Below are 56,108 nucleotides of genomic sequence, written 5' to 3' on the forward strand. Positions count from 1 at the left end.
GACGTTATTTATGGCGTTGATTACGCTGGAGTCTCAGGAAAACCATAGCATTCAGCCGTCTGAACTGAGCTGCGCGCTGGGTTCATCACGCACCAACGCTACCCGCATTGCCGATGAGCTGGAAAAGCGCGGCTGGATTGAACGCCGTGAAAGCGATAACGATCGCCGCTGTCTGCATCTGCAGCTGACCGATAAGGGTCACGAATTCCTGCGTGAGGTGCTGCCACCTCAGCACAACTGCCTGCACAAACTGTGGTCCGCCCTGAGCACCGCCGAGCGCGACCAGCTTGAGCACATCACCCGCAAGCTGCTCACCCGTCTGGACCAGATGGATGAAGATGGCGCCGTTCTTGAGGCGCTGCGCTAACGCGACGACACGCTCAACATTCCAGATTTATAAGAATACCGACAGGCCAGCACGTCACACTGCTGGCCTTTCTGACAGCAGGTCGGCACAGCCGATGTGAAAATAAGAAGATCGTGGAGAACTACAATGAGCGCAAATGCGGAGAACGTTACCCCGCAGCAACCGGTCAATAAGAAAGGCAAACGCAAGAGCGCCCTTCTTCTGCTGACCTTGCTCTTTATTATTATTGCCGTGGCATATGGGATCTATTGGTTTTTAGTATTGCGTCACGCTGAAGAGACAGACGATGCATACGTGGCAGGGAACCAGGTACAAATCATGGCGCAGGTGTCGGGCAGCGTGACGAAGGTCTGGGCTGACAATACCGACTTTGTGCAAAAGGGCGACGTGCTGGTCACGCTCGATCCGACCGACGCCCAGCAGGCGTTTGAAAAAGCCAAGACCGCGCTGGCCTCCAGCGTGCGTCAAACCCGCCAGCTGATGATCAACAGCAAGCAGCTGCAGGCCAACATCGACGTGCAGAAAACCGCGCTCGCGCAGGCGCAGAGCGACCTGAACCGCCGCGTGCCGCTCGGCACCGCCAACCTGATTGGCCGTGAAGAGCTGCAGCACGCCCGCGATGCGGTTGCCAGCGCGCAGGCGCAGCTGGATGTGGCGATTCAACAGTACAACGCGAATCAGGCGATGGTGCTGGGGACAAGCCTTGAAAATCAGCCGGCGGTGCAGCAGTCCGCGACCGAGGTGCGTAACGCCTGGCTCGCCCTGCAGCGTACCAGGATCGTCAGCCCGATGACCGGCTACGTCTCTCGCCGCTCCGTGCAGCCAGGCGCGCAGATTAGCCCCACCACGCCGCTGATGGCGGTTGTACCGGCGAACAACCTGTGGGTGGATGCGAACTTCAAAGAGACGCAGCTTGCGCACATGCGCATCGGCCAGACCGCGACGGTCGTCAGCGACATTTACGGCGATGACGTGAAGTACACCGGTAAAGTGGTCGGTCTGGATATGGGGACAGGCAGCGCCTTCTCCCTGCTGCCCGCGCAGAACGCAACCGGTAACTGGATCAAAGTGGTTCAGCGTCTGCCGGTGCGTATCGAGCTGGATCCGAAACAGCTCGCCGATCATCCGCTGCGTATTGGCCTTTCAACGCTGGTAACCGTAGATACCGCCAACCGCGACGGCCAGATCCTGGCAAGCCAGGTGCGGACCAGCCCGGCTTATGAAAGTAACGCCCGTGAAATTAGCCTCGATCCGGTCAATAAGCTGATCGATGACATCGTGAAGGCAAACGCCGGTTAAGCCGAAGGTGAGCGTTATGCAACAGCAAAAGCCGCAAAAACCGCTGGAGGGCGCGCAGCTGGTCATTATGACCATTGCGCTCTCGCTGGCGACATTCATGCAGGTGCTGGACTCCACCATCGCAAACGTGGCGATCCCGACTATCGCCGGTAACCTTGGCTCGTCGCTGAGCCAGGGGACCTGGGTTATCACCTCATTCGGGGTGGCGAACGCCATCTCGATTCCGATTACCGGCTGGCTGGCGAAGCGCGTCGGTGAAGTGAAGCTGTTCCTGTGGTCAACGATATTGTTTGTGCTCGCCTCATGGGCGTGCGGCATGTCCACGAGCCTGACGATGCTGATCTTCTTCCGCGTTATTCAGGGGATCGTGGCCGGGCCGCTGATTCCGCTGTCGCAGAGTTTGCTGCTGAACAACTATCCGCCCGCCAAGCGCTCTATAGCGCTGGCGCTGTGGTCGATGACGGTGATCGTTGCGCCGATCTGCGGGCCTATCCTCGGCGGCTATATCAGCGACAACTACCACTGGGGCTGGATCTTCTTTATCAACGTGCCGATTGGGGCGTTGGTGGTGATGCTGACCCTGCAAACGCTGCGCGGTCGCGAAACCCGCACGGAGCAGCGGCGCATTGACGCCATTGGCCTGGCGCTGCTGGTGATTGGGATCGGCAGCCTGCAGGTGATGCTCGACCAGGGCAAAGAGCTGGACTGGTTTAACTCGACGGAGATTATCGTTCTGACGGTCGTCGCGGTGATATCGCTGAGCTTCCTGATCGTCTGGGAGCTGACGGACGATAACCCGATAGTCGATCTGTCGCTGTTTAAGTCGCGAAACTTCACCATAGGCTGCCTGTGCATCAGCCTGGCCTACATGCTCTACTTCGGCGCCATCGTCCTGCTGCCGCAGCTGCTGCAGGAGGTCTACGGCTATACCGCCACCTGGGCGGGCCTGGCCTCTGCGCCTGTGGGGTTAATTCCGGTCCTGCTGTCGCCGATTATCGGCCGCTTCGCCCACAAGCTCGACATGCGCAGGCTGGTGACGTTCAGCTTCATCATGTACGCCGTGTGCTTCTACTGGCGCGCGTATACGTTCGAGCCGGGCATGGACTTTGGCGCATCCGCGTGGCCGCAGTTCATCCAGGGCTTTGCCGTGGCGTGCTTCTTTATGCCGCTGACCACCATTACGCTTTCCGGCTTGCCGCCCGAGCGCATGGCGGCGGCATCAAGCCTGTCGAACTTCACCCGAACGCTGGCGGGCTCCATCGGGACGTCGATCACCACGACCCTCTGGACCAACCGCGAGTCGATGCACCACGCGCAGCTGACGGAAGCGGTGAACCCGTTTAACCCTAATTCCCAGCAGATGTACAGCCAGCTTCAGGGGATGGGCATGACGGAGCAGCAGGCGTCCGGCTGGATAGCCCAGCAGATCACCAACCAGGGGCTGATTATCTCCGCCAACGAGATTTTCTGGATATCGGCGGGGATCTTTATCGTCCTGCTGGGGCTGGTATGGTTTGCAAAACCGCCGTTTGGTGCCGGTAGCGGCGGCGGCGGAGCGCACTAGTCCTCTGCGCAGGATGCCGGGTGGCGGCTGCGCCTTACCGGGCCAACGTTGAATTTGTAGGCTTGGTAAGCGCAGCGCCATCGGGCAACGATCGCCTCCTTGTCCAAAATGCGACAGCGATTGTCAGTTTCGATAAAGCCGCGCGCCTGAAATCCCTTCACGATAGTGAAAAGACAACAGGAGCGCACCATGCTGAAAACACCCGCAGACAAGTATCAACCTTACCCTCCCCTCTCCCTGCCCGACCGCCGCTGGCCTGAGCAACGCATCACGCATGCCCCACGCTGGCTTTCAACCGACCTGCGCGACGGCAACCAGGCGCTTGCCGAGCCGATGGACGGCGCGCGCAAGCTGCAGTTCTGGGCGCTGCTGCTGAGCTGCGGATTTAAGGAGATTGAGGTGGCTTTCCCGTCGGCCTCGCAGACCGACTTCAATTTCGTTCGCCAGCTGATTGATGAGAACCGCATTCCGGATGACGTCACGATTCAGGTGTTAACTCAGGCGCGGGAAGATCTGATCGTCCGCACCTTTGAGTCCCTGCGCGGCGCGAAGCAGGCCACGGTACATCTTTATAACGCCACCGCCCCGCTGTTCCGCCGCCTGGTGTTTGGCATGGATAAGGCGCAGGTCGTCGCGCTGGCGACGCGCTCCACGCGCCTTATTCGTCAGCTGTGTGAAGAGAACCCGGACACCCGCTGGCAGTACGAATACTCTCCGGAAACCTTCTGCTTTACCGAACCGGAGTTTGCGCTGGAAATTTGTGAGGCGGTGGCGGAAATCTGGCAGCCGTGCGGCGAGCGGCCAATGGTAATCAACCTGCCGGCCACCGTTGAGGCCAGCACGCCGAACGTCTATGCCGACCAGATCGAGTATTTCTGCCGCCGCTTCAGCCGCCGCCGCGACGTCTGCATCAGCGTGCATCCGCATAACGACCGCGGGACCGGCGTCGCCTGCGCCGAGCTTGCCGTAATGGCGGGCGCCGACCGCGTGGAGGGGTGCCTGTTCGGCAACGGCGAGCGCACGGGCAACGTCTGCCTGGTAACGCTGGCGATGAATCTCTACAGCCAGGGCGTTAGCCCAAATCTAGACTTCAGCGATATGAACCGGGTCGTGGAAGTGGTGGAAACCTGCAACCAGCTACCGGTCCATCCGCGCCATCCGTGGGCGGGACGGCTGGCCTATACCGCGTTTTCCGGCTCGCATCAGGATGCCATCAAGAAAGGGTTTGATGCCCGCCGGCCTGGCGAACGCTGGGAGATGCCCTACCTGCCCGTCGATCCGCAGGATATCGGCTGTACCTATGAAGCGGTGATCCGCGTGAACAGCCAGTCGGGGAAAAGCGGCAGCGCGTGGCTTATTGAGCATAATCATGGGCTAAAACTGCCCCGCGCCCTGCAGCAGGATTTCAGCCAGCACGTACAGCAGGAAACTGACCGCCATGGAAAAGAGATGACGCAAAACGCGCTGTGGCAGCTGTTCCGCGCCCGCTACGGCCTGGTGTCGACGCCGCGCTTCGCGCTGCAAACGTACCGCAGCGACAGCCAGCAGGACGGGCAGCTCCGGCTGACGGCAAGCGTTGCCACGCAGGGCGGAACGCGCCAGCTTGACGGCGAAGGTAACGGGCTGTTATCCGCCGCAGCCAGCGGGTTAAACCGCTGGATTAATACGCCGTTTGTGATTAAGGACTACCACGAACACACCCTGGGCGAGCGCAGCGATAGCCGCTCGGTGGCCTACATTCGCTGCCTGTTCCAGGACGGCAGCAGCCGCTGGGGCGTGGGCATTGATAGCGACGTGGCGCGCGCGTCGCTTCAGGCGCTCTTTAATGCCGTCAGTCGTTCTTAAAGTAATCGCTGGGGGAGATGCCCATCACCCGACGAAACATGGCCGTAAAGGCGCTGTGGCTGCCGTATCCCAACTCCAGCGCCACGCGCAATACCGGCTGGCCCTGCGCCAGCCGGTCCAGCGCCTCCAGCAGCCGCGCCCTCCTCACCCACTCGCGAAAGCTTAGCCCCGTCTGGTGCTGGAAATGGCGATTTAGGGTCCGCTCGCTCATTCCCAGCACGCTCGCGGCCTGGCCTATGCTCCAGCCTTCGCCCGCATTTTGCCTGACCCGATCGCAAAGGCCGCGCAGCGGTTCGCTTTGCGGCTCCGGCAGGTGAAAAGGCAGCGCCGGCAGGGTGCGAATTTCATCAAGGATCAGCTCGTAGACCCGCTCATCACGGCTGCCGGACAGGTAGGATTCAGGAAGCGTTAGCGACGCGAGGATCAGTTCACGCAGCAGCGGCGAGATCTGCACGATCTGACAGGTTGCAGGCAGATCGGCCCGCGCCAGCGGATCGATAAACAGCGTGCGCGCGGCAACATGCCCGGTAATGCGTAGCGAATGCGGCGTACCCGCCGGAAGCCAGACGCCGCGACCCGGTGGCACCACCCAGCAGCCGGAAGCCGTATCCACCCGCACGACGCCGCTCAGGCTATGCAGCAGTTGCGCGCAGTCATGCTGATGCCACGGCTCGCTGTCACCATGAGCATAGTCATGCGCAAACGGAACGAGAGGACGATGGGCAAAGGAAAAGGTTGAGGTTGTGGTCATGGGCTAAATAACCCTTACCTTACCCTCTCCCTGGGGAGAGGGAGAAGGTGCCCTAGATGTGCAGTTCCTGCAGTTTTTCTTTCGGCAGGGCCAGCTCGTCGTTGCTGTTCACGCGAACATCACGCTCGATGATATGGCGGGCGATCTCCTGCGCTTCTTCCAGAGAGTGCATCTGGTAAGTCCCGCACTGGTAAACGTTCAGCTCTGGGATCTGGTTCTGCTCTTTCACCTTCAGCACGTCTTCCATGGCCGCTTTCCACGCGTCTGCAACGCGTTTCTCTTCAGGCGTGCCGATCAGGCTCATGTAGAAGCCGGTACGGCAGCCCATCGGGGAGATATCGATGATCTCAACGCCGTTGCCGTTCAGGTGGTCACGCATGAATCCGGCAAACAGGTGCTCCAGGGTGTGAATGCCTTTTTCCGGCATCACTTCTTTGTTCGGCACGCAGAAGCGCAGATCGAAAACGGTGATCGTGTCGCCGTGCGGGGTGTTCATGGTCTTCGCCACGCGTACTGCAGGTGCTTCCATACGGGTATGGTCGACGGTAAAGCTATCTAATAACGGCATACGTCACCTCCGATAGTGATTTTTTTAAAAATAAACTGAACTCTTCTACACGATGCGCGTCTGAGTATATGAAAGACGCGCATTTGTTATCATCATCCCTGAATTCAGAGATGTATATTTTGGCCACAGCGATGTGGCCTTTTTCTTTTCTGTTACGCCTGCTTCGCCAGAAACGCGTCAAACGGCTCCGTATCCGCCGCCTCAATCTCTTTCTGACGCACCACGGAAGCCTCACGCTCCGCCACAAAGTCGGCTTCACTCAGCACCTCTAACGGCTCATGCATCAGCATCTCACGATACTCCGCCGAGAGCGAACGTCCGGTGCCGCCAATGCCCTGCTCAATCATGGAACGCAGAATGCGCGCCGAGAACGTCAGTTCCGGATTATCAAAGCTTTCAACCAGCTGATCACAGACGTTTTGATACGCCTCGCCGCCGTCAATGCTGTCCATCGTCTGGGCGACGCGCTTCAGGTCACGGAACAGATCTTTACCGACTTTCGTCAGCGGGAACTGCGCCGTTTCGCACCCGATGCCAAGCGTCAGTCCTGGCTTACGGCCTTCCAGAATCACGCGGTTCCAGTTCGTGCGCGTGCAGGACAGTTCTTCAGAACTCATTTCCGGCGCGTCAGCCAGCACGCACCAGACCATGAACAGGTCAAGGAAGCGGATTTGCTGTTCGTCGACGCCAACCGGCGAGAACGGGTTGATGTCCAGCGAGCGCACTTCAATGTACTCAATCCCGCCGCGCTGCAGCGCATCAGACGGCGTTTCACCGCTCCGCGTGACGCGTTTAGGGCGAATCGGCGCGTACAGCTCGTTTTCAATCTGCAGCACGTTGCTGTTGATTTGCAGGCGCTTGCCGTCTTTTTCGAGGCCGATTTTTTCGTACTCTTCCGACGGCGTTTTAATCGCCCGCTTCAATCCTGCCACATACTCGTGCAAATCGTTAAACGTAATTCCGAGATTGCTTTGCGACTTATTGGTATAGCCAAGATCGCTCAGGCGCAGCGAGGTCGCATACGGCAGATAGTACATGCCGCATTCGGTCTTCTCGAACGGCACCGTGGTCGGTTTTCCCTGCAGGAACGACGAGCAGATGGCTGGCGATGCGCCAAAGAGATACGGGATAACCCAGCCGAAGCGATAGTAGTTACGAATCAGACGGAGGTAGCCCGCTGAAATCGCCTCTTTATCGCTTTCACCGCATTTCGCCTGCCAGAAGGCCATCGGCAGCGAGAAGTTGTAATGAACGCCAGAGATGGTTTGCATCAGCGCGCCATAGCGGTTCTTCAGACCTTCGCGATAGAGCGTTTTCAGACGGCCAATGTTCGAGGTGCCGTATTGCGCCAGTTCAATAGCCTGACCCTGCTCGATATAGCATGGCATGCTCAGCGGCCACATACGCTCATCGCCCAGATTACGGGCGGTGAAGCGATGGACATCGCGCAGGATTTTCAGCATGCGATCGATGTCGCCCTCTACGGGAGTAATGAACTCCAGCAGCGCTTCGGCGAAATCGGTGGTGATCCATTTATGTGTCAGTGCCGATCCTAACGCCTTCGGGTGACCCGTCGTCGCTAAGCTTCCATCCGCGTTAACGCGCAGCGTTTCGCGCTCAAGCCCACGCTGAATCCCCTTCAGTGCCTGAGGGTGATTTTCCAGCCAGGCCAGCGCCTGTGATACGTCCGGGATCAAGTTGACCTCCCGCCTGTCAAAGTAATGTTACCCAGCATAATTGTAATGGTTGACGATTGAAGGTCGCGTATTCATTCCACCAATTAGTGCCACCACGTCATACCCTGTAGTGTTACCCATGCCACGAGAACATAGCGCAACGCCTTGCCAAGGCACAAAAAAAAGAGCACCGGTCCCCAGGAAATGCGTAACCATCCCGCCAGCAGACACAGTAAATCGCCTATTACAGGCATCCAGCTTAATAATAGCGTGGCAGCGCCATAGCGTTTTAGCCAGCCGACTGCCTTTTCCTGCCAGCGCGATTTTTCACGCAGCGGAAAGAAACGCCCAAGAATAACGTTAGTCAGCCCTCCAAGGCTATTACCCATTGTTGCTATTAACACCAGCAACCAAGGCTGACTGACGCCGGAAAACAGCATCGCCACCAGCACCACTTCCGAATTGCCCGGTAAAAGCGTCGCGCTTAAGAAACTGCTGGCGAATAGTGAGGCAAGTGACAGCGCGTCACTCACAGCAGGCGAACGTCCACCGCGGCCATGCCCGCATCCCGCGCGGCCTGAATGCCAAAATCAGCATCTTCAAAAACGACGCATTTTTCAGCAGGCACGCCCATCAATTTTGCGCAAAGCAGAAAGGTATCCGGAGCAGGTTTGTGATTTTTGACATGATCGGCCGCGACCACGGCAGAAAAATAGCGGCGCAGGCCCAGATGATTGAGCAACGCTTCGGCAACCGCGCTTTCACTGCCGGTGCCAACCGACATCGGTCGACGTCCGTGCCAGTCTTTTACCACGTCAATGAGCGGTAAAGGGCGTACGGTATCTAACAGCATGGCTTTTACCGCATCGGTTTTTTCGCGCGCGAGCTGGTAGGGGTCGAGATCGGCATGATTGAGCTCAATGACGGCCTGAGCAATACGCCAGGTCGGCGATCCGTTAAGGGCCACCATCGCCTGTAAATCGAAACGCATGCCGTAACGCCCAAGAACGTCATCCCAGGCTTTACGATGCGTAGGCTCGGTATCCAGGAGAGTGCCGTCCATATCGAAGATCAAACCGTCATACTTTGCGTACATCGTGCTCTCGCTAACCGATTAACAAAGCATTACTTTATCGTAAATGGGGGTTTTTGTCGCTGATTGCAGGTGCGATGATTAACGGAACGTCGAAGGAATAAACAAAGAGGGAGAATATGGTGCATCCGGGAGGATTCGAACCTCCGACCGCTCGGTTCGTAGCCGAGTACTCTATCCAGCTGAGCTACGGATGCATCGGGATAATGCTTTTAGAAACAGTAAATGGTGCATCCGGGAGGATTCGAACCTCCGACCGCTCGGTTCGTAGCCGAGTACTCTATCCAGCTGAGCTACGGATGCATCGGGATACTGCTTTCAGAAATAGTAAATGGTGCATCCGGGAGGATTCGAACCTCCGACCGCTCGGTTCGTAGCCGAGTACTCTATCCAGCTGAGCTACGGATGCATCGGGATTTACTACTGTACTACTCGATATTCATATCACTTCTAAAGCAATATGAAGTAATAGATGGTGCATCCGGGAGGATTCGAACCTCCGACCGCTCGGTTCGTAGCCGAGTACTCTATCCAGCTGAGCTACGGATGCAAAATGGCGGTGAGGCGGGGATTCGAACCCCGGATGCAGCTTTTGACCGCATACTCCCTTAGCAGGGGAGCGCCTTCAGCCTCTCGGCCACCTCACCACACAACGCCTCTCTCGAGTGCTTCAAGGAACTCGTTAAGAGCTTCTCGTCGCTGCGTGGCGCATATATTACTTTCTGGGACTTATAAGTCAAACAATTTTCCAAAAGCTTTTATCGTTTGCACAAATCACACGCAATTAGCATGTAAAAGCCACAAAGAGGGTGTTTTATAAGCGGATTTTAACGGATTCCAGACAGTTTCAGCAGAGCAGCATAAAGGTTGAAGGGCGTATTAAGGCAACGAGAAAGATGAAAATTTGAGCGGTTGAAATCAAACGGTAACGTTAAGCGGGAAAAATAGCGGAAGGGTTGCGTCTCGCCCGACAGCGAGACGCGACAATATCAGTAACTGGACTGCTGGGATTTTTCAGCCTGGATACGCTGGTAGATCTCTTCACGGTGGACAGATACTTCTTTAGGGGCGTTAACACCAATACGAACCTGGTTACCCTTTACCCCTAAAACTGTCACGGTGACCTCATCCCCAATCATGAGGGTCTCACCAACTCGACGAGTCAGAATCAGCATTCTTTGCTCCTTGAAAGATTAAAAGAGTCGGGTCTCTTGTATCCCGGCATTATCCATCATATAACGCCAAAAAGTAAGCGATGACAAACACGTAATGTGTAAGCAGTCACGGCATCACATTCTGTTAAACGTAAGTTTAGCCGATATACACAAACTCAACCTGACTTTATCGTTATCGATAGCGCAGTGAACAAGACGCCATAACGTTACCGCTATGGCGTCTGTTTGTGCTTTGTCGTTATTACAGTTTCGCACTCACCCAGCTTTCAACGCTGGCTAATGCTGCTGGAAGCGCCGCCGCATCCGTACCGCCGGCTTGCGCCATGTCAGGACGACCGCCACCTTTGCCACCCACCTGCTGGGCGACCATACCGATCAGTTCCCCTGCTTTAACACGGTCAGTCACATCCTTAGAGACCCCCGCAATCAGAGAAACCTTACCTTCTGCCACCGTCGCCAGTACGATAACCGTCGAACCTAACTGGTTCTTCAGATCGTCGACCATAGTGCGAAGCATTTTAGGCTCAACGCCAGCCAGATCGCTGACCAGCAGCTTAACGCCTTTAATTTCTACCGCTTTGCTGGAGAGGCTTGCGCTCTCCTGCGCCGCGGCCTGTTCTTTCAGCTGCTGGAGCTCTTTTTCCAGCTGACGGGTACGATCCAGCGCAACGCGCACTTTCTCGCCCAGGTTCTGGCTATCGCCTTTCAGCAGCTGCGCGATGTCGTGCAGCTGATCGCTCTGCGCATGCAGGCTGGCAATTGCGCCTTCACCGGTTACTGCTTCAATACGACGCACGCCCGCAGCCGTTCCTGATTCGGAAACGATGCGGAACAGGCCGATATCACCGGTGCGGGATGCGTGCGTACCGCCGCACAGTTCGGTGGAGAAATCACCCATGCTCAGCACGCGAACGCGCTCGTCATACTTCTCGCCAAACAGCGCCATCGCGCCTTTTTTCTTCGCGTCCTCGAGATCCATAATATGGGTTTCGATTGGCAGGTTACGGCGGATCTGCGCGTTCACCAGGTCTTCAACCGCACGAATTTCGGACGGCTTCATCGCTTCAAAGTGCGAGAAGTCGAAACGCAGCACTTTGTCGTTAACCAGAGAACCTTTCTGCGCAACGTGGGTACCCAGCACGTCGCGAAGCGCGGCGTGCATCAGGTGCGTTGCAGAGTGGTTCAGACGAATGCGCGCGCGGCGTGCTTCGTCAACGTTGGCCTGAACGCCCTCGCCCACTTTCAGAGAACCGGAAACCAGTTTGCCCTGGTGACCGATCGCCTGGCCATATTTCTGGGTGTCGGTGACGGCAAAGCTAAAGCCATTCCCTTTCAGTTCGCCCTTATCGCCAACCTGGCCGCCGGATTCGGCATAGAACGGCGTTTTGTCCAGAATGACCACCGCATCCTGACCCGCGCTGATGCTGTCTACGGCTTTGCCGTCAACAAACAGCGCGGTCACTTTGCCGGTCAGTTCCAGCGCATCATAGCCTTTAAATTCAGAGGCGCCGTCAACGCGGATCATCGCGTTGTAGTCGGCGCCAAAACCGCTGGATTCGCGCGCACGGCGGCGCTGTTCTTCCATCGCCGCTTCAAAGCCCGCTTCGTCAACTTTTATGTTGCGCTCACGGCAAACGTCCGCCGTCAGATCAACCGGGAAGCCGTAAGTGTCGTAAAGGCGGAAAGCGGTTTCGCCGTCCAGCGTGTCGCCCTTAAGCTTCGCCAGCTCGTCGTCCAGCAGCGCCAGACCGCGCTCCAGCGTACGAGCAAACTGCTCTTCTTCGGTTTTCAGAACCTGTTCAACCTGCGCCTGCTGGCGTTTCAGTTCATCGCCCGCCGCGCCCATCACGCCGATCAGCGGACCGACGAGTTTATAGAAGAAGGTGTCCTTCGCGCCCAGCATGTTGCCGTGACGGATCGCGCGACGAATGATACGACGCAGCACGTAGCCGCGGTTTTCATTCGACGGAATCACGCCGTCGGCAATCAGGAACGCACAGGAACGAATGTGGTCGGCGATAACGCGCAACGATTTGTTGTTCAGGTCGGTCGCACCGGTCACGTCGGCAACGGCTTTGATCAGCGTGCTGAACAGGTCGATTTCATAGTTCGAGTTAACGTGCTGCAGAACGGCTGCAATACGCTCCAGACCCATGCCGGTATCAACAGACGGTTTCGGCAGCGGCTCCATGGTGCCGTCAGCCTGACGGTTAAACTGCATGAAGACGATGTTCCAGATCTCAATATAGCGATCGCCATCTTCTTCCGCGCTGCCAGGAGGGCCGCCCCAGATGTGGTCACCGTGATCGTAGAAGATCTCGGTGCACGGGCCGCAAGGACCGGTATCACCCATCTGCCAGAAGTTGTCAGAGGCGTAAGGTGCGCCTTTGTTATCGCCGATGCGAATAATACGCTCGCGCGGGATACCGACTTCTTTTTCCCAGATTTCATAGGCTTCGTCATCGGTTTCGTAGACGGTAACCCACAGACGCTCTTTCGGCAGGTTGAACCAGTTTTCACCGGTCAGCAGTTCCCACGCAAACTGAATTGCATCATGTTTGAAGTAGTCGCCGAAGCTGAAGTTACCCAGCATTTCGAAGAAAGTGTGGTGGCGTGCGGTGTAGCCGACGTTTTCCAAATCGTTGTGTTTACCGCCCGCACGCACGCAACGCTGTGAGGTTGTGGCGCGGGAATAATTACGCTTGTCGAGACCAAGGAAAACATCCTTGAACTGGTTCATCCCGGCGTTGGTAAACAGTAAAGTCGGGTCGTTATTCGGTACCAGGGAGCTGCTGGCAACAACCTGGTGTCCCTTACTATGGAAAAAATCGAGAAACGCCTGACGGATCTCAGCGGTGCTCTTGCTCATAATTATCCTGAAATCAAGCTAACGAAATGTCGTAGCAAGCCTGTATCTGTAAACTGCTGGACAGGCTCGCGACTGAAAAAGTGGGAATAAGATAAGTTTTCTTTAAAGGGAAGTAAAATCCCGCATGCGTTCAATCGGCAAAATTACGCCAGATATCCTGAATATCTTCCATGAGAAAGCCGCGGTAGAGCAAAAAGCGCTGGATTTTGACTTTTTCTGAAAATTCGCGCGCCAGCGGTTCACCGTATTTACGCACGGCCTGCTCGCGCGCCAGCTCGCACCAGTCGATGTCGCATTCGCGCATCGCTTTTTCAATGGATTCCCGGGCAACGCCTTTCTGGTTCAGCTCCTGGCGGATACGTGCGGGACCATATCCCTTGCGGCCGCGGCTGGCCAGAAACCGCCCGGCGAAACGATCATCGTCCAGATAGCGCTGCTCGTAGCACCAGGCGATGACGCGATCGTAATCTTCAGCCGTGGCATCAATCTCTTCCGGACCGTTTTTGCTCATGACGGGCGCTGACAGCTTTCGCCGTAGCTCCTGTTCACTGTGGTCACGCACGGCAAGAATGCGTACGACACGGTCCAGCAAGCGCGAGTAGGCGGGTCGGCGTGTTGTCGGTTCACTCATAAAAAACCTGCAGATTCAGAAATGCAAAAAGGGCCGCATCAGCAGCCCTTCATCTTTACACGAGAGACTTAAAAGTCTTCGTTGGTTTCTTCAGCATCCGCAGCATCAACCACGAAATCCGGTTTGGAGTCCTGGTTGCTCAACAGAAGCTCGCGTACTTTCTTCTCAATCTCTTTTGCGGCAGCCGGGTTGTCTTTCAGCCAGGAAATCGCATTCGCTTTACCCTGACCGATCTTGTCGCCGTTGTAGCTGTACCAGGCACCTGCTTTTTCAATCAGCTTCTCTTTCACGCCGAGGTCAACCAGCTCGCCGTAGAAGTTGATACCTTCGCCGTAGAGGATCTGGAATTCAGCCTGTTTGAACGGCGCGGCGATTTTGTTCTTCACAACCTTCACGCGGGTTTCGCTGCCCACCACGTTTTCGCCCTCTTTCACCGCACCGATACGGCGAATATCCAGACGAACAGACGCATAGAACTTCAGCGCGTTACCACCGGTGGTGGTTTCCGGGTTACCGAACATCACGCCAATTTTCATACGGATCTGGTTGATGAAGATCAGCAGCGTGTTGGACTGCTTCAGGTTACCCGCCAGCTTACGCATCGCCTGGCTCATCATACGAGCCGCGAGGCCCATGTGAGAGTCGCCGATTTCACCTTCGATTTCCGCTTTTGGCGTCAGTGCGGCAACGGAGTCGACCACGATAACGTCAACCGCACCGGAACGTGCCAGCGCGTCACAAATCTCCAGCGCCTGCTCACCGGTGTCCGGCTGGGAACACAGCAGGTTGTCGATATCAACGCCCAGTTTGCGGGCATAGACAGGATCAAGCGCGTGCTCGGCATCGATAAACGCACAGGTTTTACCTTCGCGCTGTGCCGCCGCAACGACCTGCAGCGTCAGCGTCGTTTTACCCGAGGATTCCGGTCCGTAGATTTCTACGATACGGCCCATTGGTAAACCACCTGCGCCCAGGGCGATATCCAATGAAAGCGAACCGGTGGAGATAGTTTCCACGTCCATGGAGCGGTCTTCACCCAGGCGCATGATGGAGCCTTTACCGAATTGCTTTTCGATCTGGCCCAGTGCTGCCGCCAACGCTTTCTGTTTGTTCTCGTCGATAGCCATTATTACTCCTGTCATGCCGGGAGAAGCGGCTGCGCTTCACCGTGGATTTCTGTTCTGTTGATGCAATTATACTGTATGGTCATACAGTATCAAGTATTTTGTAGAAATTGTTGCCAGAGCGTTTTCAACGCATATTCCGTTGCCTGCCGGCGCACGCTTTCACGATCGCCGCTAAAGCATTCGCGGCGGGTGATCCCCTCACCTTTTGAGGTGGCGAACCCAAACCAGACGGTGCCAACGGGCTTCACGTCGCTGCCGCCGTCAGGCCCCGCGATGCCGCTAATGGAAATGGCATAATCCGCGCGCGCCTCTTTGAGCGCGCCAATTGCCATTTCAATCACTACCGGTTCGCTGACCGCGCCGTGCTGCTCCAGCGTCGCTTCATGCACGCCAATCATCTGCGCCTTAGCTTCGTTACTGTAGGTCACAAAGCCGCGTTCAAACCAGGCGGAACTGCCCGCGATATCCGTGATAACTTTGGCAACCCAGCCGCCGGTGCAGGACTCCGCGGTGGTGAGGGTTGCACCACGCTGCTTCAGCGCCAGCCCTACCACTTCGCTCAGCTGCATCAATTCATGGTCAGTCATTCTCGCTCCAGGCTTCGGAAAAACGTGCAGCACAAGATAGCACTTTCCGGTGAGATATGGGGACGAGGTTCCGGTTTTACGAGGGGCATTCAGAAAAAAGCCGATGCGCGCGCACCGGCTCAGGAAAAGGGGTGACGAGAAAGAATTACTGGCTAAACGGTGACGCCGCCGGGACGCGCGCCTGGGACACCGCCAGCCCAAGCTGCCATACCGCCATAGCGTAATGGGTGCTGTGATTATAGCGGGTAATGGTGTAGAAGTTCGGCATGCCGTACCAGTACTGGTAGCCGGTCCCCACGTCCAGACGCAGCAGGCTCACCTGGTCCACGTTACCCAGCGGCTGCGTTGGCGTTAAGCCCGCCGCCGTCAGCTGCGCCACGCTGTATTTGGTTTTAAAGCCATTATCCAGCCCGAACGCCTCGCCGTTAGCCTGCACCGCAACCTGCCCGCCCGGGGTCCAGCCGTGCGCCTTAAAGTAGTTAGCGACGCTGCCGATGGCATCCTCAGGGTCCCACAGGTTGATGTGTCCATCACCATTAAAATCAACGGCATATTGCTTGTAGGACGACGGCATAAACTGGCCGTAGCCCATCGCGCCGGCAAACGAACCCTTCAGATCGAGCGGGTCATCCTGCTCGTCGCGCGCCATCAGCAGGAAGGTTTCCAGCTCGGACGAGAAGTATTCAGCGCGGCGCGGATAGTTAAACGACAGCGTCGCCAGCGCGTCAAGAATGCGGGTTTTGCCCATCACGCGGCCCCAGCGCGTCTCCACGCCGATAATGCCGACGATGATTTCCGGCGGCACGCCGTAGACCTGCCACGCGCGGTTCAGGGCATCTTCATACTGATTCCAGAACGCCACGCCGTTTTGCACGTTGTCCGGGGTGATGAACTGCTTGCGATAGCGCAGCCATGCGCCGTTTGGCCCGGTTGGCACCTGCGCCGTCGGCGCCTGCCTGTCCATCAGGCGCAGGACGTAGTCCAGACGTTTCGCCTGGGACAAAATTTCATGCAGCTGCTGGCGGTCAAAGCCATGCTTGCTGACCATCTTATCGATGAACTGCTCGGCGGCCGGATTGTTCGCAAAGTCGCCGCCCATCTGCATCATGTTGTGCTGCGGCTCCAGCAGAAAGCCCCCGGAGGGCGCGCCAGCCGTTTGCTGGGCTGCTTCAGTTTTCGGTTTGCTACTACAGGCAGAAAGCAGAATCAGCGCGGGTAACAACGCTGCATAACGACGCTTGAGCATGTGACATCCATTTAACGAATCGATAAGTGCCAATTATGGTAAAGCATCCCCAACACCACAAGGAAGCGGTTATGTGGCGGTATGCAAAATCTTTCACCTTTAACCATGATCGCCAGAAGGGTATGCATTACTATTAACGCCCCCGCAGCTGAGCCGGGGATTGAACGATCGAAACCGGAGAGAACAATGAGTGATTTTCTGTTAAAGGCAGGCCGTCAAACCCTGATGCTGGAGCTGCAGGAGGCGAGCCGCCTGCCCGAGCGGCTGGGTGAAGATTTTGTCCGCGCGGCAAACACCATTATCCAGTGTGAGGGAAAAGTGATTGTGGCAGGCATCGGAAAGTCCGGCCATATCGGCAAAAAGATTGCCGCCACGCTTGCCAGCACCGGAACGCCCGCGTTCTTCGTCCACCCGGCCGAAGCGCTGCACGGCGACCTGGGCATGATCGAAAGTCGCGACGTGATGCTGTTTATCTCCTATTCCGGTTCGGCGAAAGAATTGGATCTCATCATTCCGCGCCTGCAGGAAAAATCGGTCGCCCTGCTGGCGATGACCGGCAAATCCCGCTCGCCGCTGGCGCTGGCGGCAAAAGCCGTTCTGGATATCTCCGTGGAGCGCGAAGCCTGCCCGATGCACCTTGCGCCCACCTCCAGCACCGTTAATACGCTGATGATGGGCGACGCGCTGGCGATGGCGGTCATGCAGGCGCGCGGCTTTAACGAAGAAGATTTTGCCCGTTCGCATCCGGCAGGTGCGCTCGGCGCGCGCCTGCTCAACAAGGTGCACCATCTGATGCGCACCGACGATGCCATCCCGCAGGTTAAGCTCGAGACCAGCGTGATGGACGCGATGCTCGAACTGAGCCGTACCGGGCTGGGGCTGGTGGCCGTGTGCGATCGCGAGGGTGTCGTGAAGGGCGTCTTCACCGACGGCGACCTTCGCCGCTGGCTGGTGGGCGGCGGCAAGCTGGAATCAGAGGTCGCCAAAGCGATGACGCGCGGCGGCCTGACGCTGAATGCCGACAGCCGCGCCATCGAGGCCAAAGAGGTACTGATGAAGCGCAAAATCACCGCCGCGCCGGTGGTCGACGAAAATGGCAGGCTGTGCGGCGCCATTAACCTGCAGGATTTCTACCAGGCCGGCATTATTTAAGGCCCAGACGTTTCGCCAGCCGATGCAGGTTGGCGACGTCCATCTCCAGCGCCCGCGCGCACGCCGCCCAGCTGCGGTTGTTTTGCTCTAGCGCCAGGGCGATCCTCTGGCGCTGAAACGCCTCCGTCGCCTCGCGCAGGTTCTCGCAGGCAATCTCAGGCACCTCGCGGTTAATCACCAGCGCGTTTTCGTCATGCCGCGCAAAGTGGCTGGCGTGAATCACCACCTCATCCCCCGAGCGCGTCGCCCGCGCCAGCACCACCGCCCGGTGAATGGCGTGCTCAAGCTCGCGAACGTTGCCCGGCCAGCCGTAGCTCAGCAGGTGTGCTCGCGCGCCGGGGCTGAGCACCACGCGGGAGAGCCCCATTTTCAGCCGACACTGCTCGCAGAAATACCCTGCCAGCAGCACCACATCTTCACCGCGCTCGCGAAGCGGGGGTACGGAAAGGGGAAACACGCTCAGGCGATGGAACAGATCGGCGCGAAACGCCCCGGCCAGCACCGCCTCGCGCAGGTCGCGGTTGGTGGCCGCCAGCACGCGCACGTCAACGCGCAGGCTGCGGTCATCGCCGACGCGCTGAATATCGCCGTACTGCAGCACGCGAAGCAGCTTGGCCTGTAACGACAGGGAAAGCTCGCCGATTTCATCCAGGAATAGCGTGCCGTTGTCCGCCATCTCAAACTTGCCGCTGCGGTTGCTGATGGCCCCGGTAAACGCCCCCTTCACGTGGCCGAACAGCTCGCTCTCGGCCACGCTTTCCGGCAGGGCGGCGCAGTTAAGGTAGACCAGCGGGTTCACCGCGCGCGGCGAGGCCTCGTGGATGGATTTCGCCACCAGCTCTTTACCGGTCCCCGTTTCGCCGAAAATCAGCACGTTAAGATCGGACGCTGCCACAATCTCGATCTCTTTCTTAAGCTGGAGCATACCCGGCGACAGGCCAATCATCTCCGTATGCGTGACCTGCTCAAACGACGCCGGGCTACCCGGCAGAATGTTCTGGCTCTCCAGCTGTTCAATCAGCAGCGCGTTGTTGAGCGCGCCGGACGCCAGGGCGGCGATCAGCCGAAGCTCTTCGTCGCTGAAGGTGTCGAACTGGTCAGGAGACATGCCGTCGAGCGTCAGCGCGCCAATCAGGTTTTGCCCGGCAAACAGCGGCAGGCCGATGCACGCGTGGACCTTCAGGCTTTCCTGACCGGGAATAAGGCCGTCATACGGGTCGGGCAGCGCGCTGTCCGCCGGGAAGCGCACCACGTCTCCGGCGCGGGCGATGGTTTCGAGGCGCGGGTGGCCTTCAAGCATAAAGCGCCGCCCCAGCACGTCCTGCGCCAGCCCGTCGATCGCCAGCGGAATAAACTGCCGCCCCTCGTAGCGCAGCAGCGCCGAGGCGTCGCAGCCCAGCACGTGGCGCAGCGTGGAGATCAGCCGCTGAAAACGATCCGGGTGGCCGATACCGGTTTGCAATTCAATGGCGATCTTCGCCAGCACCTCTACGGAAAAGCTCATCTGCGCCTCGCTGTCATTTTGACAATGAATAATGTCATATTGACCATAAACCCCATAGTCATAATGACTACCCCTTACGGGTCATAAAGATTAAAACACTTAAAAATCAATCAACTAAAAACTGGCACGCAACTTGATATAGCTAACGCATCTTTTTTGAAACACGCGATATGAAAGCTGAGGTTGCTATGTCTATTCTGGTTAAAAATAACATTCATTGGGTTGGTCAACGTGACTGGGAGGTACGTGATTTTCACGGCACGGAATACAAAACGCTGCGCGGCAGCAGCTACAACAGCTATCTCATCCGTGAAGGTAAAAACGTCCTGATCGATACCGTCGATCACAAATTCAGCCGCGAGTTCGTGCAGAACCTGCGCGGCGAAATCGACCTAAACGACATCGACTACATCATCATCAACCATGCGGAAGAGGACCACGCCGGGGCGCTGACCGAGCTGATGTCCCACATTCCGGACACGCCAATCTACTGCACCACCAACGCCATCGACTCCATCAACGGCCATCACCACCATCCGGAGTGGAACTTCCACACCGTGAAAACCGGCGACGCGCTGGATATCGGCAACGGCAAGCAGCTGATCTTCGTTGAAACGCCGATGCTCCACTGGCCGGACAGCATGATGACCTACATGACCGGCGACGCGGTGCTGTTCAGCAACGACGCCTTCGGCCAGCACTACTGCGACGAGCGCCTGTTCAATGACGAAGTGGACCAAACCGAACTGTTCGAGCAGTGCCAGCGCTACTACGCCAACATCCTGACGCCGTTCAGCCGCCTGGTAACGCCGAAAATTACCGAGATCCTCGGCTTTAACCTGCCGGTGGATATGATTGCCACCTCCCACGGCGTGGTGTGGCGCGAAAACCCAACCCAAATTGTAGAGCTGTACCTGAAGTGGGCGGCGGACTATCAGGAAGATCGCATCACCCTTTTCTACGACACCATGTCCAACAACACCCGCATGATGGCGGACGCGATTGCTCAGGGCATCAACGAAGTCGATCCGAACGTGGCGGTGAAAATCTTCAACGTGGCGCGCAGCGATAAAAACGAGATCCTGACCAACGTCTTCCGCTCAAAAGGCGTGCTGGTGGGCACCTCAACGATGAACAACGTGATGATGCCGAAAATCGCGGGGCTGGTGGAGGAGATGACCGGGCTGCGCTTTCGCAACAAGCGCGCCAGCGCCTTTGGCTCCCACGGCTGGAGCGGCGGCGCGGTTGACCGCCTCTCCACGCGTTTACAGGATGCCGGTTTTGAGATGTCCATGAGCCTCAAGGCAAAATGGCGCCCGGATATCGACGCGCTGGAAGTCTGCCGCCAGCACGGGCGTGACGTTGCGCGTCAGTGGGCGCTCGCACCGCTTCCTGAAGCCACGGTAAAAACCGCTGAACAACCGCCAGCCTGCACCGCAGCGGCCAGCGCCGATCTCGGCCCGCGCATGCAGTGCAGCGTCTGCCAGTGGATTTACGACCCGAAATTGGGCGAGCCGCTGCAGGACGTCGCCCCAGGTACGCCGTGGAGCGACGTGCCGGATAACTTCCTCTGCCCGGAATGCTCCCTCGGCAAAGACGTCTTTGACGAACTGGCAACGGAGGCAAAATGAGCAACGGGATCGTCATCATCGGCTCGGGCTTTGCCGCCCGCCAGCTGGTGAAAAATATCCGCAAGCAGGACGCGAGCGTGCCGCTGACGGTGATCGCCGCCGACAGCATGGACGAGTACAACAAGCCGGATTTAAGCCACGTGATGAGCCAGAACCAGCGCGCCGCAGACCTCACCCGCCAGACGGCGGGGGCGTTCGCGGAGCAATTTAACCTGCGGCTGTTTCCGTACACGTGGGTGACGGACATTGACGCCGCCGCCCGCGTGGTAAAAGCCAAAGATCGGACGTGGCAGTACGACAGGCTGGTGCTGGCAACGGGGGCAACCGCGTTTGTGCCGCCGGTTGAGGGCCGCGAGCTGATGGTTACGCTCAACAGCCAGCAGGAGTATCAGGCCAGCGAAGCCGTGCTGCGCGACGCGCGTCGGGTAATGATAGTCGGCGGGGGCCTGATTGGCACCGAGCTGGCGATGGACTTCTGCCGGGCGGGCAAATCGGTCACTCTCGTCGACCATGCGGCCAGCATTCTCTCGGCGCTGATGCCCGCAGAAGTAAGCAGTCGCTTACAGCATCGCCTGACCGATATGGGCGTGCACCTGCTGCTGAAGTCGCAGCTTCAGGGCCTGGTCAAAACCGAGGGCGGCATTCGCGCGACGCTCGACCGCGGCCGCAGCGTTGAGGTGGATGTGGTGGTCGCCGCCACCGGCCTGCGCCCGGAAACCGCACTGGCGCATCGCGCCGGCGCGGAAACGCACCGCGGCGTGAAGGTTGACAGCTACCTGCAAACCACCCGGCCCGATATTTACGCCCTGGGCGACTGCGCCGAAATCAACGGCCAGGTTCTGCCGTTCCTGCAGCCCATTCAGCTAAGCGCGATGTATCTGGCGAAAAACCTGCTCGGCGGCAGCGCGCCGCTGAAGCTCCCCGCCATGCTGGTAAAGGTGAAAACGCCGGCGCTGCCGCTGCACCTCGCGGGCGAAACGCAGCGACAGGATCTCAGCTGGCAAATCGCCGTGGAATCACAGGGGATGGTGGCGCGCGGCGTCGACGACAGCGGCCAGCTGCGCGCCTTTGTGGTGAGCGAAGATCGGATGAAGGAGGCGTTCGCGCTGCTGAAATTGCTACCAGCTTAACCCTCGAATTGCCGGGTGGCGCTCCGCTTACCCGGCCTACTTTACAACACAACGGCAACCCCTATAGCAACAAAAGGACCGCGTGTTTCAGGAACGCACCACCAGCGCGTCGTACCCGCGCCAGCGGTAGTTAACCATCGAGATCAGCCAGCAGGCGACGAACAGCCCTACCACCACAAATCCGGCGTTGCCGAGGTTGTCATTCACGCCCGCCACCGCGTCCCACAGCCCGCCGCTGAGGCCAAATTTATCCATCAGCAGCCCCAGCGCTTCCAGCCCGCCGATAAACAGCGCCACCACCACCGAGGTGCCGGTGATCGTCATGTTGTAGTAAAGCTTGCGCTGCGGCTTGTTGAACGCCCAGCCGTACGCGCCCACCATCAGCAGGTTGTCGAGCGTGTCCACCAGCGCCATGCCGCTGGCGAAAAGCGCCGGGAAGACCATGATTGACCAGATCGACATGCCGTGTGAGGCGCTGGCGGCGGAGATCCCGAGCACGCCAATTTCCGTCGCGGTGTCAAAGCCCAGGCCAAACAGGAAGCCGACGAGGTACATCTGCCAGCTTTTGTTCACCAGGCGGAAGGTCTTGCCAAACAGCCAGCTCATCGCCCCGCCCTGCGCCGCAGGCAACACCGCATCGCTCACCTCGCGTCCGTTTTTCAACGCCTGGAAGCTGCGCCAGACGCCGCGCAAAATGACCATATTGACCAGCGCCATCGCCAGCAGGAAGGTGGCGGAAACGGCGGTGCCAATCAGGCTGCCGGTCTCGTGGAACCACGCCATGTTTTTCTGAAACGCCGTGGCGGTCGCCGCGATGGCAATCGATGCCAGCACCACGATGGTGGAGTGGCCGAGCGAGAACCAGGCCCCCACGCCCGAAGGACGCTTGCCCTGCTGCATCATCTTGCGCGTGACGGTATCAATCGCCGCGATGTGGTCGGCATCCACCGCGTGGCGCAGCCCGTAGCCCCAGGCCAGCAGGCTTGCGGCCATCAGCGCCGTGCTGCCGCTAAAGCTGTGCCATGCCCATCCCCAGGCCAGCAGGTTAGCCATGATTAACGCCAGCAGCAGCGCCGCCGCGCGAGGTTCATTGCGTAAGAGTCGTAACATTTTAAGTCCTTTGTGAACATGTCCGGGCAGCGGCAATAACGGCCTGTCCGAACGAGATTGCCCCGTCGCCTGATGGCAGGCGATGAGGAAAAAGAAGCGTGAAGCCAGACAGATGGTGGCGCAGGCGCGCGCGCAGCAGGCGGTTATGCATTACGCCACCGCTCAGGCAGATCGTTGAAAGCGACAGGCGGCGGGCGTGACGCGCGGCTAACTCCGCCAGCCCTTTTGCCAGCGCGTCGTGGAACGCCCACGCCCGCTCGCTGGGCCCGGCCTGCCAGTTCAGCCACTGCTGCCAGAACAGCGCGAGGTTCTCCACCGCCAGCGTGACCGGGTGTTCGACGCCATCGCAGCGCGCCGCCAGCGCTTCCAGACGACAGGCCGCCTCGCCTTCATAGCTCTGCTTTTCAGGCACGATGCCCAGCGCGCAGGCCACCGCGTCAAACAGCCGACCGCAGGAAGAGGCCTGCGGCGCATTGATCCCGCGGGCTATCGCCCTTGCCAGCAGCGCCCAGCCCTGCTGCTGCACCGCGCGCGCTTCGGGGCGCTGCTGCCAGTCCGGCACAAACGCCAGGCAGTGCGCGAGGAGGCTTCGCCAGGGCTGCATAGCGGCCAGATCGCCGCCCGGCAGCGCTACGGCAGGCAGGCCACCTAAACGTTCGCAGTCGCGGTAATTGACCCGCAGGCACTCGCCGCCCCACAGCGCGCCGTTCTCGCCCATGCCGATCCCGTCCAGCGTCAGGGCGATCGCATCGCCTGCATCCAGCGCCCAGCCGTTTTCGGCCAGGCACGCCGCCGCGTGGGCGTGATGGTGCAGCACCGTCTCAACGGGCAGCCCCTGCTCCTCCGCCCATTTTCGCGCGCGATAGCCCGGGTGCGCATCGCACACCGCGCGCTCCGCCCGGAACCCGTAGATCTGCTGCATCACCGACAGCGCCGAGCGCCACTGGGCCTCGACGCCGTCGTCGCTCAGATCGCCAAAATGCTGGCTCAGCACCGCCTGGCTCCCGCGCACCAGGCAGAAGGTGTTTTTCATCTCGCTGCCGGTGCAGAGCATGGCGGGAATATTTTCGAAACCGGCGGGCAGCGCGAGGGCATCCGGCACGAAGCCACGCGCCCGGCGCAGCACCGCGCCGTCGCGATCGACAACCGAATCATCCATTCTTTGCAGGATGTCGCGGTTGTGCAGCAAAAAGCCGTCGGCGATATCCCCCAGCGAGTCCAGCGCCTCCTGATTGGTGACGGCGGGCGGTCTGCCGCTCAGGTTGCCGGAAGTCATCACCAGCGGGCGGGCGCAGTCCGTCAGCAGAAGGTGCTGTAGCGGACTGGCGGGCAGCATAACGCCCACGCCGTCCAGCCCCGGGGCAATCGCCTCCGGCAGCGCGGGCAGCCACGCTTTGGGCGTTAAGACGATGGGAGCCGCGGGCGATCGCAGCAGCGCCTGAACCGGCGCGGGCAGCCCATCCGCCTGGCCGATCATCACCGCCAGCGGCTTGCCGGGCCGCCGCTTGCGCGCCCGCAGCGTCGCCACCGCCTGCGGGTTTTGCGCGTCGCAGGCCAGGTGGAACCCTCCCAGCCCTTTAATCGCAACGATGCCGCCGCGCTTTAGCATCTCAACCGCTTCGTGCAGGGCGGCCTCGCGCGTGGCGTGCACGTCCCCCGCTCGCCACTCCAGCTCGGGCCCGCACGCCGGGCAGGCTACCGGCTGGGCGTGAAAGCGCCTGTCGGCAGGGTTAAGGTACTCGGCTTCACACGGCGCGCAGAGCGGAAACCGCGCCATTGACGTTGCAGGACGGTCATAGGGCATGGCGCGGATGATGGTGAAGCGCGGGCCGCAGTGGGTACAGTTGATAAACGGATAGCGGTAGCGGCGCTCGCCGGGGTCATACATTTCCGCCAGGCACGCCGGGCAGGTGGCGGCGTCCGGCACGATCTGCGTGTCCATCGCGCCCCCCGCGCTGTGGCGGATGGTGAAGCCTTCGGGCGCGGACGGCCACGCGAACGGCTGCACCTCAACGCTGTCGATGCGGGCCAGCGGCGGGCACTCCCGATGCAATCCGGCGGTGAAGACTGACCCATCTCCCACCAGGCGCACCAGCACGCCTTCCCCGTCGTTACAAACGTCTCCCGCCAGCTGTAGCCGGTGCGCAAGCTGCCACACGAAGGGCCGAAAGCCCACGCCCTGCACCTTGCCGCGCACCCGCAGCTGGACGCCGCCGCTGCTCATCATCAGTCAGAAAAGCAGGGATGACGAGGTGTCGAACGCCGCGCGACGGCGCTTCTCGGCGCTCATCTGCTCGAGCTTGTCGCGATCCACGCAGACCAGCGCGTGCGTCGGGCAGGCTTCCATGCAGGCCGGGCCGCCTTCGCGCTGGTAGCAGAGGTCGCATTTGTTGGCCTCGGCCTTCTCGGCGCGCACGCTCAGCCCCATGCCGCTGTTGCGCACAACCGGGCGAACCACGACCTCCATCGCGCCGTACGGGCAGGCCACCACGCAGGTTTTACAGCCAATGCAGCGCTCCTGCATGACGTGGACAAAGCCTTTTTCGCGCTTAATCGCCCCGTTCGGGCAGACGTTGGCGCACGGCGCATCTTCACACTGGCGGCAGATGGCCGCCGTTGAAATATTCACGCCCTTAATGACGTGAATGCGCGGCAGAAATGATTCGGGGGTCAGCGAGGCGCAGTCCTGCTCCGCCTGATGGGATACAACGCACGCCACTTCACAGGTACGGCAGCCAATGCACTTACTGGCATCGGCCATCATAAAACGGTTCATCTGCTTCTCCAGCATAACAATCATGCGCGAAGCTATTCATAAACCATGCCAGTTTTTAGCGTATTGATTTTATTGAGATTTAAAAAGAAAACGGCACTGTCATCGTCATAAGTGACGATGACAGATGTCGACGTCAGCGGTGCGGCCCGCCGGTGACGGAGTCGCGCAGGCGTAGCTCGCCGGGGAAGGACTGCTGATATTTGAACTCGCCGCCGTCCAGCATAAAGATCAGGCGGCTGACGGTCTCTTTGATCATCTCCGTTACCGGAATACGCACGCTCGATAGCGACGGCGTGAGGTAAGGCGCAATCGCCACGTCGTCAAAACCGATCACGGACACCGCGTCCGGCAACGCTTTACCGCATTCGTGCAGCCGCTTCATGGCCCCAATCGCCATGTCGTCATTGCTGGCCACCAGCGCGGTAAACGTCTCGCCGCGCGCAACCAGGCCGGAGACGGCCTCCGCGCCGCTGATTGGAGTCCACTTTCCCTGCGCCACCAGCGTTTCGCGCAGCGGAATGCCGTGCTGCGCCAGCGCCTCTTTGTAACCCGACAGACGTTCAACGCCGGTTGGGGAATCCGGCGAGCCGGTGATAAAGGCGATATCGCGGTGCCCTTTTTCAATAAGCTGTTCCACCGCCTGCCGGCACGACGCCTTATGATCGGACCAGACGCAGTGGCTGCTGTTTTTCCGCAGGCGGCGGTTAAGCACCATAATCGGCTGCTCGCATTTCTCGACGATCTCGTCCATCTCGTCCACGCTCAGAAAGCGCGGATAGATGATCACCGCGTCGCAGCGCATATCGAGCAGATACTGTATCGCCTCGCGCTCTTCGGCGGCGCTGTGCTTGCCGTCCGCCAGAATCAGCTGCCGCCCCTTCTCTTCCGTCATCCGCGCGGCGTGGAACAGCAGTTCGCTAAAGTAGACGCCGTGATAAAGGGTGTTCGTCACCACCAGCCCCAGCGTCTGGGTGCGTTTGGTCGCCAGGTTACGCGCCAGCAGATTAGGCCGATACCCGCTCTCGTCGATCGCCTGAAACACCCGGTCCTTGGTCTCCTGGCTGACGTAGCCATTGCCCGACAGCACCCGCGAGACCGTCGCTTTTGAAACGCCTGCCCGCTTCGCCACTTCCAGCATCGTGGTCATGTTGTTATTCCTTTGAAACTGATTAGGCGCAGTGTACTGCACCGCAGAAAAATTGTCCCAGCGGCAATCACGTGCGTGCATTAGCGCCTGGCGATCTGCATCACAAAACGAAAAAATACCTAAAAAGCGATCTTGTTTGATTAAAAGAAACTCATGATGATTATGTGAAACCGGTTTCCTACATTTCCTTAAAACAACAACAGGACCACATCCGATGGCCAAAAACTATACCGCGCTGGCGACCGACGTCATCAGCGCGCTGGGCGGCAAAGAGAACATCGTCGCCGTCACCCACTGCATGACGCGCCTGCGATTCGTCCTGAAGGATGAAAGCCTCACCGACGCCGCGCGCCTGAAAAGCATCAGCGGCGTGCTCGGCGTGGTGCGTAACGACAACCAGTGCCAGGTGATTATTGGCAACACCGTTTCTCAGGCCTATCGCGACGTGGTGAGCCAGCTGCCCACAGACCTGCAGCCTGCCGTCCCGGAGGGCCCGCAGAAGCTCACGCTGCGCCGGATCGGCGCGGGTATTCTCGACGCGCTGATCGGCACCATGTCGCCGCTGATCCCGGCGATCATCGGCGGCTCGATGGTCAAGCTGCTGGCGATGATCCTCGAAATGACCGGCGTGCTGGAGAAAGGCGCGCCGACCCTGACCATCCTGACCGTCATCGGCGACGGCGCGTTCTTCTTCCTGCCGCTGATGGTGGCGGCTTCGGCGGCGGTGAAGTTCAAAACCAATATGTCGCTGGCGATCGCCATTGCGGGCGTGCTGGTCCATCCGAGCTTTATCGAGCTGATGGCAAAGGCCGCGCAGGGCGAGCACGTTGAGTTCGCCTTTATTCCGGTGACGGCGGTGAAATACACCTACACCGTTATTCCCGCGCTGGTGATGACCTGGTGTCTGTCGTATATCGAACGCTGGGTCGATCGTATTACCCCGGCGGTGACGAAAAACTTCCTCAAGCCGATGCTGATCGTGCTGATCGCCGCCCCGCTCGCCATCGTGCTGATCGGGCCGCTGGGGATCTGGATCGGCAGCGCCATCTCCGCGCTGGTGTATACCATCCATGGCTATCTGGGCTGGCTCTCCGTGGCGATTATGGGCGCGCTGTGGCCGCTGCTGGTGATGACCGGGATGCACCGCGTCTTTACGCCAACCATTATTCAAACCATTGCCGAAACGGGCAAAGAGGGCATGGTAATGCCCTCGGAAATCGGCGCGAACCTGTCGCTTGGCGGCTCGTCGCTGGCGGTAGCCTGGAAAACCAAAAACCCGGAGCTGCGCCAGACGGCGCTGGCGGCCGCGGCTTCAGCCATCATGGCCGGGATCTCCGAACCGGCGCTGTACGGCGTAGCCGTGCGCCTGAAGCGCCCGCTGATTGCGAGCCTGATCAGCGGCTTTATCTGCGGCGCGGTGGCCGGCATGGCGGGCCTTGCCAGCCACTCAATGGCGGCGCCGGGGCTGTTCACCAGCGTGCAGTTCTTCGATCCGGCCAACCCGATGACCATCGTCTGGGTATTTGGCGTGATGGGGCTGGCGGTAGTGCTGTCGTTTGTTCTGACGTTGCTGCTAGGCTTTGAGGATATCCCGGTCGAAGACGAAGCGGAAAAGGCCCGCGCCCTGCAGGCCGCACCGACCAGCGCGGCAAAAGCATAAATTTTACGAGGTAGACATGACAGTTTTTCCACAAGGATTTTTATGGGGCGGCGCGCTTGCCGCCAACCAGAGTGAAGGGGCCTATCGCGAGGGCGGAAAAGGGCTGACGACGGTCGATATGATCCCCCACGGCGCAAATCGTCTGGCGGTAAAGATCGGGAAAGAAAAGCGCTTTGCGCTGCGCGACGACGAGTTTTACCCGAGCCACGAGGCGATCGATTTTTACCATCGCTATAAAGAAGACATCGCCCTGATGGCGGAGATGGGCTTTACGGTGTTCCGAACCTCGATCGCCTGGAGCCGCCTCTATCCTAACGGCGACGAGCCGCTGCCGAATAAAGAGGGGATTGCCTTCTACCGCGCGGTCTTTGAAGAGTGCAAAAAGTACGGCATCGAGCCGCTGGTGACCCTGTGCCACTTCGACGTGCCGATGCACCTGGTGACGGAATACAGCTCCTGGCGCAACCGCAAGATGGTCGATTTCTTCGCCCGCTACGCCCGCACCTGCTTTGAGGCGTTTAACGGGCTGGTAAAATACTGGCTGACCTTCAACGAAATTAACATCATGCTGCACAGCCCGTTCTCCGGTGCCGGGCTGGTGTTTGAGGAAGGCGAAAACGAAGACCAGGTGAAATACCAGGCCGCCCACCACGAGCTGGTGGCGAGCGCGCTGGCGACCAAAATCGCCCACGAGGTAAACCCGGATAACCAGGTCGGCTGTATGCTGGCGGGCGGAAACTTCTACCCCTACTCCTGCAAGCCGGAAGACGTGTGGATGGCGCTGGAGAAAGACCGCGAGAACCTGTTCTTTATCGACGTGCAGGCGCGCGGCCGCTATCCGGCCTACTCTGCCCGGATGTTCCGCGAGAAGGGCGTCACCATCATCAAAGATCCCGGCGACGACGAACTGCTGAAGAACACCGTCGACTTTGTCTCGTTTAGCTATTACGCCTCGCGCTGCGCGTCGGCGGACATGAACGCGGGCAACACCAGCGCGGCGAACATCGTCAAATCTCTGCGTAACCCGCATATTCAGGTCAGTGAATGGGGCTGGGGCATCGACCCGCTGGGCCTGCGCATCACCATGAACATGATGTACGACCGCTACCAGAAGCCGCTGTTCCTGGTGGAAAACGGCCTCGGGGCGAAGGATGTTATTGATGAAAACGGCGAGATCAACGACGACTACCGCATCAGCTACCTGCGCGAACATATCCGCGCGATGGGCGATGCGATCGAGGACGGCGTGCCGCTGCTGGGCTACACCACCTGGGGCTGCATCGACCTGGTTTCAGCGTCGACCGGCGAAATGAGCAAGCGCTACGGGTTTGTCTACGTTGACCGCGACGACGCCGGAAACGGCACGCTGAACCGCAAGCGCAAAAAATCGTTCGGGTGGTATAAGAAGGTGATTGCGAGTAACGGGGGGGACTTGGCGTAGCCTGTCCTTACCCCTCACCCTACCCCTCTCCCCATAGGGGAGAGGGAACCGTTTGGTGCGGTTTTCACCCTCTCCCCTCTGGGGAGAGGGCCGGGGTGAGGGGCTGAAAACCCCCGTCCCCAACCCACCCTTCAAGCCGTGAATAAACTTCTTCCACCGCCGCTTTCACCGGCGGCGTCATCGGGTAATAAAACCCAACGATGTCCGGCTGAATGCCCAAAAACAGCACCTTGCCCACGTCGTCCTTGATCTGATCGACAAGATAGTTCAGCGGCATATTGTGCGTCGTCATCATAAACATCTCGGCGATGTCGTCCGGATCGATCAGGCGGATCTCGCCGGGGTTGAGCCCCATATCGGTAGCATCGACGATCAGCAGCTTTTCAGGGCGCAGTTCGCGAATGGCAACCACGTCGTTTTCCGGGGCGCTGCCGCCGTCAATCACTATCCACTTGCCCTGCGGGTTTGCGGCACACATTTCCGCCAGCAGCGGGCCTGCGCCGTCGTCGCCCATCATGCTGTTGCCGACACACAGTAAAACGTCAGTCACGTAATCTCCTCACCATCAGATAGATGGCGCTCTCCTGATGAATATCGTGCAGCATGCCAAGCAGCGTTTTGCTCCACGCCTGCTGCTCCGGGGTTTGCCTGCCGAGCGCCGCATCGAAGGCGTTGGCAAGCATCGCAATATGGTTAGCGTCGATGACGATCTCACCGTATTTCGGCACGCCCTCCATCTTGCGCCGCGCCGTGCTGCCCTCCTCCAGCGTGGCGATCCACGCCAGATAGTCGGGCCACGGGCAGCTCAGCGCCGCTTCCAGACAGTCGATCACCCCGAGGTGGTGCCCAATCGCCAGGCTGTAATAGACCACCTGCTGCGCCGCATCCGGCGTGGCATCGTTCTCATCAATAAACTTGCGGCTCAGCTGGCTGAACACCACCGTCTCACTCATCGGATGCGCGCCTCGTCTACGATGCTGTTCAGGTTCGCCACGATCTCATTCAGACGCGGATCGTTCTCCGCTTCCAGCCAGCGCGCCACCTGATGGTCGCCCTGGCTCAGCAGGCGCAGATAGTCGTCGGCGATCTGGCGACCGTAGCGATATCCCGCCAACCGACGCGCCGTGCGGTCAACCTTCACGCGCAGCGGCTGCACCATGTCCGGATGCAGAATGGCCGCAGGCTGGTTGTCCAGTTCGCCCGGCTCGCGGGCGTGGATTTTCTGCTCCAGCAGCCCGAGCGCCATCGCGAAGCCGTACAGCGTTGCGGCCGGCGTCGGCGGGCAGCCCGGAATGTAGACGTCCACCGGCACGATTTTGTCAGTGCCGCCCCACACGCAGTACAGGTCGTGGAAGATGCCGCCGCTGTTGCCGCAGGCGCCGTACGAAATGCAGATTTTGGGATCGGGCGCGGACTGCCAGGCGCGCAGCGCGGGGGAGCGCATGGCGCGGGTGACGGCGCCGGTAAACAGCAGAATGTCCGCGTGACGCGGTGACGGCACCACCTTGATCCCGAAGCGTTCGGCGTCGAACAGCGGCGACAGCGTGGCGAAGATCTCAATCTCGCAGCCGTTGCAGCCGCCGCAGTCCACGCGGTAGACGTAGGCCGAGCGTTTGATTTTTTTCAGCAGCGACGCCTTCATGCTGGCGATGGATTCGTCCACCGTCATCGGCACCGGAATGCCGTTTGCGTCGCGCGGGCCGAGTAAATTGTCCATCAGCTGGCCTCTCTCATATGGCGGGTGATATCAATGCGGTCGGACGGCAGCAGGCACTTCTGACGCTTGCACTCCGGGCAGGTTTCAAAGCTTTCGCGGTGATGCTCCGCCCGAACGTCGCCGTTGTGCTGCAGCAGCGCGATGGCGTAGTCGATCTCTTTTTGCACCGCGAACGGGCGTTCGCACACGCGGCAGTGGCACAGCGCGAAGCGCGACTGCTGGAGGAAATCGGCTTTTTTCCACACCGCCAGCTCGTACTCCTGCGACAGCCGGATGGCCACCGTCGGGCAGACCTCCTCGCAGCGGCCGCAGAAGATGCAGCGACCAAGATTGAACTGCCAGGCCAGCTCGCCGGTTTTGAGATCCGTTTCCACCGTGAGCGCGTTGGACGGACAGGCGTTGACGCAGACTGCGCAGCCAATGCACTGCTGCGGGTTGTGCTCCGGCTTGCCGCGAAAGTTTTTATCGACCGGCATCGGCTCCAGCGGATAGCTGCTGGTCTGTACGCCGGTTTTGATCGCTTTTTTGATAAAGGTAAACATGTTTGCTCCTGCTTTCGTGCGGTTTTCGGACCCTCACCCTAGCCCTCTCCCTGAAAGGGAGAGGGAACCGTTCGCACCCTCGCCCCTTTGGGGAGAGGGCCGGGGTGAGGGGGGGCAGACCGCACTACGTCAACTATTTCAGCGGCGAGTTCTTACGCTCGATGCTGTAGCGCTCAAGCTCTTTGTACGGCACCACCTGGCTTTTCTTCTTGCGCACGTCCACCACCGTCATGCGGTCGGTGCAGGAGTAGCACGGGTCGAGGCTGCCGATGATCAGCGGCGCGTTAGACACCGTGTTGCCGCGCAGCATGTAGCGCAGCGTCGGCCAGTTGGCGTAGGTCGCGGCGCGGCAGCGCCAGCGGTACAGCTTCTGGTTGTCGCCGGTCATGCTCCAGTGGATGTCGTCCCCGCGCGGCGCTTCGGCAAAGCCGAGGGCGAAGCGGTTCGGAATGTAGGTGAAGCCTTCGACCATCAGCGGGCCGCCCGGCAGGTTATCCAGGCCAAAGTCGATCATGTTCAGCGCCGTGAAGACCTCGTTGATGCGCACCTTCAGGCGAGAGATAACGTCGCAGCCCTGCTCGCTGTGCACCTCCATCGGCAGCAGGCCGTAGCCGACGAACGGGTGATCGGCGCGGGTGTCGCGGGCGTGGCCGCTGGCGCGCACCATCGGGCCAACGTTGCTGAAGTCCCGCGCGATCTCCGGATCGAGACGGCCAATCCCCACGGTGCGCTGCTCGATATTGGGCGTGCTGAGCAGCATATCCACCAGATCCTGCACGTCCCGGCGCATCTGCTGCGCGAGGTGGCGGGTCTGGATCATGTCGTCCTTCAGCAGGTCGCGGCGGATCCCGCCGATCAGGTTCAGGCCGTAGGTTTTACGCGCCCCGGTGAGGATCTCCGCCATCTTCATCGACGCTTCGCGCACGCGGAAGAACTGCATAAAGCCGGAGTCGAAGCCGACAAAGTGACAGGCCAGGCCGAGGTTCAGCAGGTGCGAGTGCAGACGCTCCACCTCGAGCAGAATGGCGCGGATCATCTGGGCGCGCTCCGGCACCACGATCCCCATGCCGTTTTCCACCGAAGTGGTGTAGGCGGTGCTGTGGGCAAAGCCGCAGATGCCGCACACGCGATCGGAGAGGAAAGTGACTTCGTTGTAGCCCATGCGGGTTTCCGCCAGCTTTTCCATCCCGCGATGGACGTAGAACAGGCGGTAGTCGGCGTCGATAATGTTCTCGCCGTCGACGAACAGGCGGAAGTGGCCCGGCTCGTCGGAGGTGACGTGCAGCGGGCCGATCGGCACCACGTTGTTCTTCTTGCTGCCGAGTTCATTGATGAACTCGTAGGTTTCGCTGTCGGTGGTCGGCGCCGGGCGCTGGCGATAGTCCATGCTGTCTTTACGCAGCGGATAAAGTTCGTCCGGCCAGTCGTCCGGCAGCACCAGGCGGCGCTCGTCCGGCAGGCCGACCGGCACCAGCCCGTACATGTCGCGCACCTCGCGCTCGCCCCAAACCGCAGCAGGCACCCGCGGCGTAACAGACGGATACTCCGGCTTGTTCGGATCAACCTCAACGCGCACGGTGAGCCAGCACTTCTCGCCCTGCTCCATCGACATCACGTAGTAAACCGCATAGCTGCCGCACAGCTGGCGCTCGTCGTTGCCGAACAGCACCGACAGCCAGCCGCCCTGCCGGTAGTAGAGAAACTCCACCACTTCCGGCAGGTAGTTCACCTTGATGGTGACCGTTATCTGGTCTTTGGTCTGCCAGGACTCCTCCAGCACCACGTCAGGGAAGGCCTGATGCAACGCGGCGAGATACTGCTGACCTTTCTTTTCTTCAGACATAACAACTCTCTTTAATCACGCCACCAGCAAGGAGACGAACGCTAAAAATGCAAAGCCAAAACCGGCCCAGGTAACGCGCGAGGTGGCGTTGAAGCGCAGGCGCGCCATGCTGTTCTCAAACAGGGCAATCACCAGCACGCCGACCAGCAGCTTGAGCGCGGCAATCACCACCGCCAGCACCAGCCCCGCGGCGGAGAAGTGGATCATCTGCCCCCACGGGAAGAAGACGCCGACAAACATCTGCAGCACCACCAGCTGCTTCAGGCTGATGCCCCACTTGAGCACCGCAAAGCCGTAGCCGCTGTATTCGGTGAGCGGCCCTTCCTGGAGCTCCTGCTCCGCTTCCGCAAGGTCAAACGGCAGCTTGCCCATCTCAATAAAGGTGGCAAACGCGCAGGCGCAAAGCGCCAGCACCAGCGGAATGGAGCGCGCAAGCGGCCAGTGATAGACGGTATCGGCGATATGGCTGATATGCGTTGAGCCCGCAACCTGCGCGGCCACCCACAGCCCCAAAAGCAGGATCGGCTCAACCAGCACGCCGAGCATCGCCTCGCGGCTGGCGCCGATGCCGGTAAACGGGCTGCCGGTGTCCAGGCCCGCAATCGCAAAGAAGAAGCGCGCGATGGCGAAAAGGTAGATAAGGGTAATGAGATCGCCGAGCGCGGGCAGCGGCGACCCCACCGTGACCACCGGCAGCGCGGTAGCGATGGTGAGCATCACCCCGACCATCACAAACGGCGTCAGGCGGAAGACCCAGCCCGCGGCGTCCGGCGCCACGCTCTGGCGCGAGAGTAGCTTGAACAGATCGCGGTACTCCTGAAGCACGCCGGGTCCGCGGCGGTTGTGCATCCGGGCGCGCGCCACGCGCGTGATGCCGGAAAGCAGCGGCGCGGCGGCAAAGAGCACCAGCGCCTGAAGTATTGCCAGTAACAGACTCATGTCAGGCTCCTCGAGAAATCACAATCACCACCAGTACCGCCAGCTCGATCAGCGCCAGGCGGCGGAACAGCGCGGGCGCGGCGGCGCTCTGCCAGCCGGGGATCAGGATGGCCGGGTTAAGCCAGCGGCGCAGGTTCAGCACGGCGGCAAAGTTCTCCTTCACCGGCATGGCAAAGCCGTGGGCGGTAATCACCATCGACTGTTCGTGTTCGTAGCCGCAGGCCCACGCCGCGCCGCGCGAGCGCGCGGGAAGCCGATCGCGCCTGAAGAACAGCATCAGCACGAACGGCAGCAGCGGCGCGGCAATCAGCAGCAGCGCCATCATCGGCTGAGAAACGGCGGTATGCGCCGTCGCGAGCGGCAGCGGAACCGCGTTGCCCAGCAGCGGCAGCAGCCACGGCGCGGCCACGCCGCCCGCAATGCAGCATAGGGCGAGTGCGACAACGCTTATCGCCATCAGCAGCGGTGCGCAGCAGGCGTTTTCCGCTTCGCGCGTGCGCGGCGCGCCGAGGAAGGTGACGCCATAGACTTTCGCCATGCACATCACCGCCAGCGCCCCGGTGATCGCCAGCCCGACGGCCAGCAGCGGGCCAAGCAGGCGGGCGATAAACGCATCGCTCTGGCCCAGCGCGAAGAAGGACTGGTAAATCACCCACTCCCCGGCAAAGCCGTTCAGCGGCGGCAGCGCCGCCATCGCCATCAGCCCCACCAGCATCGCAAGCGAAATGACCGGCATTTTCTTGCCGATGCCGCCGAGCTTTTCGATATCGCGATGGCCGGTGCGGAACCAGACGCTCCCCGCGCCGAGGAACAGCGTGCTTTTAAACAGGCTGTGGTTGATGAGGTGATACAGGCCGCCGATGAACCCGGCGGCGATCAGCGCAGGCTGGCTGAGGGCCAGCCCGGCCACGCCCGCGCCGAGGCCCAGCAGAATAATGCCGATGTTTTCCAGCGTGTGGTACGCCAGCAGGCGCTGGATGTTGTGCTCCATCAGCGCGTACAGCCCGCCGACGAACGCGGTGATCATGCCTGCGACAAGCAGCGCGACGCCCCACCACAGCGGCGGCTGGCCGCCCATCAGCGACAGCGTCAGAATGCCGAACAGGCCTACCTTCATCACCACGGTAGAAAACAGCGCGGCGGCAGGCGCGGAGGCAGTGGCGTGCGCCTGCGGCACCCAGCCGTGGAGCGGGATGATCCCCGCCAGCAGGCCAAAGCCCGCGACGCCCAGCAGCCAGACGTCGTTGCCCAGCGGCTGGCCTCTCAGCACGGCAAAATCCAGGGTGCCGAAACGCTGCCACACCAGCCAGCAGGCGAGCGCCAGCAGCATCGTGCCGAGGCGGCCCAGCGCAAACCAGAGCTTGCCGGAAGCGCTGCAGCCCGTCAGGAACACGCCGCAGAGGGCCATAATTTCGGCCATCACCACCAGCGCCCCGAGGTTGCTGGCAATCACGGTTAATACCGCCGTTGCCATCAGCAGGTTGACCAGCAGGCCGTTGGCTTTGACGTGCTGATGACGGTGCCAGTCAATATTAAACAGGCTGATAAACAGCCCGCAAAGGCCAAACGTCACCAGCCAGATGGCGTTTAGCGGCGTGAACAGAACCGTATGGCGAATCAGCGGCATTACCGCCTGGGCAGCGGTTCCGCCGAGCAGCACCGCGCTGCCGGCAAACAGCGCCATCAGGCTGCCTGCCGCCCCGCCGATTCCGGCAATCCAGCCGCTCAGGCCCTTATGAAACGAGAACAGCAGCGCCAGCACGGCGGCAGCGGCAAAGCACGCCACCGCGCCGTTAATCATGGATATCGCGTTCATTTCACTCCCCCCTGATGCGCCTGAAGCAGTGACAGATCGCCAACGTCGGTATTGATCGTTAGCTCACGCTTGCGCCTGCTGGAGCGGGCGATGTCGCGAATGTTGACCAGAATCAGCGCCCTCGTCGGGCAGGTGCGCACGCAGGCCGGGCCTTGCTCATCAAAGCTGCACAGGTCGCATTTCACCGCCACGGCGCGCACGCCGGGCACCCAGTCCAGCAGCGTGCTGACGCGTGCGGGAGCCGGAGGCGCAGGTGGAGCTTTTGGCGAGTTGGCGTTCGCCGGGATATGCAGCGGGCGGCTGCCGGAAAACTCAATCGCCCCGAACGGGCAGGCAATGCCGCACAGCTTGCAGCTTACGCACAGGCTTTCATTGAGCTGGACTGCGCCATCCGCGCGGGTGATGGCGTTAACGGGGCAGACGCCCGCGCAGGGGGCATCTTCACAGTGGTGGCAGAGCTGTGGGGCAGACTCTTTTTCATTACGCATGACGCGAAGGCGCGGCATCGACTGCAGCCCGTGCAGGCGGTGCGTCTCCGAACACGCCGCTTCACAGGTGCGACAGCCAATACAGACCGTCGAGTCAGCAATTACAAAACGGTTCACCGGGCAATCCTCTGGTGATAGTCATTTTTGACGAAAAAATCTGTCTTATCGACACTTCTCGACACTGGATAATCAGGCCACGCTGGCGGATGTACTTGTGGCGATAAGCTGCCTGAGGTTGACCGGGAGATCGTGCTCGACCGCGGCGTACAGGCCGTTGTAAACCGGCGCGATTTTTTCCAGGTAATGCTCCAGCACCTGCTGGCGGTCGCGGTTGCTGACGTGTCCGTCGACCATGCCGTCGGCCATCAGCTCGGCCTGCGCAATGCGCTCCTTCTCACCCTCTTTCGTCTCGACGTAGTACTCGATGGTGTGGCTGTTGAAGGTGTCCGCCAGGGTGACGTAAATCGTGAAGTGGTCGAACAGGACAAAGCGCATGTCGCCCTGCGCCGCGCAGCTTACGGCGTGATGCAGGCGAGCCTTTGACAGGGTGATCCCCTGAACCAGCGCGTTGCAGTAAAGGTGCCACTGCTCCTGGAGCTGATGGTGGCGCTGTGCGATGTAATCCGCTTTTTCGCTTATTTCCCAAATCGTCATAAAAGGTATCCGGTTAATGGAGATAGCAGCCGTAGAGCAGATTCCATGCCAGTTTTTAATTCATTGATTTAAATGTGATTTTTAAAAGCATCCGCTGTCACAACGGTGATGTCGACGTGTCATTTCGACAGCGACGTCATCGTCACGCCCTACCGTAAATTAAGCTGGCACCGTTATTGCATTAAGCCTTCCCGTTATTAAGGAGGCGTCATGCACGAAATCACCCTCTGCCAGCGGGCGCTGGAGCTTATCGAACAGCAGGCAGTGCAAAACCACGCGAAACGCGTTACCGGGGTATGGCTGAAAATCGGCGCGTTTTCCTGCATCGAAACCAGCGCCCTCACCTTCTGCTTTGAGCTGGTGTGCCGCGGCACGCTGGCGGAAGGCTGCGAACTTCATATCGAAGAGCAGCAGGCGGAGTGCTGGTGCGGCGAGTGCCAGCAGTACGTCACCCTGCTGTCATCAAAGGTCCAGCGCTGCCCCCAGTGCCAACGCGCCGGGCTGCGCATCGTGGCGGATGACGGCATGCAGATCCAACGTCTCGAAATCGAGAGGGAGTAACCTATGTGCAGTACCTGCGGTTGCGCTGAAGGCAACCTGTATATTGAAGGGGATGAACATCGCCCCCACTCCGCGTTTCGCTCCGCGCCCTTTTCACCCGCGCCGCGTCCGGCTGCGGCATTGACCGGCCTGACCTTCACGCCGCGCCAGTCCGCTGCGGGCGATCTGCACTACGGCCACGGGGAAGCCGGAACCCACGCGCCGGGCATCAGCCAGCGCCAGATGCTGGACGTTGAAATCAACGTGCTCGACAAGAACAACCGGCTGGCGGCCCGCAACCGCGCCCGCTTCGCCGCCCGCCAGCAGCTGGTGCTGAACCTGGTCTCCAGCCCCGGCTCCGGCAAAACGACGCTGCTGACCGAGACCCTGAAGCGGCTGAACGCACGCGTCTCCTGCGCGGTCATCGAGGGCGATCAGCAAACCGTCAACGACGCCGCGCGCATCCGCGAGACCGGCACGCCCGCCATTCAGGTGAATACCGGTAAAGGCTGCCACCTCGACGCGCAGATGATTGCCGATGCCGCGCCGCGCCTGCCGCTGGCGGATAACGGCATTCTCTTTATCGAGAACGTCGGCAATCTGGTGTGTCCGGCGAGCTTCGATCTTGGCGAGCGGCATAAGGTGGCGGTGCTCTCGGTCACCGAAGGGGAAGACAAGCCGCTTAAATATCCGCACATGTTCGCCGCCGCCTCGCTGATGCTGCTGAACAAAATCGACCTGCTGCCGTACCTCAACTTCGACGTGGACAAGTGCCTCGCGTACGCCCGCGAGGTGAATCCCGACATTCACATCCTGCTGGTGTCCGCTACGCGCGGTGACGGCATGGACGCCTGGCTGAGCTGGCTGGAGAACGAACGATGTGCATAGGCGTTCCGGGGCAAATACGTTCCATTGAGGGGAACCAGGCAAAGGTGGACGTCTGCGGCGTGCTGCGCGATGTCGATCTCACGCTGGTGGGCGACCGGGATGAATCCGGTGCCTCGCGGCTGGGGCAGTGGGTGCTGGTTCACGTGGGCTTTGCCATGAGCGTGATTAACGAAGCGGAAGCGCGCGACACGCTCGAAGCGCTGCAAAATATGTTCGACGTCGAGCCTGACGTGGGCGCGCTGCTGTACGGCGAGGAGCGGTGATCCATGCGTTACGTTGACGAATACCGCGCGCCGGAGCGGGTTATGCGGCTTATCGCACGGCTGAAAAAACGCGCCGCCCTGCTGGACTACACCGCACAGCGGCCGCTGCGAATTATGGAGGTCTGCGGCGGGCATACGCACGCCATCTTCAAGTTTGGCCTCGACCAGCTGCTGCCGGAAAACATCGAGTTCATCCACGGCCCCGGCTGCCCGGTCTGCGTGCTGCCGATGGGGCGCATCGACAGCTGCATTGAGATTGCCCGCCAGCCCGACGTCATCTTCTGCACCTTTGGCGACGCGATGCGCGTGCCGGGTAAAAATGGCTCTCTGCTGCAGGCCAAAGCCCGCGGGGCGGACGTGCGCATCGTGTACTCGCCGATGGACGCCCTCAACCTGGCAGCGGCAAACCCGACGCGCAAGGTAGTCTTTTTTGGGCTCGGTTTTGAAACCACCATGCCCGCAACTGCGATCACGCTCCAGCAGGCGAAAGCCCGCGGCAGCAAAAACTTTTTCTTTTTCTGCCAGCACATTACGCTGATACCCACGCTGCGCAGCCTGCTGGCGGAGCCGGGAAACGGCATCGACGCCTTTCTGGCGCCCGGCCACGTCAGCATGGTCATCGGCACCGAGGCCTACGGCTTCATCGCTGACGATTACCAACGCCCGTTAGTGGTTGCCGGATTCGAACCTCTTGATCTACTGCAAGGCGTACTGATGCTGGTTGAGCAGAAAATAGCGGCCCTGAGCGTGGTGGAAAACCAGTACCGGCGCGTGGTGCCGGACAGCGGAAATATTCACGCCCGCCGGGCGATTGCCGATGTGTTTACGGTAGAGGGCGACAGCGAGTGGCGCGGGCTGGGGCTGATTGCCGAATCCGGCGTTCACCTGAGGCCCGCGTACCGCCAGTTTGACGCCGAAACGCACTTTCGCCCGCGCCCGCAGCAGGTATGCGACGATCCCCGCGCGCGCTGCGGCGAGGTGCTCACCGGCAAATGCAAGCCCCATCAATGCCCGTTACTGGGTAAAACCTGTAACCCGCAAACCGCCTTCGGCGCGCTGATGGTCTCCTCCGAAGGGGCCTGCGCCGCGTGGTATCAGTATCGCAATCAGGAGTGTGAAGCATGAACACGGTGGAAATGGCGCACGGCAGCGGCGGTAGGGCGATGCAGCAGCTGATCAATCAGCTGTTTATGGAGGCGTTTAACAACCCGTGGCTGGCGGAGCAGGAAGACCAGGCGCGCCTCTCTCTCTCCACGCTCACCGCACGCGGCGACAGGCTGGCGTTTTCTACGGACAGCTACGTCATCGACCCGCTGTTCTTCCCCGGCGGCGACATCGGCAAGCTGGCCGTCTGCGGGACGGCGAACGACGTGGCCGTCAGCGGCGCGGTGCCCCAGTATCTCTCGTGCGGTTTTATCCTCGAAGAGGGCCTGCCGATGGAGACGCTTAAAGCGGTCGTCGGGAGCATGGCGCGTACCGCGCGCGAGGCGGGCATCGCGATCGTGACCGGCGACACCAAGGTGGTACAGCGCGGCGCGGCGGATAAGCTGTTTATCAACACCGCCGGAATGGGGGCGATCCCCGCCGACGTTCACTGGGGCGCACGGCGCCTGTCCCCCGGCGACGTGCTGCTGGCCAGCGGAACGCTCGGCTGCCACGGCGCGACCATTCTGAACCTGCGCGAAGGGCTGGGGCTGGACGGTGCGCTTCGCAGCGACTGCGCGGTGCTGACGCCGCTTGTTCAGGCGCTGCGCGCGGTGCCGGGCGTGAAGGCGATGCGCGATGCCACCCGCGGCGGCGTGAACGCCGTGGCGCACGAGTTTGCCGCCAGCAGCGGTTTTGGCGTTGAGCTGAGCGAGCGCAGCCTGCCCGTGAAGCAGGAGGTGCGCGGGCTGTGCGAGCTGCTCGGCCTCGATCCGCTAAACTTCGCTAACGAAGGCAAGCTGGTGATCGGCGTGGAGCGCCAGGCGGCTGACGCCGTGCTGTCGACGCTGCGCGCCCATCCTTTAGGAAAGGAGGCCGCCATTATTGGTGAGGTGGTTGAACGCAAAGGGGTACGCCTGGCCGGGCTTTACGGCGTCAAGCGTACGCTCGATCTGCCGCACGCGGAGCCGTTACCGCGAATCTGCTAGAGCCGCGCCATAAGCGGCCAGCGCTGTTTTTATTTTTGCCAGTTTCTATTGGAAAGCAATATGCCGTATACACCGATGAGCGATCTTGGGCAGCAGGGCCTGTTTGACATCACGCGCACACTTTTACAGCAGCCCGATCTCGGCTCGCTGAGCGATACCCTGACGCGGCTGGTCAGGCAGTCCGCGCTGGCGGACAGCGCCGCCATTGTGCTCTGGCACGGCGGGACGCAGCGTGCAAGCTACTACTCAACGCGTGAGAACGGAAAAGTCTTTGAATATGAAGACGAAACCTATCTGGCGCACGGCCCGGTGCGCCGCCTTCTCTCACGCCCGGAAGCGCTGCACTGCAGCTTCGATGAATTTCAGCAGGCCTGGCCAAGGCTCGCCGAAAGCCCTCTTTATCAGCCTTTCGGCCACTACAGCCTGCTGCCGCTGGCAGTCGATGGGCGAATTTTTGGCGGCTGCGAATTTATCCGCACCACCCATCAGCCGTGGAGCGAGGCGGAGTATGAGCGGCTGCACACCTTTACCCAGATTGTCGCCGTCGTCGCGGAGCAGATCCAAAGCCGCGTCAGCAACAACGTCGATTACGATCTGCTGAGCCGCGAGCGCGATAACTTTCGCATTCTGGTGGCCATCACCAACGCCGTGCTGTCCCGACTCGACATGGACGAGCTGGTCAGCGAAGTGTCGAAAGAGATCCACCACTATTTCAAAATCGACGCCATCAGCATTGCGCTGCGCGGCCACCGCAAGGGCAAGCTGAATATTTACTCCACCCACTATCTTGATGAAGAGAACCCGGCGCACGAGCAGAGCGAGGTGGACGAAGCGGGAACCCTGTCCGAGCGGGTCTTTAAAAGCAAAGAGATCCTGCTGCTAAACCTGAGCGAGCGCGACGCGCTGGCTCCCTACGAGCGGATGCTGTTTAGCACCTGGGGTAATAAAATCCAGACGCTGTGCCTGCTGCCGCTGATGTCCGGCGATACCATGCTCGGCGTGCTGAAGCTGGCGCAGTGCGACGAGGCCGTATTCACCACCGCCAACCTCAAGCTACTGCGCCAGATTGCCGAACGCATCTCTATTGCGCTGGATAATGCGCTGGCCTATCAGGAGATCCACCGCCTGAAAGAGCGGCTGGTGGATGAAAACCTGGCGCTGACCGAACAGCTGAACAACGTGGACAGCGAGTTCGGCGAAATCATCGGGCGCAGCGACGCGATGTACAGCGTGCTGAAGCAGGTTGAAATGGTGGCGCAGAGCGACAGCACGGTGCTGATCCTCGGCGAAACCGGGACGGGTAAGGAGCTGATTGCCCGCGCCATCCACAATTTAAGCAACCGCAACAGCCGCCGCATGGTGAAGATGAACTGTGCAGCCATGCCCGCAGGCCTGCTGGAAAGCGATCTCTTTGGCCACGAGCGCGGCGCGTTTACCGGCGCCAGCAGCCAGCGGCTGGGGCGCTTTGAGCTGGCGGATAAAAGCTCGCTGTTCCTGGACGAAGTGGGCGATATGCCGCTGGAGCTGCAACCGAAGCTGCTTCGCGTCCTTCAGGAGCAGGAGTTTGAGCGCCTCGGCAGCAATAAGCTGATCCGGACGGACGTGCGCTTAATTGCCGCCACCAACCGCGATCTGAAAAAAATGGTCGCCGACCGCGAGTTTCGCAGCGACCTCTACTACCGCCTGAACGTGTTTCCGATTTGCCTGCCGCCGCTGCGCGAGCGCCCGGAGGATATCCCGCTGCTGGTCAAAGCGTTTACCGCCAAAATTGCCCGCCGCATGGGGCGCAACATCGACAGTATTCCCGCCGAGACCTTACGCATCCTCTCGTCCATGGACTGGCCTGGCAACGTGCGCGAGCTGGAAAACGTTATCGAACGTGCGGTGCTGCTGACGCGCGGCAGCGTGCTGCAGCTTTCGCTGCCTGAAGTGTCGCTGCCGGAGGCGCCAATGGCCGCAACGGACGTGGCGCGAGAAGGTGAGGATGAATATCAGCTAATTATGCGCGTGCTCAAAGAGACGAACGGCGTTGTCGCGGGGCCGAAAGGGGCCGCGCAGCGTCTTGGACTGAAGCGCACGACGCTGCTGTCGCGCATGAAGCGTCTGGGCATTGATAAAGAGAGCCTGGCGTAGCCGTCGCTACTTTTTAGGGCGGTATTTTTCCGGCAGTTCCGGCACCGGGCGGCGATCGTCAATCAGATGACGAAGCGTCAAGATCGGGTGCCGCCACAGCATACGCGGCCCCGCCCAGCGCATCACTTGCTTCATCTCTTCCCGCTTTGCGGGCGGGTAGCAGTGAACCGGGCACTGCTTACAGGCGGGCTTTTCCTCACCAAAAACACATTTATCCAGACGCTTATCGGCGTAAGCCCGGAGCGCCTGGTAATGCCCCTCTTCTTCCACGGCCTGCGGGCACTGCTTTTCATACAGGGCGATCATTTTAGCGATCGTCTTTTTTTCACGTGCGATGCGTTTCCCGGACATAGGTCATTACCCCTTTAAAACATGCATAGATAATACCTCTTTAAGAAGCCGTTTTCAGGTGTTGCATTTTATTTTCTGAAGACGCCTTCCAGTTTTGGGCCGACTCAGCGAGAGAATTACGGGTATTTTATACAGGCATCAAGAACCAGCGCTGCACGTATAAACCGGAGGCCGTATGCCAGAGATCGTCATCCCCAAATCCTATCGCCGCCTGAAGGTCGGCTATTTTAGAAAACGCCATGAAGATCGTAAAACGAAAATCCCAACGCGCTACAGCGTTCACGCTGCGCTGAGCTTAAAAGGCGACTGGCTTGAAAAGGCAGGATTTACCACAAATTCGCAGGTTCGGGTGGGCGTTGAGCACGGAAAAATCGTCATTGAACTCATGCCGGAAGGCGTCTCGTAAAGTCGCGACTTTTTTCTGCGCGGGGCTATTTTTTCATGCGACAATAGAGGAAACCAGCGGCCACCGAGCCGTATAAAGAACATCATTATCAAAGAAATGGATATCATAACTCCATGAGCACAATCGACAATTTAGATGCACATACGCCGATGATGCAGCAGTACCTGAAGCTGAAAGCACAGCATCCGGAAATCCTGCTGTTTTATCGTATGGGCGATTTTTACGAGCTCTTTTATGACGATGCCAAACGCGCGTCGCAGCTGCTCGATATTTCCCTGACCAAGCGCGGCGCCTCGGCTGGCGAACCCATTCCGATGGCCGGTATCCCGCACCACGCGGTGGAAAACTACCTTGCAAAGCTGGTGAACCAGGGCGAATCCGTTGCGATTTGTGAGCAAATTGGCGACCCGGCCACGTCGAAAGGGCCGGTTGAACGCAAGGTTGTGCGCATCGTTACGCCGGGCACCATCAGCGATGAGGCCCTGCTTCAGGAGCGCCAGGATAACCTGCTGGCAGCGATTTGGCAGGATAGCAAAGGCTTTGGCTACGCGACGCTGGACATCAGCTCCGGACGCTTTCGCCTGAGCGAGCCCGCCGACCGCGAGACGATGGCCGCCGAGCTTCAGCGCACTAACCCGGCAGAACTGCTGTATGCCGAAGACTTCGCGGAAATGGCCCTCATCGAGGGGCGCCGCGGCCTGCGCCGCCGTCCGCTGTGGGAGTTCGAAATCGATACCGCGCGCCAGCAGCTTAACCTGCAGTTTGGCACTCGCGATCTGATTGGCTTTGGCGTTGAAAACGCCCCGCGCGGCCTGTGTGCCGCGGGCTGTTTGCTTCAATACGTCAAAGATACCCAGCGCACCACCCTACCCCATATCCGCTCCATTACCATGGAGCGCCAGCAGGACAGCATCATCATGGATGCCGCCACGCGCCGCAATCTGGAGATCACCCAGAACCTGGCTGGCGGCGTGGAGAACACTCTCGCTGCCGTGCTGGACAGCACCGTCACGCCGATGGGCAGCCGCATGCTCAAGCGCTGGCTGCATATGCCCGTCCGCGACACCGCCACGCTGATCGGCCGCCAGCAGACCATTGCCGCTCTGCAGGATCGCTACACCGAACTGCAGCCGGTGCTGCGTCAGGTGGGCGATCTGGAACGTATTCTGGCGCGGCTTGCGCTACGCACCGCCCGCCCGCGCGATTTGGCGCGGATGCGCCACGCCTTCCAGCAGCTGCCGGAGCTGCGCGCCCAGCTGGGCACCGTCGACAGCGAGCCGGTTCAGGCGCTGCGCGAAACGATGGGCGAATTTACCGAACTGCGCGAACTGCTCGAACGCGCCATCATCGACGCCCCGCCGGTTCTGGTGCGCGACGGCGGCGTGATCGCGCCGGGCTATAACGAAGAGCTGGACGAATGGCGCGCGCTGGCTGACGGCGCAACGGACTATCTTGATAAGCTGGAAATCCGCGAGCGCGAGCGCCTCGGGCTGGATACGCTGAAGGTCGGCTATAACGCGGTGCACGGCTACTATATTCAGATTAGCCGCGGTCAGAGCCATCTGGCCCCTATCCACTACGTCCGCCGCCAGACGCTGAAAAATGCCGAGCGCTATATCATCCCGGAGCTGAAAGAGTACGAGGACAAAGTGCTCACCTCCAAAGGCAAAGCGCTGGCGCTGGAAAAACAGCTTTATGACGAGCTGTTCGATAAGCTGATGCCGCACCTTGCCGACCTGCAGTCAAGCGCTGCTGCCCTGGCGGAGCTGGATGTGCTGGTCAACCTGGCTGAACGCGCCGACACGCTGAACTACACCTGCCCGACCTTCAGCGACAAGCCCGGCATTCGCATCAACGAAGGCCGCCACCCGGTGGTTGAACGAGTGCTGAACGAGCCCTTCATCGCCAACCCGCTCAACCTGTCTCCGCAGCGAAGAATGCTCATTATTACCGGCCCCAACATGGGCGGTAAAAGTACCTACATGCGCCAGACGGCACTGATTGCGCTGCTGGCCTATATCGGCAGCTACGTCCCGGCGCAAAACGTTGAGATTGGCCCTATCGACCGCATCTTCACGCGCGTGGGCGCGGCGGACGATCTGGCCAGCGGACGCTCAACCTTCATGGTGGAGATGACCGAAACCGCCAACATTCTGCATAACGCCACGGAGCACAGCCTGGTGCTGATGGACGAGATCGGACGCGGCACCTCAACCTACGACGGGCTGTCGCTGGCCTGGGCCTGCGCGGAAAATCTGGCCAACAAAATCAAGGCGCTGACGCTGTTTGCCACGCACTACTTCGAGCTGACGCAGCTGCCGGAAAAAATGGAAGGCGTGGCGAATGTCCACCTCGATGCGCTGGAGCACGGCGATACCATCGCCTTTATGCACACGGTGCAGGACGGTGCGGCAAGCAAGAGCTACGGCCTGGCCGTGGCCGCGCTGGCGGGCGTGCCGAAGGAAGTAATTAAGCGCGCGCGTCAGAAGCTGCGCGAGCTGGAAAGCCTGTCTCCGAACGCGGCGGCAACGCAGATCGACGGAACCCAGATGTCGCTGCTGGCGCCTGCGGAAGAGACCTCGCCTGCCGTCGAAGCGCTGGAAAATCTCGATCCAGATTCGCTCACGCCGCGTCAGGCGCTGGAGTGGATTTATCGGTTGAAGAGCCTGGTTTAGGTCTTCGCGGTCTGATGCCCTCAGCCCACAGGGAGAGGGTGAAAACATGAAAACGGCAACCTAAGTTGCCGTTTTGCTTATAACAGCGGCGGGATTGTCGGCACCTGCGGCGCCTCATCGATATCCTTTTGCGTCATGCGGAACGCTTCAGGATAGTGCTCGCGGCTGGTGCGGCGCAGCGGCTCGGTATCGCGCCAGGTATACAGACAGTGCTGGCACTGGTAAACGGTCCAGACGCCTTTCACCGGGGACGTCGCCATCACTTCAATATGCTCATCGGCACAACGTGGACAAATCATCTTTTCCTCCTTATTGGCGTGCGGCCAGCATCGCGGTCAGTTTCTCAGCCCAGGCTTTGGTTTCAGGCAGATCCTGTACCGGCTGGCTGTAGTGGCCACGGGTATCCGGCGCGACGGGCGTGGTAGCATCAATAATCAGCTTGTCGGTGATCCCCGCCGGGCTGGATCCTGGGTCAAGCTCTAGCACCGACATGTTCGGCAGCTGCACCAGATCCCCCGCCGGATTCACCTTCGACGACAGCGCCCACATCACCTGCGGCAGGTTAAACGGATCGACGTCCTCGTCCACCATGATGACCATCTTCACGTAGCCCAGCCCGTGCGGCGTGGTCATTGCGCGCAAACCTACCGCGCGGGCGAAGCCGCCGTAGCGTTTTTTGGTCGAGATAATCGCCAGCAGGCCGTGGGTATACATCGCGTTTACCGCCTGCACTTCCGGGAACTCCGCCTTCAGCTGCTGATAGAGCGGCACGCAGGTCGCCGGGCCCATCAGGTAGTCGATTTCAGTCCACGGCATGCCGAGGTACAGCGATTCAAAAATCGGCTTAGTGCGGTACGAGACTTTATCGATGCGCACCACAGTCATATTTCGCCCGCCGGAGTAGTGCCCGGTGAACTCGCCGAACGGCCCTTCGATCTCGCGCTTGCGGCCTTCGATCACCCCTTCCAGGATCACTTCTGAACCCCACGGCACGTCAAACCCGGTGAGCGGCGCGGTGGCGATCGGGTACGGGCTTTCGCGCAGCGCGCCCGCCATTTCATACTCAGACTGATCGTATTTCAGCGGCGTGGCGCCCATCAGGGTAATAATCGGATCGTTGCCAAGCGTGATCGCAATCGGCAGATCTTCTCCGCGCTCCTCTGCCTTATGCAGATGCAGCGCGATGTCATGCATCGGTACCGGCTGCAGGCCGAGCTTGCGCTTGCCCTTCACCTCCATGCGATAGATGCCGACGTTCTGCTTGCCGAAGTTATCGGGATCGAGCGGATCGCGTGAAACGACGCAGGCTTTATCAAGATAGAAACCACCGTCTCCGTCGTTCAGGCGAAACAGCGGAAGAATGTCGAACAGGTTAATGTCTTCACCGTCGACCGTGTTCTCCGCCCATGCAGGATTGGCGCGGCGCTCTGGCGCAACGGGAAATTTATCCCAGCGGCGAATATACTCGTCGATCTGCTTTTTCACCGGCGTATTGGCCGGCAGCCCCATCGAGATGGCGTGGTTCTTCCAGGAGCCGATGGTGTTCATCACCACGCGGGCGTCGGTAAAACCGCGAATATTGTCAAACCACAGCGCGGGCGCGCCGTCCCCGATGCGGCCGGTGGCGTTCGCTGCCGCCGCTAAATCCGGCTCGGCGTTCACCTCTTCCTCGATTTTCAGCAGTTGCCCTTGCTCATCGAGCGCCTGCAGGAAGCTTCTCAAATCATCAAATGCCATTTTTATTCTCCTGTGAAAACTGTTTCGCCTGCTGCAGGCCGTTCCAGCGGCGCGCCTTTTTATGCTCAAGGCCAAACTGGTCAAGCACGCGGGTTACGATGTGCTGGGTAATGTCATCGGCGGTTTGCGGGTGGTTATAGTAGGCGGGCATCGGCGGCACCATCGCGACGCCCATGCGGGAAAGCGCCAGCATGTTCTCAAGATGAATAGTGCTCAGCGGCGTCTCTCGCGGGACCAGCACCAGCTTGCGCCCCTCTTTCAACACCACGTCCGCCGCGCGTCCGACCAGACCTTCAGCGTAGCCCGCGCGGATGCCCGACAGCGTTTTCATGCTGCACGGAATGACGATCATGCCATCGGTACGAAACGAGCCGGATGAAATGGTGGCAGCCTGATCGGCAGGGCTGTGAACAACGTCCGCCAGCGCGGCGACGTCCTGCGCGGTAAAGGGCGTTTCCAGCTCAATGGTCGTCTTGGCCCACTTGGACATCACCAGATGCGTCTCAACGTCCGGCATCTCACGCAGCGCCTGCAGAAGCGCCACTCCCAGCGGTGCGCCGGTGGCGCCCGTCATCCCAACGATCAATCTCATTCAGCACCTCATCAATTTCGTTCGCATACGAACATGCTGGGTAAACTATACTCGTATGAAGATGGTGGCAAGATCGTTCGTGCACGATCGCATTGAATGCTAAAAAATGCCGCGTTAAATTCCTGCTGATAAGCGGCTATGATAGTGGGCTATTTTTTCCGTCGGAGTGGTCATGGAGCTAAGACAAGAAGCGTTCCACCTGTTACGTCAGCTATTTCAGCAGCATACCGCGCGGTGGCAGCACGCCCTGCCGGACCTGACCAAGCCGCAGTACGCGGTGATGCGATCGATTGCCGAGAATCCGGGCATTGAGCAGGTTGCGCTAACTGAAGTGGCGGTAAGCACCAAAGCGACGCTGGCCGAGATGCTGAGCCGCATGGAGGCGCGCGGGCTGGTTAAGCGCGAGCACGATCCGGCAGATAAACGCAGGCGGTTTGTTTTTTTAACCCCCGAAGGCGAAGCGCTGCTTGAAAGCCGTAAATCTATTGGTAACAGCGTGGACGAGGCCTTTCTCGGACGGCTCAGCAAAGAGGAACAGGCGCATTTCACAGCGCTTATCAAAAAAATGATGCAGCCCTAGCTCACCCGCGCGCGCATGAAATCGATAAAAGTACGTACCTTCGCCGACACGTGCCGGGCATCCGGGTAGACGGCATAGATCCCCTGGGGCGCAAATTCATAATCCGGCAGGACGGCCACCAGCTCGCCGGAGTCCAGCGCGTCTTGTACCAGCCATTCGGGCAAAAGCGCGACGCCGCATCCGGCCAGCGCAAAGGCCATCAGCGACTGGGCGCTGTCTGCAAACAGGCGAGGGGGCTGTTTTATGTCCAGAACCGCTTTTTCCCCGTCCCTCCCCCTCACCTGCCAGCGCAGCGTCGCGGATAAGCGTTCATGAATGATCCACTCTGCCTCTGCCAGCGCTTCAAGCGAGTCAACGTGATGCATTTTCAGCCAGCCAGGGGACGCCACCGGCAGGATCGTAAATTGCGAAATCAGCGCCGCGTGGTAGCGGGAATCGGCAAGCGTGCCCAGCCGAATGGCGACGTCGAAACGCTCTGAAATCAGATCCGCATGCAGGGACGACGAGGCGTGCCGCACGCGCAGCTCGGGATGCAGAAGGCTGAACTCGGCCAGCAGAGGCACGACAACCCGGGAACCATACTCGGGCGTAGTGGTGATGCGTAATTCTCCCTTCAGCCCCGCGTGGTTTGCGCGCACCTCGTCCCGGAGGTTTTCAGCATCCTTCAGCAGCGCGGCGCTTCGCAGATGAAAAAGCGAGCCGGCCTCGGTGAGCGTCAGGCGTCGGGTGGAGCGCAGCAGCAGCGTGACGCCCAGCTCGGCTTCAAGCTGGCGAATATTGAAGCTCACCACCGCTTTCGTTAGCCCCATCGCGTCTGCCGCCGCGGTGAAACTGCCCGTATCCACGACCGCTGCAAAAATCGCCGCGCGCTGCAAATTCAGCATTGTAGCCTCACCTTCGTCAAAATTTTTTTGACAGTATATCGCTGATTGGCACGTTTATCCGCCACGCGCCGCCCGATACGATACGCCACCTTATGGGAGGATCATTTATGACGTATCGCACCAGGGTCGCGGCCGTATTCCTGCTGGGATTTTTTCTCGACCTGATCAACATGTTTATTGCCAGCGTCGCCTTCCCGGCGATGGGCCAGGCGCTTCACGCTACGCCCGCGTCGCTCGCCTGGGTGAGCAATGGCTATATTGCCGGGCTAACGCTGGTTATTCCGTTTAGCGCCCTGCTGGCGCGCCTGCTGGGACCCAAGCGCACGATCTTACTCTCGCTTTTTCTGTTTAGCGCGGCGTCCACCGCGGCGGGGCTGGCAACCTCACTCGACAGCCTGATTGCCTGGCGCGTGGTTCAGGGGCTGGGAGGCGGGCTGCTGATCCCGGTTGGGCAGGCGCTGGCGTGGCAGCAGTTCAGGCCGCACGAGCGCGCCAGGCTCTCCTCGGCGGTGATGCTGGTGGCCCTTCTGGCACCGGCATGTTCCCCCGCGCTCGGCGGGCTGCTCGTGCAGACGCTGGGCTGGCGGTGGGTCTTTTTTGTGACTCTGCCCGTCGCCGCGGTGACGTTTATGCTGGCCTGGCTGTGGCTCAGCGCTGAAAAGCCTGAGAAGGCACCTTCGCGCCTGCTGCATCTTCCGCTGCTGAAGGATCCGCTGCTGCGGTTCTCGATGCTGGTGTACCTCTGCGTGCCCGGCATGTTCATCGGCGTGAACGTGGTGGGGATGTTCTACCTGCAAAGCGTCGCCGGGCTGACGCCAGCGGAAACGGGCATGCTGATGCTGCCCTGGTCGCTGGCATCCTTTGTGGCAATTACGGCGACGGGACGCTACTTTAACCGCACGGGCCCCCGCCCGCTGATTGCCCTCGGCTGCCTGCTGCAGGCCGCGGGGATTTTACTGCTGATGAACGTGGGGCCGGAAACGGCGCGCGCGCTGGCCGTTCTGGCCTTTGCGCTGATGGGCATCGGCGGCAGCCTGTGCAGCAGCACGGCGCAAAGCAGCGCGTTTTTGACCATTCCACACGCGGAGATGCCCGACGCCAGCGCGCTGTGGAACCTTAACCGCCAGCTGAGCTTTTTTATGGGCGCCCTGCTGCTGGCAGAGCTGCTGAGCCTGACGCAGGGCTATCTGCCGCCGTCGAGCGCGTGGCGCTGGACGTTTATTTTCGCAGCCGGCGTGACGTTACTGCCCCTGCTGCGCGTTTTCCATCTTAATAACCCGACGATACTGATGCAGATTCGACAGGAGAAACCATGACAAGCTATGAAAAAGAGATTCTGGACGTCCACGTTGCGCTGGAAAACTGGCTCGGGGAGGGCGAAGGAGATATGCACGCGCTGCTTGCGCGCTTTCGGCCAGACTTTCTGATGATTCCGCCGGGGGGAGTCCATATTGACCATGCCGGGCTGGCCAGCTTTCTTGATAGCCAGCGCGGCAGCCGCCCCGGCCTGAAGATTGTGGTTGATGAATTAACGACGCTTCAGGCGTGGGACAAGGGCGCGGTGCTGCACTACAGAGAGACGCAAACGCGGCCAAACCTGCCCGTCAACGTGCGCTGGTCCACTGCCGTGCTGAATGAGGAAGGCGATAACATCGCGTGGCGACTGCTGCACGAGACGGCCCAGCCGTAGCGCAAAAGAAAAAGGCCCGTCTCACGACGGGCCTTTTTTGACGAAAGGGTGCTTATTCGCGGAACAGCGCTTCGATATTCAGACCTTGCCCCTGCAGAATTTCACGCAGGCGGCGCAGACCTTCAACCTGAATCTGACGAACGCGTTCACGGGTCAGGCCAATTTCGCGGCCGACGTCTTCCAGCGTTGCAGCTTCATACCCCAGTAAACCGAAACGACGTGCCAGCACTTCACGCTGTTTGGCGTTCAGTTCGAACAGCCATTTAACGATGCTCTGCTTCATGTCATCGTCCTGCGTGGTGTCTTCCGGGCCGTTGTCTTTTTCATCGGCCAGGATGTCCAGCAGCGCTTTTTCGGAGTCGCCACCCAACGGGGTGTCAACCGAGGTAATGCGCTCGTTGAGACGCAGCATACGGCTTACGTCATCAACCGGTTTATCGAGCTGTTCGGCAATCTCTTCCGCGCTTGGCTCGTGGTCCAGCTTATGGGACAACTCGCGTGCGGTACGCAGATAGACGTTCAACTCTTTGACGATGTGGATCGGCAGTCGAATCGTACGGGTTTGGTTCATGATTGCCCGTTCGATGGTCTGACGAATCCACCAGGTCGCGTAGGTTGAGAAGCGGAACCCGCGTTCCGGGTCAAACTTCTCAACTGCGCGGATGAGACCTAAATTACCCTCTTCAATCAGGTCCAGCAGAGCCAGACCACGATTGCCGTAACGGCGGGCAATCTTCACGACCAGACGCAAGTTACTTTCAATCATGCGACGGCGCGAGGCAACATCACCACGCAAAGCACGACGTGCGAAATAGACTTCTTCTTCGGCCGTTAACAGTGGGGAGTAACCAATCTCCCCAAGGTAAAGCTGAGTCGCGTCCAGTACACGCTGTGTGGCGCCCTGCGATAACAGCTCTTCTTCAGCCAAATCGTTATCACTGGGTTCCTCTTCTACTAAGGCTTTTTCGTCAAAAGCCTCTGCTCCGTTCTCATCAAATTCCGCATCTTCATTTAAATCATGAACTTTCAGCGTATTCTGACTCATAAGGTGGCTCCTACCCGTGATCCCTGAACGAGACACCCCGGCTGGCATGCCCCGTCAAATTATCGCTGCGGCAAATACTGCAGCGGGTTTACGGATTTCCCCTTGTAACGAATTTCAAAATGCAAGCGTGTAGAACTGGTTCCGGTGCTACCCATGGTAGCGATTTTTTGCCCCGCCTTAACTTCTTGTTGTTCCCGGACCAGCATTGTGTCGTTATGGGCGTAGGCACTCAGGTAATCATCGTTATGTTTGATGATAATAAGATTACCGTAACCGCGAAGCGCATTACCGGCATACACTACGCGACCGTCTGCAGTCGCAATAATTGCCTGTCCTTTGCTTCCTGCGATATCGATCCCTTTATTCCCTCCTTCAGAGGTAGAGAAGTTTTCGATAACTTTGCCGTCGGTTGGCCAGCGCCATGAAGATATAGACGCGCTGGACATCTGACTGCTTGCAGTCGGTTGGGAAGAGCTAACCACAGGTGCCGTAACCGGTGCTGTGACAACAGTCGCAGTACCTTTATTATTCGGCAACATTTTGTTAGCACTCTGATCACCTGAATCCTCAGAATACGTAATTACAGGTTGCGAAGCAACAGCCGTGGTGGTTTTTTGTGCAGGCTTGACGCTGTTATTTTGCGCGGTCACGTCTGCCGCCGAGACGGTGTTGCCTGGCGTGAGCGGCGTACCCGTCGCGTTGCCAACCTGAAGCGTTTGCCCCACTTCCAGGCCATACGGGGCCTGGACGTTATTGCGCTGCGCCAGGTCACGGAAATCGTTCCCGGTGATCCAGGCGATATAGAACAGCGTGTCGCCGCGCTTCACGGTATAGGTGCTGCCGCCGGTATAGCTTCCTTTCGGAATGTTCCCATACTTGCGGTTATACACTATGCGGCCATTTTCGGTCTGAACAGGCTGTTGTACTGGCTGAATCTGCGTTGGCTGCGTAACAGGCGTCTGTACAGGCTGGATCTGTGGCATTTGCTGCGCCTGGGGCGTTGAGGTGCCCATTTTCGGCGGAGGCGTAATGAGCATTCCACTGGACGTGTTACCCGAGCCGCTATTTCCGCCGACGGAGCTGACCGGCGCAGGCGTGTTATTGGAACTTGTACAGCCCGCCAGCCAGAGCGAAACCAGTGACAGTGCCGCCACGCGGCTGATGGTGAATTTTGGGCTTCCCGCGCTCATTTATCCCCCAGGAATGTGTTAACTACCAGTGACTTGAAATAACCGTGATGGCACGAACCTTTTGCGCCACACCATACGCTGAATTTGCCTGAATAACCCTGGATAAATCCGAGTCTCAGGCCAGCTCTCCCTTCACGAGAGGCACAAAGCGCACGGCTTCCACGGTATCGATAATAAACTCGCCGCCGCGTCGACGAACGCGCTTCAAAAACTGATGCTCGTCCCCGACGGGCAAAACCAGAATGCCGCCGTCGTCCAGCTGCGACAGCAGCGCAGCGGGGATCTCAGGCGGTGCCGCCGTGACGATGATGGCATCAAACGGGGCGCGAGCCTGCCAACCCTGCCATCCATCACCGTGGCGTGTCGAAACATTATGTAAATCAAGTTGTTTCAGGCGACGACGCGCCTGCCACTGCAGGCCCTTAATCCGCTCGACGGAGCATACATGATGCACCAGATGCGCCAGGATCGCGGTTTGATACCCCGAGCCAGTGCCAATCTCCAGCACGCGGGACTCTGGCGTCAGTTCCAGCAGCTCCGTCATGCGCGCCACCATGTAGGGCTGTGAAATCGTCTGGCCCTGCCCGATAGGCAGCGCCACGTTCTCCCACGCCTTGTGCTCAAACGCCTCGTCAACAAACTTTTCGCGGGGAA

Annotated in this window: 54 protein-coding genes and 5 tRNA genes (2 of these 59 running past the window's edge); 21 read left to right on the forward strand and 38 right to left on the reverse strand. The window is 59.9% G+C overall.

What is annotated here, in order from left to right; genetic code table 11:
- From mprA to leuA, 4 genes are all read left to right on the forward strand, one after another.
- Window positions 1-367 carry the 3' portion of a transcriptional repressor MprA gene (mprA, locus tag V1599_RS19540; protein ID WP_112009653.1) on the forward strand. The gene continues 164 nt to the left of window position 1, outside the view, so the window shows 367 of its 531 coding nt (coding positions 165-531); its start codon lies off the left edge, out of view; the stop codon is at window positions 365-367.
- A gap of 126 nt (window positions 368-493) precedes the next feature.
- Window positions 494-1,666: a multidrug efflux MFS transporter periplasmic adaptor subunit EmrA gene (gene emrA / locus V1599_RS19545; RefSeq protein ID WP_112009654.1), complete on the forward strand. Its 1,173-nt coding sequence runs from the start codon at window positions 494-496 to the stop codon at window positions 1,664-1,666.
- 16 nt (window positions 1,667-1,682) lie between these two features.
- Complete coding sequence (gene emrB / locus V1599_RS19550; protein WP_112009655.1) at window positions 1,683-3,230, forward strand: multidrug efflux MFS transporter permease subunit EmrB; 1,548 nt, start codon at window positions 1,683-1,685, stop codon at window positions 3,228-3,230.
- A 189-nt stretch (window positions 3,231-3,419) separates the two neighbouring features.
- Window positions 3,420-5,075 (forward strand): 2-isopropylmalate synthase, encoded by a 1,656-nt coding sequence (gene leuA / locus V1599_RS19555; RefSeq protein ID WP_395300689.1) that lies wholly within the window; start codon window positions 3,420-3,422, stop codon window positions 5,073-5,075.
- Here leuA and V1599_RS19560 read toward each other — a convergent pair.
- The 16 genes from V1599_RS19560 to mltB form a co-directional block, all read right to left on the reverse strand.
- Entirely contained in the window at window positions 5,062-5,826 is a 765-nt protein-coding gene (locus V1599_RS19560; protein ID WP_395300690.1) for an AraC family transcriptional regulator, read from the reverse strand. The genes leuA and V1599_RS19560 overlap by 14 nt on opposite strands.
- Window positions 5,827-5,878: 52 nt before the next feature.
- The gene (gene luxS / locus V1599_RS19565) at window positions 5,879-6,394 is read right to left on the reverse strand and encodes an S-ribosylhomocysteine lyase (RefSeq protein ID WP_112009658.1); all 516 of its coding nucleotides are present in this window, start codon (window positions 6,392-6,394) and stop codon (window positions 5,879-5,881) included.
- A gap of 152 nt (window positions 6,395-6,546) precedes the next feature.
- Window positions 6,547-8,091 carry a glutamate--cysteine ligase gene (gshA, locus tag V1599_RS19570; protein ID WP_395300691.1) on the reverse strand — a complete coding sequence of 515 codons (1,545 nt, stop codon included), beginning with the start codon at window positions 8,089-8,091 and terminating at the stop codon, window positions 6,547-6,549.
- An 83-nt stretch (window positions 8,092-8,174) separates the two neighbouring features.
- Window positions 8,175-8,603 (reverse strand): YqaA family protein, encoded by a 429-nt coding sequence (locus V1599_RS19575; RefSeq protein ID WP_297115487.1) that lies wholly within the window; start codon window positions 8,601-8,603, stop codon window positions 8,175-8,177.
- Window positions 8,600-9,166 (reverse strand): fructose-1-phosphate/6-phosphogluconate phosphatase, encoded by a 567-nt coding sequence (yqaB, locus tag V1599_RS19580; RefSeq protein ID WP_112009661.1) that lies wholly within the window; start codon window positions 9,164-9,166, stop codon window positions 8,600-8,602. Before yqaB ends, V1599_RS19575 begins: the two co-directional genes overlap by 4 nt.
- A 117-nt stretch (window positions 9,167-9,283) precedes the next feature.
- Window positions 9,284-9,360 (reverse strand) — tRNA-Arg (locus V1599_RS19585).
- A 29-nt stretch (window positions 9,361-9,389) separates the two neighbouring features.
- Window positions 9,390-9,466, reverse strand: a tRNA-Arg gene (locus V1599_RS19590).
- Between the two features lie 29 nt (window positions 9,467-9,495).
- Window positions 9,496-9,572 (reverse strand) — tRNA-Arg (locus V1599_RS19595).
- 64 nt (window positions 9,573-9,636) lie between these two features.
- A tRNA-Arg gene (locus V1599_RS19600) sits at window positions 9,637-9,713 on the reverse strand.
- A 4-nt stretch (window positions 9,714-9,717) separates the two neighbouring features.
- Window positions 9,718-9,810: transfer RNA gene (locus V1599_RS19605), tRNA-Ser, on the reverse strand.
- A gap of 342 nt (window positions 9,811-10,152) precedes the next feature.
- Window positions 10,153-10,338: a carbon storage regulator CsrA gene (gene csrA / locus V1599_RS19610; protein WP_000906486.1), complete on the reverse strand. Its 186-nt coding sequence runs from the start codon at window positions 10,336-10,338 to the stop codon at window positions 10,153-10,155.
- Window positions 10,339-10,579: 241 nt separating this feature from the next.
- Complete coding sequence (gene alaS / locus V1599_RS19615; RefSeq protein ID WP_395300692.1) at window positions 10,580-13,207, reverse strand: alanine--tRNA ligase; 2,628 nt, start codon at window positions 13,205-13,207, stop codon at window positions 10,580-10,582.
- A 130-nt stretch (window positions 13,208-13,337) separates the two neighbouring features.
- Window positions 13,338-13,838, reverse strand: a complete 501-nt coding sequence (recX, locus tag V1599_RS19620) for a recombination regulator RecX (protein ID WP_395300693.1) — start codon at window positions 13,836-13,838, stop codon at window positions 13,338-13,340.
- A 68-nt stretch (window positions 13,839-13,906) separates the two neighbouring features.
- Window positions 13,907-14,965, reverse strand: a complete 1,059-nt coding sequence (recA, locus tag V1599_RS19625) for a recombinase RecA (RefSeq protein WP_112009664.1) — start codon at window positions 14,963-14,965, stop codon at window positions 13,907-13,909.
- A gap of 89 nt (window positions 14,966-15,054) precedes the next feature.
- On the reverse strand, window positions 15,055-15,552 hold the full coding sequence (gene pncC / locus V1599_RS19630) for a nicotinamide-nucleotide amidase (RefSeq protein ID WP_112009665.1): 498 nt from the start codon (window positions 15,550-15,552) through the stop codon (window positions 15,055-15,057).
- Between the two features lie 145 nt (window positions 15,553-15,697).
- Complete coding sequence (gene mltB, locus V1599_RS19635) at window positions 15,698-16,798, reverse strand: lytic murein transglycosylase B (protein ID WP_297115509.1); 1,101 nt, start codon at window positions 16,796-16,798, stop codon at window positions 15,698-15,700.
- 186 nt (window positions 16,799-16,984) lie between these two features.
- On the opposite strand from mltB, the gene gutQ reads away from it, so the two are divergent.
- A complete protein-coding gene (gutQ, locus tag V1599_RS19640; protein WP_112009667.1) occupies window positions 16,985-17,950 on the forward strand; it encodes an arabinose-5-phosphate isomerase GutQ in 966 nt (321 codons plus the stop codon).
- Here the strand turns inward: gutQ and norR are convergent.
- Window positions 17,943-19,454 carry a nitric oxide reductase transcriptional regulator NorR gene (gene norR, locus V1599_RS19645; RefSeq protein WP_112009668.1) on the reverse strand — a complete coding sequence of 504 codons (1,512 nt, stop codon included), beginning with the start codon at window positions 19,452-19,454 and terminating at the stop codon, window positions 17,943-17,945. The genes gutQ and norR overlap by 8 nt on opposite strands.
- Before the next feature lie 188 nt (window positions 19,455-19,642).
- On the opposite strand from norR, the gene norV reads away from it, so the two are divergent.
- Both norV and norW read left to right on the forward strand, forming a co-directional pair.
- Window positions 19,643-21,085, forward strand: a complete 1,443-nt coding sequence (norV, locus tag V1599_RS19650; protein WP_395300694.1) for an anaerobic nitric oxide reductase flavorubredoxin — start codon at window positions 19,643-19,645, stop codon at window positions 21,083-21,085.
- Window positions 21,082-22,215: an NADH:flavorubredoxin reductase NorW gene (norW, locus tag V1599_RS19655; protein ID WP_395300695.1), complete on the forward strand. Its 1,134-nt coding sequence runs from the start codon at window positions 21,082-21,084 to the stop codon at window positions 22,213-22,215. Before norV ends, norW begins: the two co-directional genes overlap by 4 nt.
- Before the next feature lie 87 nt (window positions 22,216-22,302).
- Here the strand turns inward: norW and V1599_RS19660 are convergent, their stop codons facing one another.
- From V1599_RS19660 to V1599_RS19675, 4 genes are all read right to left on the reverse strand, one after another.
- Complete coding sequence (locus tag V1599_RS19660; RefSeq protein WP_297115516.1) at window positions 22,303-23,325, reverse strand: HoxN/HupN/NixA family nickel/cobalt transporter; 1,023 nt, start codon at window positions 23,323-23,325, stop codon at window positions 22,303-22,305.
- A 1-nt stretch (window position 23,326) separates the two neighbouring features.
- Window positions 23,327-25,549 carry a carbamoyltransferase HypF gene (gene hypF / locus V1599_RS19665; protein WP_395301597.1) on the reverse strand — a complete coding sequence of 741 codons (2,223 nt, stop codon included), beginning with the start codon at window positions 25,547-25,549 and terminating at the stop codon, window positions 23,327-23,329.
- A gap of 6 nt (window positions 25,550-25,555) precedes the next feature.
- Complete coding sequence (gene hydN / locus V1599_RS19670) at window positions 25,556-26,101, reverse strand: electron transport protein HydN (RefSeq protein WP_297115518.1); 546 nt, start codon at window positions 26,099-26,101, stop codon at window positions 25,556-25,558.
- 133 nt (window positions 26,102-26,234) lie between these two features.
- Window positions 26,235-27,248 (reverse strand): LacI family DNA-binding transcriptional regulator, encoded by a 1,014-nt coding sequence (locus tag V1599_RS19675; protein WP_395300696.1) that lies wholly within the window; start codon window positions 27,246-27,248, stop codon window positions 26,235-26,237.
- A gap of 214 nt (window positions 27,249-27,462) precedes the next feature.
- Between V1599_RS19675 and ascF the strand changes: the two genes are divergently transcribed.
- Complete coding sequence (ascF, locus tag V1599_RS19680) at window positions 27,463-28,908, forward strand: PTS cellobiose/arbutin/salicin transporter subunit IIBC (RefSeq protein WP_112009673.1); 1,446 nt, start codon at window positions 27,463-27,465, stop codon at window positions 28,906-28,908.
- 16 nt (window positions 28,909-28,924) lie between these two features.
- Window positions 28,925-30,349, forward strand: a complete 1,425-nt coding sequence (locus tag V1599_RS19685; protein WP_395300697.1) for a 6-phospho-beta-glucosidase — start codon at window positions 28,925-28,927, stop codon at window positions 30,347-30,349.
- A gap of 64 nt (window positions 30,350-30,413) precedes the next feature.
- Here the strand turns inward: V1599_RS19685 and hycI are convergent, their stop codons facing one another.
- The 9 genes from hycI to hycA all read right to left on the reverse strand — a co-directional run bounded on the left by hycI (window position 30,414) and on the right by hycA (window position 38,348).
- Window positions 30,414-30,899, reverse strand: a complete 486-nt coding sequence (gene hycI / locus V1599_RS19690; RefSeq protein WP_395300698.1) for a hydrogenase maturation peptidase HycI — start codon at window positions 30,897-30,899, stop codon at window positions 30,414-30,416.
- Window positions 30,892-31,302 carry a formate hydrogenlyase maturation HycH family protein gene (locus tag V1599_RS19695; protein ID WP_112009676.1) on the reverse strand — a complete coding sequence of 137 codons (411 nt, stop codon included), beginning with the start codon at window positions 31,300-31,302 and terminating at the stop codon, window positions 30,892-30,894. Before V1599_RS19695 ends, hycI begins: the two co-directional genes overlap by 8 nt.
- Window positions 31,299-32,066, reverse strand: coding sequence for an NADH-quinone oxidoreductase subunit B family protein (locus V1599_RS19700; protein WP_063622348.1), 768 nt, complete (start codon window positions 32,064-32,066; stop codon window positions 31,299-31,301). The genes V1599_RS19695 and V1599_RS19700 overlap by 4 nt, the downstream gene beginning before the upstream one ends.
- Complete coding sequence (locus tag V1599_RS19705; RefSeq protein ID WP_395300699.1) at window positions 32,066-32,608, reverse strand: formate hydrogenlyase complex iron-sulfur subunit; 543 nt, start codon at window positions 32,606-32,608, stop codon at window positions 32,066-32,068. The genes V1599_RS19700 and V1599_RS19705 overlap by 1 nt, the downstream gene beginning before the upstream one ends.
- Before the next feature lie 133 nt (window positions 32,609-32,741).
- On the reverse strand, window positions 32,742-34,451 hold the full coding sequence (locus V1599_RS19710; RefSeq protein WP_395300700.1) for an NADH-quinone oxidoreductase subunit C: 1,710 nt from the start codon (window positions 34,449-34,451) through the stop codon (window positions 32,742-32,744).
- Window positions 34,452-34,466: 15 nt separating this feature from the next.
- On the reverse strand, window positions 34,467-35,390 hold the full coding sequence (locus V1599_RS19715; RefSeq protein ID WP_395300701.1) for a respiratory chain complex I subunit 1 family protein: 924 nt from the start codon (window positions 35,388-35,390) through the stop codon (window positions 34,467-34,469).
- A 1-nt stretch (window position 35,391) separates the two neighbouring features.
- Window positions 35,392-37,206 (reverse strand): formate hydrogenlyase subunit 3, encoded by a 1,815-nt coding sequence (gene hycC, locus V1599_RS19720; RefSeq protein ID WP_395300702.1) that lies wholly within the window; start codon window positions 37,204-37,206, stop codon window positions 35,392-35,394.
- Window positions 37,203-37,811: a 4Fe-4S dicluster domain-containing protein gene (locus V1599_RS19725; protein ID WP_395300703.1), complete on the reverse strand. Its 609-nt coding sequence runs from the start codon at window positions 37,809-37,811 to the stop codon at window positions 37,203-37,205. Before V1599_RS19725 ends, hycC begins: the two co-directional genes overlap by 4 nt.
- Window positions 37,812-37,883: 72 nt before the next feature.
- On the reverse strand, window positions 37,884-38,348 hold the full coding sequence (gene hycA / locus V1599_RS19730; RefSeq protein ID WP_297115549.1) for a formate hydrogenlyase regulator HycA: 465 nt from the start codon (window positions 38,346-38,348) through the stop codon (window positions 37,884-37,886).
- 210 nt (window positions 38,349-38,558) lie between these two features.
- On the opposite strand from hycA, the gene hypA reads away from it, so the two are divergent.
- From hypA to flhA, 6 genes are read left to right on the forward strand one after another with little or no spacing between them, the layout of a single operon-like run.
- Window positions 38,559-38,909 (forward strand): hydrogenase maturation nickel metallochaperone HypA, encoded by a 351-nt coding sequence (gene hypA / locus V1599_RS19735; RefSeq protein ID WP_395300704.1) that lies wholly within the window; start codon window positions 38,559-38,561, stop codon window positions 38,907-38,909.
- Window positions 38,910-38,912: 3 nt separating this feature from the next.
- Window positions 38,913-39,776 (forward strand): hydrogenase nickel incorporation protein HypB, encoded by an 864-nt coding sequence (gene hypB / locus V1599_RS19740; RefSeq protein ID WP_395300705.1) that lies wholly within the window; start codon window positions 38,913-38,915, stop codon window positions 39,774-39,776.
- Window positions 39,767-40,039, forward strand: a complete 273-nt coding sequence (locus tag V1599_RS19745) for a HypC/HybG/HupF family hydrogenase formation chaperone (RefSeq protein WP_112009686.1) — start codon at window positions 39,767-39,769, stop codon at window positions 40,037-40,039. Before hypB ends, V1599_RS19745 begins: the two co-directional genes overlap by 10 nt.
- A gap of 3 nt (window positions 40,040-40,042) precedes the next feature.
- Window positions 40,043-41,164 (forward strand): hydrogenase formation protein HypD, encoded by a 1,122-nt coding sequence (hypD, locus tag V1599_RS19750; protein WP_395300706.1) that lies wholly within the window; start codon window positions 40,043-40,045, stop codon window positions 41,162-41,164.
- Entirely contained in the window at window positions 41,161-42,171 is a 1,011-nt protein-coding gene (gene hypE / locus V1599_RS19755; protein ID WP_395300707.1) for a hydrogenase expression/formation protein HypE, read from the forward strand. The genes hypD and hypE overlap by 4 nt, the downstream gene beginning before the upstream one ends.
- Window positions 42,172-42,231: 60 nt before the next feature.
- Window positions 42,232-44,304: a formate hydrogenlyase transcriptional activator FlhA gene (gene flhA, locus V1599_RS19760; RefSeq protein ID WP_395300708.1), complete on the forward strand. Its 2,073-nt coding sequence runs from the start codon at window positions 42,232-42,234 to the stop codon at window positions 44,302-44,304.
- Between the two features lie 6 nt (window positions 44,305-44,310).
- Here flhA and V1599_RS19765 read toward each other — a convergent pair whose 3' ends face one another.
- Window positions 44,311-44,655, reverse strand: a complete 345-nt coding sequence (locus V1599_RS19765) for a nitrous oxide-stimulated promoter family protein (RefSeq protein WP_112009690.1) — start codon at window positions 44,653-44,655, stop codon at window positions 44,311-44,313.
- A gap of 175 nt (window positions 44,656-44,830) precedes the next feature.
- Here V1599_RS19765 and V1599_RS19770 point away from each other — a divergent pair, with 175 nt between their 5' ends.
- Window positions 44,831-45,061, forward strand: coding sequence for a SymE family type I addiction module toxin (locus V1599_RS19770; RefSeq protein WP_112009691.1), 231 nt, complete (start codon window positions 44,831-44,833; stop codon window positions 45,059-45,061).
- A gap of 113 nt (window positions 45,062-45,174) precedes the next feature.
- On the forward strand, window positions 45,175-47,736 hold the full coding sequence (gene mutS, locus V1599_RS19775; protein WP_395300709.1) for a DNA mismatch repair protein MutS: 2,562 nt from the start codon (window positions 45,175-45,177) through the stop codon (window positions 47,734-47,736).
- Between the two features lie 77 nt (window positions 47,737-47,813).
- Here mutS and V1599_RS19780 read toward each other — a convergent pair whose 3' ends face one another.
- From V1599_RS19780 to V1599_RS19790, 3 genes are read right to left on the reverse strand one after another with little or no spacing between them, the layout of a single operon-like run.
- Window positions 47,814-48,035, reverse strand: a complete 222-nt coding sequence (locus tag V1599_RS19780) for a non-oxidative hydroxyarylic acid decarboxylases subunit D (RefSeq protein WP_003862116.1) — start codon at window positions 48,033-48,035, stop codon at window positions 47,814-47,816.
- Window positions 48,036-48,045: 10 nt separating this feature from the next.
- On the reverse strand, window positions 48,046-49,473 hold the full coding sequence (locus V1599_RS19785) for a non-oxidative hydroxyarylic acid decarboxylases subunit C (protein WP_395300710.1): 1,428 nt from the start codon (window positions 49,471-49,473) through the stop codon (window positions 48,046-48,048).
- Entirely contained in the window at window positions 49,463-50,065 is a 603-nt protein-coding gene (locus V1599_RS19790; protein WP_112009694.1) for a non-oxidative hydroxyarylic acid decarboxylases subunit B, read from the reverse strand. Before V1599_RS19790 ends, V1599_RS19785 begins: the two co-directional genes overlap by 11 nt.
- A 172-nt stretch (window positions 50,066-50,237) precedes the next feature.
- On the opposite strand from V1599_RS19790, the gene V1599_RS19795 reads away from it, so the two are divergent.
- Window positions 50,238-50,645 (forward strand): MarR family winged helix-turn-helix transcriptional regulator, encoded by a 408-nt coding sequence (locus V1599_RS19795; RefSeq protein ID WP_112009695.1) that lies wholly within the window; start codon window positions 50,238-50,240, stop codon window positions 50,643-50,645.
- Here the strand turns inward: V1599_RS19795 and V1599_RS19800 are convergent.
- Window positions 50,642-51,529 (reverse strand): LysR family transcriptional regulator, encoded by an 888-nt coding sequence (locus tag V1599_RS19800; RefSeq protein ID WP_395300711.1) that lies wholly within the window; start codon window positions 51,527-51,529, stop codon window positions 50,642-50,644. The genes V1599_RS19795 and V1599_RS19800 overlap by 4 nt on opposite strands.
- A gap of 107 nt (window positions 51,530-51,636) precedes the next feature.
- Here V1599_RS19800 and V1599_RS19805 point away from each other — a divergent pair, with 107 nt between their 5' ends.
- Entirely contained in the window at window positions 51,637-52,845 is a 1,209-nt protein-coding gene (locus V1599_RS19805) for an MFS transporter (RefSeq protein ID WP_297115583.1), read from the forward strand.
- Complete coding sequence (locus V1599_RS19810) at window positions 52,842-53,219, forward strand: DUF4440 domain-containing protein (protein ID WP_112009698.1); 378 nt, start codon at window positions 52,842-52,844, stop codon at window positions 53,217-53,219. The genes V1599_RS19805 and V1599_RS19810 overlap by 4 nt, the downstream gene beginning before the upstream one ends.
- 52 nt (window positions 53,220-53,271) lie before the next feature.
- Here the strand turns inward: V1599_RS19810 and rpoS are convergent, their stop codons facing one another.
- A complete protein-coding gene (gene rpoS, locus V1599_RS19815; RefSeq protein WP_013098493.1) occupies window positions 53,272-54,264 on the reverse strand; it encodes an RNA polymerase sigma factor RpoS in 993 nt (330 codons plus the stop codon).
- A 59-nt stretch (window positions 54,265-54,323) separates the two neighbouring features.
- Window positions 54,324-55,403: a murein hydrolase activator NlpD gene (nlpD, locus tag V1599_RS19820; RefSeq protein ID WP_258458359.1), complete on the reverse strand. Its 1,080-nt coding sequence runs from the start codon at window positions 55,401-55,403 to the stop codon at window positions 54,324-54,326.
- Between nlpD and V1599_RS19825 the strand changes: the two genes are divergently transcribed.
- On the forward strand, window positions 55,345-55,476 hold the full coding sequence (locus V1599_RS19825) for a peptidase (protein ID WP_258458360.1): 132 nt from the start codon (window positions 55,345-55,347) through the stop codon (window positions 55,474-55,476). The genes nlpD and V1599_RS19825 overlap by 59 nt on opposite strands.
- Window positions 55,477-55,569: 93 nt before the next feature.
- On the opposite strand, the gene V1599_RS19830 is transcribed toward V1599_RS19825, so the two are convergent.
- Window positions 55,570-56,108 carry the 3' portion of a protein-L-isoaspartate(D-aspartate) O-methyltransferase gene (locus V1599_RS19830; protein WP_297115590.1) on the reverse strand. It continues 88 nt past the right edge of the window, so only the last 539 of its 627 coding nucleotides appear in the window; its start codon lies beyond the right edge, outside the window; it ends in the stop codon at window positions 55,570-55,572.

The organism is Enterobacter sp. ECC-175 (genome assembly GCF_043968675.1).
GTDB lineage: Bacteria > Pseudomonadota > Gammaproteobacteria > Enterobacterales > Enterobacteriaceae > Enterobacter.

Coding starts and splice junctions, on each gene's coding strand:
- V1599_RS19675 (WP_395300696.1), bottom strand. CDS start 27,248: ATGACCACGATGCTGGAAGTGGCGAAGCGGGCAGGCGTTTCAAAAGCG.
- V1599_RS19780 (WP_003862116.1), bottom strand. CDS start 48,035: ATGATTTGTCCACGTTGTGCCGATGAGCATATTGAAGTGATGGCGACG.
- emrB (WP_112009655.1), top strand. CDS start 1,683: ATGCAACAGCAAAAGCCGCAAAAACCGCTGGAGGGCGCGCAGCTGGTC.
- V1599_RS19700 (WP_063622348.1), bottom strand. CDS start 32,066: ATGGACAATTTACTCGGCCCGCGCGACGCAAACGGCATTCCGGTGCCG.
- hypD (WP_395300706.1), top strand. CDS start 40,043: ATGCGTTACGTTGACGAATACCGCGCGCCGGAGCGGGTTATGCGGCTT.
- V1599_RS19660 (WP_297115516.1), bottom strand. CDS start 23,325: ATGTTACGACTCTTACGCAATGAACCTCGCGCGGCGGCGCTGCTGCTG.
- hycA (WP_297115549.1), bottom strand. CDS start 38,348: ATGACGATTTGGGAAATAAGCGAAAAAGCGGATTACATCGCACAGCGC.
- V1599_RS19705 (WP_395300699.1), bottom strand. CDS start 32,608: ATGTTTACCTTTATCAAAAAAGCGATCAAAACCGGCGTACAGACCAGC.
- hypA (WP_395300704.1), top strand. CDS start 38,559: ATGCACGAAATCACCCTCTGCCAGCGGGCGCTGGAGCTTATCGAACAG.
- hydN (WP_297115518.1), bottom strand. CDS start 26,101: ATGAACCGTTTTATGATGGCCGATGCCAGTAAGTGCATTGGCTGCCGT.
- pncC (WP_112009665.1), bottom strand. CDS start 15,552: ATGACTGACCATGAATTGATGCAGCTGAGCGAAGTGGTAGGGCTGGCG.
- rpoS (WP_013098493.1), bottom strand. CDS start 54,264: ATGAGTCAGAATACGCTGAAAGTTCATGATTTAAATGAAGATGCGGAA.
- V1599_RS19765 (WP_112009690.1), bottom strand. CDS start 44,655: ATGTCCGGGAAACGCATCGCACGTGAAAAAAAGACGATCGCTAAAATG.
- emrA (WP_112009654.1), top strand. CDS start 494: ATGAGCGCAAATGCGGAGAACGTTACCCCGCAGCAACCGGTCAATAAG.
- hypB (WP_395300705.1), top strand. CDS start 38,913: ATGTGCAGTACCTGCGGTTGCGCTGAAGGCAACCTGTATATTGAAGGG.
- V1599_RS19785 (WP_395300710.1), bottom strand. CDS start 49,473: ATGGCATTTGATGATTTGAGAAGCTTCCTGCAGGCGCTCGATGAGCAA.
- leuA (WP_395300689.1), top strand. CDS start 3,420: ATGCTGAAAACACCCGCAGACAAGTATCAACCTTACCCTCCCCTCTCC.
- norV (WP_395300694.1), top strand. CDS start 19,643: ATGTCTATTCTGGTTAAAAATAACATTCATTGGGTTGGTCAACGTGAC.
- V1599_RS19805 (WP_297115583.1), top strand. CDS start 51,637: ATGACGTATCGCACCAGGGTCGCGGCCGTATTCCTGCTGGGATTTTTT.
- flhA (WP_395300708.1), top strand. CDS start 42,232: ATGCCGTATACACCGATGAGCGATCTTGGGCAGCAGGGCCTGTTTGAC.
- luxS (WP_112009658.1), bottom strand. CDS start 6,394: ATGCCGTTATTAGATAGCTTTACCGTCGACCATACCCGTATGGAAGCA.
- hypF (WP_395301597.1), bottom strand. CDS start 25,549: ATGAGCAGCGGCGGCGTCCAGCTGCGGGTGCGCGGCAAGGTGCAGGGC.
- V1599_RS19770 (WP_112009691.1), top strand. CDS start 44,831: ATGCCAGAGATCGTCATCCCCAAATCCTATCGCCGCCTGAAGGTCGGC.
- ascF (WP_112009673.1), top strand. CDS start 27,463: ATGGCCAAAAACTATACCGCGCTGGCGACCGACGTCATCAGCGCGCTG.
- norW (WP_395300695.1), top strand. CDS start 21,082: ATGAGCAACGGGATCGTCATCATCGGCTCGGGCTTTGCCGCCCGCCAG.
- mltB (WP_297115509.1), bottom strand. CDS start 16,798: ATGCTCAAGCGTCGTTATGCAGCGTTGTTACCCGCGCTGATTCTGCTT.
- alaS (WP_395300692.1), bottom strand. CDS start 13,207: ATGAGCAAGAGCACCGCTGAGATCCGTCAGGCGTTTCTCGATTTTTTC.
- V1599_RS19800 (WP_395300711.1), bottom strand. CDS start 51,529: ATGCTGAATTTGCAGCGCGCGGCGATTTTTGCAGCGGTCGTGGATACG.
- hypE (WP_395300707.1), top strand. CDS start 41,161: ATGAACACGGTGGAAATGGCGCACGGCAGCGGCGGTAGGGCGATGCAG.
- V1599_RS19715 (WP_395300701.1), bottom strand. CDS start 35,390: ATGAGTCTGTTACTGGCAATACTTCAGGCGCTGGTGCTCTTTGCCGCC.
- V1599_RS19790 (WP_112009694.1), bottom strand. CDS start 50,065: ATGAGATTGATCGTTGGGATGACGGGCGCCACCGGCGCACCGCTGGGA.
- csrA (WP_000906486.1), bottom strand. CDS start 10,338: ATGCTGATTCTGACTCGTCGAGTTGGTGAGACCCTCATGATTGGGGAT.
- norR (WP_112009668.1), bottom strand. CDS start 19,454: ATGAGCTTTTCCGTAGAGGTGCTGGCGAAGATCGCCATTGAATTGCAA.
- gutQ (WP_112009667.1), top strand. CDS start 16,985: ATGAGTGATTTTCTGTTAAAGGCAGGCCGTCAAACCCTGATGCTGGAG.
- V1599_RS19745 (WP_112009686.1), top strand. CDS start 39,767: ATGTGCATAGGCGTTCCGGGGCAAATACGTTCCATTGAGGGGAACCAG.
- V1599_RS19795 (WP_112009695.1), top strand. CDS start 50,238: ATGGAGCTAAGACAAGAAGCGTTCCACCTGTTACGTCAGCTATTTCAG.
- V1599_RS19685 (WP_395300697.1), top strand. CDS start 28,925: ATGACAGTTTTTCCACAAGGATTTTTATGGGGCGGCGCGCTTGCCGCC.
- V1599_RS19560 (WP_395300690.1), bottom strand. CDS start 5,826: ATGACCACAACCTCAACCTTTTCCTTTGCCCATCGTCCTCTCGTTCCG.
- hycC (WP_395300702.1), bottom strand. CDS start 37,206: ATGAACGCGATATCCATGATTAACGGCGCGGTGGCGTGCTTTGCCGCT.
- recX (WP_395300693.1), bottom strand. CDS start 13,838: ATGAGTGAACCGACAACACGCCGACCCGCCTACTCGCGCTTGCTGGAC.
- V1599_RS19710 (WP_395300700.1), bottom strand. CDS start 34,451: ATGTCTGAAGAAAAGAAAGGTCAGCAGTATCTCGCCGCGTTGCATCAG.
- yqaB (WP_112009661.1), bottom strand. CDS start 9,166: ATGTACGCAAAGTATGACGGTTTGATCTTCGATATGGACGGCACTCTC.
- V1599_RS19810 (WP_112009698.1), top strand. CDS start 52,842: ATGACAAGCTATGAAAAAGAGATTCTGGACGTCCACGTTGCGCTGGAA.
- V1599_RS19695 (WP_112009676.1), bottom strand. CDS start 31,302: ATGAGTGAGACGGTGGTGTTCAGCCAGCTGAGCCGCAAGTTTATTGAT.
- mutS (WP_395300709.1), top strand. CDS start 45,175: ATGAGCACAATCGACAATTTAGATGCACATACGCCGATGATGCAGCAG.
- recA (WP_112009664.1), bottom strand. CDS start 14,965: ATGGCTATCGACGAGAACAAACAGAAAGCGTTGGCGGCAGCACTGGGC.